The 57671-nt window shown below is 72.8% G+C and carries 53 protein-coding genes and 1 pseudogene (2 of these 54 cut by a window edge); 39 read left to right on the top strand and 15 right to left on the bottom strand.

The window, feature by feature from the left end; genetic code table 11:
* Both OG505_RS19645 and OG505_RS19640 read right to left on the bottom strand, forming a co-directional pair.
* On the bottom strand, positions 1-133 hold the 5' portion of the coding sequence (locus OG505_RS19645; RefSeq protein WP_405426380.1) for a DUF998 domain-containing protein. It extends 536 nt beyond the left edge of the window; only the first 133 of its 669 coding nucleotides appear in the window; its start codon is at positions 131-133; its stop codon lies beyond the left edge, outside the window.
* Positions 126-1091, bottom strand: a complete 966-nt coding sequence (locus OG505_RS19640; protein ID WP_405426378.1) for a glutathione S-transferase family protein — start codon at positions 1089-1091, stop codon at positions 126-128. The genes OG505_RS19645 and OG505_RS19640 overlap by 8 nt, the downstream gene beginning before the upstream one ends.
* Positions 1092-1198: 107 nt before the next feature.
* Between OG505_RS19640 and pcaF the strand changes: the two genes are divergently transcribed.
* The 12 genes from pcaF (at position 1199) to OG505_RS19580 (ending at position 18088) form a co-directional block, all read left to right on the top strand.
* Entirely contained in the window at positions 1199-2422 is a 1224-nt protein-coding gene (gene pcaF, locus OG505_RS19635; protein WP_405426376.1) for a 3-oxoadipyl-CoA thiolase, read from the top strand.
* A gap of 136 nt (positions 2423-2558) precedes the next feature.
* Positions 2559-3371, top strand: a complete 813-nt coding sequence (locus OG505_RS19630) for an SAM-dependent methyltransferase (RefSeq protein WP_405426374.1) — start codon at positions 2559-2561, stop codon at positions 3369-3371.
* Between the two features lie 6 nt (positions 3372-3377).
* Entirely contained in the window at positions 3378-5540 is a 2163-nt protein-coding gene (locus tag OG505_RS19625; protein ID WP_405426372.1) for a putative bifunctional diguanylate cyclase/phosphodiesterase, read from the top strand.
* Between the two features lie 144 nt (positions 5541-5684).
* Positions 5685-6185 carry a DUF456 domain-containing protein gene (locus OG505_RS19620; protein WP_405426370.1) on the top strand — a complete coding sequence of 167 codons (501 nt, stop codon included), beginning with the start codon at positions 5685-5687 and terminating at the stop codon, positions 6183-6185.
* Between the two features lie 359 nt (positions 6186-6544).
* The gene (locus OG505_RS19615; protein WP_405426368.1) at positions 6545-8122 is read left to right on the top strand and encodes an amino acid permease; all 1578 of its coding nucleotides are present in this window, start codon (positions 6545-6547) and stop codon (positions 8120-8122) included.
* A 412-nt stretch (positions 8123-8534) separates the two neighbouring features.
* The gene (locus OG505_RS19610) at positions 8535-9176 is read left to right on the top strand and encodes a GyrI-like domain-containing protein (RefSeq protein WP_405426366.1); all 642 of its coding nucleotides are present in this window, start codon (positions 8535-8537) and stop codon (positions 9174-9176) included.
* Positions 9177-9276: 100 nt separating this feature from the next.
* Complete coding sequence (locus OG505_RS19605) at positions 9277-10641, top strand: glutamine synthetase family protein (RefSeq protein WP_405426364.1); 1365 nt, start codon at positions 9277-9279, stop codon at positions 10639-10641.
* A gap of 116 nt (positions 10642-10757) precedes the next feature.
* The gene (locus tag OG505_RS19600; protein WP_405426362.1) at positions 10758-12113 is read left to right on the top strand and encodes an aldehyde dehydrogenase family protein; all 1356 of its coding nucleotides are present in this window, start codon (positions 10758-10760) and stop codon (positions 12111-12113) included.
* A gap of 5 nt (positions 12114-12118) precedes the next feature.
* Positions 12119-12886 carry a 3-oxoacyl-ACP reductase gene (locus OG505_RS19595; protein ID WP_405426360.1) on the top strand — a complete coding sequence of 256 codons (768 nt, stop codon included), beginning with the start codon at positions 12119-12121 and terminating at the stop codon, positions 12884-12886.
* Entirely contained in the window at positions 12883-13638 is a 756-nt protein-coding gene (locus OG505_RS19590) for a gamma-glutamyl-gamma-aminobutyrate hydrolase family protein (protein ID WP_405426358.1), read from the top strand. Before OG505_RS19595 ends, OG505_RS19590 begins: the two co-directional genes overlap by 4 nt.
* Positions 13639-13685: 47 nt before the next feature.
* Positions 13686-14237, top strand: a complete 552-nt coding sequence (locus tag OG505_RS19585; RefSeq protein WP_405426356.1) for a pyridoxamine 5'-phosphate oxidase family protein — start codon at positions 13686-13688, stop codon at positions 14235-14237.
* Between the two features lie 194 nt (positions 14238-14431).
* Positions 14432-18088 (top strand): SpoIIE family protein phosphatase, encoded by a 3657-nt coding sequence (locus OG505_RS19580; RefSeq protein ID WP_405426354.1) that lies wholly within the window; start codon positions 14432-14434, stop codon positions 18086-18088.
* A 32-nt stretch (positions 18089-18120) separates the two neighbouring features.
* Here the strand turns inward: OG505_RS19580 and OG505_RS19575 are convergent, their stop codons facing one another.
* Positions 18121-18435, bottom strand: a complete 315-nt coding sequence (locus OG505_RS19575) for an STAS domain-containing protein (RefSeq protein WP_405426352.1) — start codon at positions 18433-18435, stop codon at positions 18121-18123.
* A gap of 95 nt (positions 18436-18530) precedes the next feature.
* On the opposite strand from OG505_RS19575, the gene map reads away from it, so the two are divergent.
* The gene (gene map / locus OG505_RS19570; protein WP_355066861.1) at positions 18531-19388 is read left to right on the top strand and encodes a type I methionyl aminopeptidase; all 858 of its coding nucleotides are present in this window, start codon (positions 18531-18533) and stop codon (positions 19386-19388) included.
* Complete coding sequence (locus OG505_RS19565; RefSeq protein WP_405426349.1) at positions 19385-20098, top strand: VIT1/CCC1 transporter family protein; 714 nt, start codon at positions 19385-19387, stop codon at positions 20096-20098. The genes map and OG505_RS19565 overlap by 4 nt, the downstream gene beginning before the upstream one ends.
* Positions 20099-20104: 6 nt before the next feature.
* On the opposite strand, the gene OG505_RS19560 is transcribed toward OG505_RS19565, so the two are convergent.
* The 7 genes from OG505_RS19560 to OG505_RS19530 form a co-directional block, all read right to left on the bottom strand.
* Positions 20105-20842, bottom strand: coding sequence for a nucleotidyltransferase domain-containing protein (locus OG505_RS19560; protein WP_405426347.1), 738 nt, complete (start codon positions 20840-20842; stop codon positions 20105-20107).
* Positions 20843-20994: 152 nt separating this feature from the next.
* Entirely contained in the window at positions 20995-21495 is a 501-nt protein-coding gene (locus tag OG505_RS19555; RefSeq protein ID WP_405426345.1) for a nitroreductase/quinone reductase family protein, read from the bottom strand.
* Positions 21496-21586: 91 nt separating this feature from the next.
* Entirely contained in the window at positions 21587-24376 is a 2790-nt protein-coding gene (locus OG505_RS19550) for an FtsX-like permease family protein (RefSeq protein WP_405426343.1), read from the bottom strand.
* The gene (locus OG505_RS19545; protein WP_405434606.1) at positions 24373-25098 is read right to left on the bottom strand and encodes an ABC transporter ATP-binding protein; all 726 of its coding nucleotides are present in this window, start codon (positions 25096-25098) and stop codon (positions 24373-24375) included. Before OG505_RS19545 ends, OG505_RS19550 begins: the two co-directional genes overlap by 4 nt.
* Positions 25099-25103: 5 nt before the next feature.
* On the bottom strand, positions 25104-25706 hold the full coding sequence (locus tag OG505_RS19540) for a PadR family transcriptional regulator (RefSeq protein ID WP_405426341.1): 603 nt from the start codon (positions 25704-25706) through the stop codon (positions 25104-25106).
* 52 nt (positions 25707-25758) lie between these two features.
* Positions 25759-26196, bottom strand: a complete 438-nt coding sequence (locus OG505_RS19535) for a ferritin-like domain-containing protein (protein ID WP_405426339.1) — start codon at positions 26194-26196, stop codon at positions 25759-25761.
* The gene (locus OG505_RS19530) at positions 26193-26720 is read right to left on the bottom strand and encodes a hypothetical protein (RefSeq protein ID WP_405434604.1); all 528 of its coding nucleotides are present in this window, start codon (positions 26718-26720) and stop codon (positions 26193-26195) included. The genes OG505_RS19535 and OG505_RS19530 overlap by 4 nt, the downstream gene beginning before the upstream one ends.
* Before the next feature lie 154 nt (positions 26721-26874).
* Here OG505_RS19530 and rimP point away from each other — a divergent pair, with 154 nt between their 5' ends.
* From rimP to OG505_RS19480, 10 genes are all read left to right on the top strand, one after another.
* Complete coding sequence (gene rimP, locus OG505_RS19525) at positions 26875-27591, top strand: ribosome maturation factor RimP (RefSeq protein WP_405426337.1); 717 nt, start codon at positions 26875-26877, stop codon at positions 27589-27591.
* Positions 27588-28622, top strand: coding sequence for a transcription termination factor NusA (gene nusA, locus OG505_RS19520; RefSeq protein WP_405426335.1), 1035 nt, complete (start codon positions 27588-27590; stop codon positions 28620-28622). Before rimP ends, nusA begins: the two co-directional genes overlap by 4 nt.
* A gap of 25 nt (positions 28623-28647) precedes the next feature.
* Complete coding sequence (locus OG505_RS19515; protein WP_266251254.1) at positions 28648-28980, top strand: YlxR family protein; 333 nt, start codon at positions 28648-28650, stop codon at positions 28978-28980.
* Between the two features lie 93 nt (positions 28981-29073).
* Positions 29074-32088 carry a translation initiation factor IF-2 gene (infB, locus tag OG505_RS19510; RefSeq protein ID WP_405426332.1) on the top strand — a complete coding sequence of 1005 codons (3015 nt, stop codon included), beginning with the start codon at positions 29074-29076 and terminating at the stop codon, positions 32086-32088.
* A 90-nt stretch (positions 32089-32178) separates the two neighbouring features.
* The gene (locus OG505_RS19505; protein ID WP_234588255.1) at positions 32179-32475 is read left to right on the top strand and encodes a DUF503 domain-containing protein; all 297 of its coding nucleotides are present in this window, start codon (positions 32179-32181) and stop codon (positions 32473-32475) included.
* A 126-nt stretch (positions 32476-32601) separates the two neighbouring features.
* On the top strand, positions 32602-33099 hold the full coding sequence (gene rbfA, locus OG505_RS19500) for a 30S ribosome-binding factor RbfA (protein ID WP_405426331.1): 498 nt from the start codon (positions 32602-32604) through the stop codon (positions 33097-33099).
* On the top strand, positions 33096-34154 hold the full coding sequence (locus OG505_RS19495) for a bifunctional oligoribonuclease/PAP phosphatase NrnA (protein ID WP_405426329.1): 1059 nt from the start codon (positions 33096-33098) through the stop codon (positions 34152-34154). The genes rbfA and OG505_RS19495 overlap by 4 nt, the downstream gene beginning before the upstream one ends.
* 127 nt (positions 34155-34281) lie before the next feature.
* On the top strand, positions 34282-34689 hold the full coding sequence (locus OG505_RS19490) for a hypothetical protein (protein ID WP_405426327.1): 408 nt from the start codon (positions 34282-34284) through the stop codon (positions 34687-34689).
* Complete coding sequence (locus OG505_RS19485; protein WP_405434603.1) at positions 34689-34898, top strand: DUF6186 family protein; 210 nt, start codon at positions 34689-34691, stop codon at positions 34896-34898. Before OG505_RS19490 ends, OG505_RS19485 begins: the two co-directional genes overlap by 1 nt.
* A 450-nt stretch (positions 34899-35348) precedes the next feature.
* A complete protein-coding gene (locus tag OG505_RS19480; protein WP_405426325.1) occupies positions 35349-36671 on the top strand; it encodes an MATE family efflux transporter in 1323 nt (440 codons plus the stop codon).
* Between the two features lie 15 nt (positions 36672-36686).
* Here the strand turns inward: OG505_RS19480 and OG505_RS19475 are convergent, their stop codons facing one another.
* Positions 36687-37703: a hypothetical protein gene (locus OG505_RS19475; RefSeq protein ID WP_405426323.1), complete on the bottom strand. Its 1017-nt coding sequence runs from the start codon at positions 37701-37703 to the stop codon at positions 36687-36689.
* A 180-nt stretch (positions 37704-37883) separates the two neighbouring features.
* On the opposite strand from OG505_RS19475, the gene truB reads away from it, so the two are divergent.
* From truB to OG505_RS19440, 7 genes are all read left to right on the top strand, one after another.
* Entirely contained in the window at positions 37884-38768 is an 885-nt protein-coding gene (truB, locus tag OG505_RS19470) for a tRNA pseudouridine(55) synthase TruB (protein WP_405426321.1), read from the top strand.
* Between the two features lie 105 nt (positions 38769-38873).
* Complete coding sequence (locus OG505_RS19465; RefSeq protein WP_405426319.1) at positions 38874-39803, top strand: bifunctional riboflavin kinase/FAD synthetase; 930 nt, start codon at positions 38874-38876, stop codon at positions 39801-39803.
* Positions 39804-39993: 190 nt separating this feature from the next.
* Positions 39994-40263 (top strand): 30S ribosomal protein S15, encoded by a 270-nt coding sequence (rpsO, locus tag OG505_RS19460; protein WP_007456699.1) that lies wholly within the window; start codon positions 39994-39996, stop codon positions 40261-40263.
* Between the two features lie 225 nt (positions 40264-40488).
* Entirely contained in the window at positions 40489-42888 is a 2400-nt protein-coding gene (locus OG505_RS19455) for a polyribonucleotide nucleotidyltransferase (protein WP_405426317.1), read from the top strand.
* A 47-nt stretch (positions 42889-42935) separates the two neighbouring features.
* A complete protein-coding gene (locus tag OG505_RS19450; protein ID WP_405426315.1) occupies positions 42936-44333 on the top strand; it encodes a M16 family metallopeptidase in 1398 nt (465 codons plus the stop codon).
* 95 nt (positions 44334-44428) lie between these two features.
* Positions 44429-45181, top strand: a complete 753-nt coding sequence (gene dapB / locus OG505_RS19445; protein ID WP_405426313.1) for a 4-hydroxy-tetrahydrodipicolinate reductase — start codon at positions 44429-44431, stop codon at positions 45179-45181.
* A 24-nt stretch (positions 45182-45205) separates the two neighbouring features.
* Complete coding sequence (locus tag OG505_RS19440; protein ID WP_405426312.1) at positions 45206-45553, top strand: GNAT family N-acetyltransferase; 348 nt, start codon at positions 45206-45208, stop codon at positions 45551-45553.
* A 49-nt stretch (positions 45554-45602) separates the two neighbouring features.
* Here the strand turns inward: OG505_RS19440 and OG505_RS19435 are convergent, their stop codons facing one another.
* Positions 45603-46187, bottom strand: coding sequence for a GNAT family N-acetyltransferase (locus OG505_RS19435; RefSeq protein WP_405426310.1), 585 nt, complete (start codon positions 46185-46187; stop codon positions 45603-45605).
* Positions 46188-46223: 36 nt separating this feature from the next.
* Here OG505_RS19435 and OG505_RS19430 point away from each other — a divergent pair, with 36 nt between their 5' ends.
* Positions 46224-47498: a glycosyltransferase 87 family protein gene (locus tag OG505_RS19430; RefSeq protein ID WP_405426308.1), complete on the top strand. Its 1275-nt coding sequence runs from the start codon at positions 46224-46226 to the stop codon at positions 47496-47498.
* On the opposite strand, the gene OG505_RS19425 is transcribed toward OG505_RS19430, so the two are convergent.
* The gene (locus OG505_RS19425; protein WP_405426306.1) at positions 47397-47948 is read right to left on the bottom strand and encodes a GNAT family N-acetyltransferase; all 552 of its coding nucleotides are present in this window, start codon (positions 47946-47948) and stop codon (positions 47397-47399) included. The two genes, OG505_RS19430 and OG505_RS19425, sit on opposite strands and share 102 nt — an antisense overlap.
* Positions 47949-48028: 80 nt before the next feature.
* Between OG505_RS19425 and OG505_RS19420 the strand changes: the two genes are divergently transcribed.
* The 5 genes from OG505_RS19420 to OG505_RS19400 all read left to right on the top strand — a co-directional run bounded on the left by OG505_RS19420 (position 48029) and on the right by OG505_RS19400 (position 53726).
* Positions 48029-49258, top strand: coding sequence for a winged helix-turn-helix domain-containing protein (locus OG505_RS19420; protein WP_405426304.1), 1230 nt, complete (start codon positions 48029-48031; stop codon positions 49256-49258).
* 115 nt (positions 49259-49373) lie between these two features.
* Complete coding sequence (locus OG505_RS19415; protein WP_405434601.1) at positions 49374-49880, top strand: DUF2752 domain-containing protein; 507 nt, start codon at positions 49374-49376, stop codon at positions 49878-49880.
* Positions 49881-50270: 390 nt separating this feature from the next.
* Positions 50271-51011 carry an FAD-dependent thymidylate synthase gene (gene thyX / locus OG505_RS19410; RefSeq protein WP_234588306.1) on the top strand — a complete coding sequence of 247 codons (741 nt, stop codon included), beginning with the start codon at positions 50271-50273 and terminating at the stop codon, positions 51009-51011.
* 47 nt (positions 51012-51058) lie between these two features.
* Positions 51059-51985 (top strand): 4-hydroxy-tetrahydrodipicolinate synthase, encoded by a 927-nt coding sequence (gene dapA / locus OG505_RS19405; RefSeq protein ID WP_405426302.1) that lies wholly within the window; start codon positions 51059-51061, stop codon positions 51983-51985.
* Positions 51986-52037: 52 nt separating this feature from the next.
* Positions 52038-53726: a ribonuclease J gene (locus OG505_RS19400; protein ID WP_139584782.1), complete on the top strand. Its 1689-nt coding sequence runs from the start codon at positions 52038-52040 to the stop codon at positions 53724-53726.
* Positions 53727-53794: 68 nt separating this feature from the next.
* Here the strand turns inward: OG505_RS19400 and OG505_RS19395 are convergent, their stop codons facing one another.
* A complete protein-coding gene (locus OG505_RS19395) occupies positions 53795-55414 on the bottom strand; it encodes a YbjN domain-containing protein (protein WP_405434599.1) in 1620 nt (539 codons plus the stop codon).
* Between the two features lie 89 nt (positions 55415-55503).
* Entirely contained in the window at positions 55504-55974 is a 471-nt protein-coding gene (locus OG505_RS19390; protein ID WP_405426300.1) for a YbjN domain-containing protein, read from the bottom strand.
* Positions 55975-56087: 113 nt separating this feature from the next.
* On the opposite strand from OG505_RS19390, the pseudogene OG505_RS19385 reads away from it, so the two are divergent.
* Both OG505_RS19385 and OG505_RS19380 read left to right on the top strand, forming a co-directional pair.
* Positions 56088-57572 (top strand): annotated as a pseudogene (locus tag OG505_RS19385) (DNA translocase FtsK 4TM domain-containing protein); the annotation flags it as partial.
* A gap of 30 nt (positions 57573-57602) precedes the next feature.
* On the top strand, positions 57603-57671 hold the start of the coding sequence (locus OG505_RS19380; RefSeq protein WP_405434597.1) for an FtsK/SpoIIIE domain-containing protein. It continues 2364 nt past the right edge of the window; only the first 69 of its 2433 coding nucleotides appear in the window; its start codon is at positions 57603-57605; its stop codon lies off the right edge, out of view.

Here is a 57671-nt window from a genome sequence, read left to right as displayed (position 1 = left end):
CGACGACCGCGACCGTCACCGCGACCGCGCCGGCCACCGCGCAGCCGGCGGCGGCGGACCCGGCGACCCGGCGGGCGACGTCCCCGCGGGTGGCGGGTGCCGTCGCGGTGCCGGCCCGCCCCGGCTCAGCCACGCCCGTGCGGCGTCGTCCAACCGGACTCATCGGGCCCCAGCGGCACGATGCCGGTCGGGTTGATCTCGCGGTGGGTCCCGTAGTAGTGCCGCTTGATGTGGTCGAAGTCCACCGTCTCGCCGAAGCCCGGGGTCTGGAACAGGTCCCGGGCGTACGCCCAGAGCACCGGCATCTCGGTCAGCTTGCTGCGGTTGCACTTGAAGTGCCCGTGGTACGCGGCGTCGAAGCGCACCAGCGTGGTGAACAGCCGCACGTCGGCCTCGGTGATCGTGTCTCCCATCAGGTAGCGCTGCCCGGCCAGCCGTTCGGACAGCGCGTCCAGTCGGGCGAAGAGCGCCCGGAACGCCTCGTCGTACGCCTCCTGCGAGGTGGCGAACCCGCACCGGTAGACGCCGTTGTTGACGTCGGTGTGGATCTCGGCCATCAACGCGTCCAGCTCCGGGCGCAGCGCGACCGGGTACAGGTCGGGTGCACCGGGCGCGTGCAGCGACCGCCACTCGGTGGAGAAGTCGAGGGTGAGCTGCGGGTAGTCGTTGGTGACCACCCGGCCGGTCAGCGTGTCGACAAGCGCCGGCACGGTCACCCGGCCGGTGTAGTCCGCGTCGGTGGCCAGGTACGCCTCGGAGAGGAAGCTGACACCGAGGACGGGGTCGAAGCCGTCCGGGTCGAGGGCGAACGCCCAGCCGCGCTCGTCCCGGATCGGGTCGACGGTGCCCAGCGAGATCGCGTCGTCCAGCCCGAGCAGGCCGCGCACGATCCTCGCCCGGTGCGCCCACGGGCACGCGCGGCACCAGATCAGCCGGTACCGGCCGGCCTCCAGGGGCCAGCGATCCTGCTCGTCCGGGCCGCCACCCGGCGGGGAGGCCGAGTCGGCGGTGACCCGACCGGTGAAGCGGTTGGGCTGGCGGACGAAAACGCCACCACGGCTGGTCTCTGCGCTGAACTGGGCCCGGGCCATGCCGCCAACCTATCCGCTGGGAGCGTGGATATCCTGGCGGCTGGGGAGTCCCCTGCGACCCGGTGGACGCCCTCACCCCCGCCCTTCCCACCCCCGAAGGACTCGCGATGACCGTGGCATACCTGGTGGCCGGTGTCCGTACCCCCATCGGCCGGTACGCCGGCGCGCTGGCCGGCGTCCGCCCCGACGACCTGGCCGCGCACGTGATCCGCGAGTTGGTCGCCCGGCATCCGTCGGTGGACTGGGCCCGCGTCGACGACGTCGTGCTCGGCTGCGCCAACCAGGCCGGCGAGGACAACCGCAACGTGGCCAGGATGGCGGCGCTGCTCGCCGGCCTGCCCGAGGAGGTGCCGGGCAGCACGGTCAACCGGCTCTGCGGCTCCGGCCTGGACGCCCTCGCCATCGCCGCCCGGTCCATCGTGGCCGGCGAGGCGGACCTGGTGGTCGCCGGTGGGGTGGAGAGCATGAGCCGGGCGCCGTTCGTCGTGCCGAAGGCGACCTCGGCGTACTCCCGCTCGGCCGAGATGTACGACACGACCCTGGGCTGGCGGCTGGTCAACCCGCTGATGCGGGACGGCTGGGGGGTCGACTCGATGCCGGAGACGGCGGAGAACGTGGCCGCCGAGTACGGCGTCGACCGGGCCGAGCAGGACGCCTTCGCGTACCGGTCGCAGCAGCGCGCCGCCAAGGCGCAGGCCGACGGCCGGTTTGCCGAGGAGATCGTGCCGGTGTCCGTGCCCGCGGGTCGCCGGGAGACCCGACTGGTCGAGGTCGACGAGCACCCCCGGGAGACGTCGCTGGAGAAGCTGGCCGCGCTGCCCACCCCGTTCCGGGACGGCGGCACGGTGACCGCCGGCAACTCGTCGGGCGTCAACGACGGGGCGGTCGCGCTGCTGGTGGCCAGCGAAGCGGCGGTGCGGCGGTACGGCCTCACCCCGCTGGCCCGCATCGGCGGCGCGGCGACGGCCGGCGTACCGCCGCGGATCATGGGAATCGGCCCGGTGCCGGCCACCCGCAAGCTGCTCGACCGGGTCGGCGTGGAGCTGGGCGCGGTGGACGTCGTCGAGCTGAACGAGGCGTTCGCCGCGCAGTCCGTGGCGGTGCTGCGCGAGCTGGGGTTGCCCGTCGACGCCGAGCACGTCAACCCGAACGGCGGCGCGATCGCGCTCGGGCATCCGCTGGGCGCCAGCGGCGCGCGGCTGGCGCTGACCGCCGCTCTGGAGCTGCGCCGTCGCGGCGGCCGCCGGGCCCTCGCCACCATGTGCATCGGCGTCGGGCAGGGCATCTCGCTGCTGCTGGAGTCGGCCGCCAGAGCGCGGAAAGTCACGTGAAGGGATCTCCCGTCCGGGGGAGTCGGCGGCCTAGAGTGGTCCACACCACACGACCCGCGGGGTCGGCCGGCGGTCGCGCGCGCTCGTCGACGCCGGTGCCGCCTCGCGCCGCGGCGACGAACTGGGGAGCACACCGATGCCGGACGCACTGCCGACCGAGATTGACCTGACCAGGCCGAGCGCGGCCCGGGTGTACGACTACTTCCTGGGTGGGGCGCACAACTTCGAGGTCGACCGGCAGTTGGCCGAGCAGATCGCCAGCATGACCCCGAATCTCGCCGCCACCATGCGCTCCGGTCGGGAGTTCCTGCGCCGCGCCGTCCGGGCGCTGCTCGACGCCGGCATCGACCAGTTCCTCGACATCGGCTCCGGCATCCCGACCGTGGGCAACGTGCACGAGGTGGCCCAGGCGGCCAACCCGAAGGCCCGGGTGGTCTACGTCGACATCGACCCGGTGGCCGTCGCGCACAGCCGAGAACTGCTCGCCGGCAACGACCTGACCGGGGTGATCCACGCCGACCTGCGCGAGCCGGAGCGGATCCTTGCCGAGACCCGGCGGCTCGGGCTGATCGACTTCAGTCGACCGATGGGCATCCTGCTGGCCGGGGTGGTGCACTTCATCCCCGACGCCGACGGTCCCGAGGAGATCCTGTCCACCCTGCGGGCCGCCGCCGCGCCCGGCAGCTTCCTGGTCATCTCGCACTCGACCTTCGAGGACCAGCCACAGGAGATGCTGGACGCCCAGCGCCTCTCCGCCCGGACGGCCACCGAGATCACCCTGCGCTCCCGTGCGCAGGTCACCGGCTTCTTCGGCGACTGGACGGTGCTCGAACCGGGTGTGGTGCACATGCCACTGTGGCGTCCCGACTCGCCGGCCGACGTGGACGAGTACCCCGAGCGGTTCGGCGCCTTCGGGGGCGTGGCCCGGTACGACCAGCCCGCCGGCTGATCTCCAGTGGCCGCCGTCCCGGACCTCACCGGGGTCGACGTCGGTCGGGGCGGCGCCCAGGGCTACGCCGCCGACTGGGCCCGCGCCGTACGCCGCATCGGTTTCGTGCCGCTCAGCGCGGCCGAGACCGAGCGGCTGTTGCTGCTGCACACCGTCCGGCTGGCCCAGGTGGTGCGGGCCGAGCCGTTCAGCGCCCGTCCCGCCGAGGAGGTCGGGCGGGCGCTGGTGGAGGCGCACCTGACCGAGCCCCGGGCGTTGGAGTGGTCACTGCGCGCGCTCGGTGACGACTTCCCCGATCGGGTCCTGGCGTCCGGCGACCGGCCGGCCGACCTGGGCGAGCGGATCGCTGCGGTGCAGGGCGGGTTGGCCGCCGGGTTCGCCCGCGCGCTGCGCGACCGCACCTTCACCCAGCAGGAGCGCATCGCCCGCTCGGCCTGGCAGGCCCGCGACGAGGTCGAGCAGGCGCTGCGCGACAGTGAGGCGCGGTTCCGGGCGGTCTTCACCGGCGCGGCGATCGGAATCGGCATCGCCGGGGTGGACGGTCAGATCATCGACGTCAACACGGCGTTCGCCGACATGCTCGGCTACTCGATCGAAGAGCTGTGCGAGATGAACGTGGCGGAGCTGTTCCACGTCGACGACGCCGCCGGCATGTGGGAGCTGTACCAGGAGCTGATCGAGGGCAAGCAGGACTCGGTCCGGGTGGAGAAGCGCTACCACCGCAAGGACGGCAGTGTCGTCTGGACGGACCTGGCGGTGTCGTTGATCCGGTACGACGACGGACGGCCCCGGTTTACCGTCGCCATGATCGAGGACATCACCGAGCGGTACGAACTCCAGCAGCGGCTGCGTTTCCAGGCGCTGCACGACCCGCTGACCGGGCTGCCCAACCGGACCCTGTTCTTCGAGACGCTGGGCCGGGTCTTCGACACCGCCGGGCCCGCTCAACGGGTCGGGGTGTGCTTCCTCGACCTGGACGGCTTCAAGGCGATCAACGACAGCCTCGGCCATGACCTCGGCGACCGGCTGTTGGTGGCGATCGGCCGGCGGCTCGCCGAGTGCGTGGCCGACCACGGCCACCTGGTCGCCCGGATGGGCGGCGACGAGTTCGTCATCCTGGTCGATGGCGGCGACGACGTCGACGACGCGGTGGCCGTGGCGGAGGCCGCGCTGGCCGCCGTCGCCGCCCCGGTGTATCTCGGCGACCAGCAGTTGGCGGTCTCCGCCAGCGTGGGCATCGTGGACTGCCCGGCCGCGGAGACCACCGCCTCGGAGCTGATGAAGGCCGCCGACACGACGCTCTACTGGGCCAAGGCGGCCGGCCGCGGCCGGTGGGCGGTGTACGACCCGGAGCGCAGCGCCCGCGACCTGGCCCGGTCGGCGCTGGTCGCCGGGCTGCCGGCCGCCCTGGACCGGGGCGAGTTCGTGCTGCACTACCAGCCGATCGTCTCGCTGCTGGAGGGCACGATGCTCGCGGTGGAGGCGCTGGTCCGCTGGGAGCACCCGGAGCTGGGCCTGATCGGGCCGGACCGGTTCATCGGCCTGGCCGAGGAGACCGGCCTGATCGTCCGGCTCGGCGAGTGGGTGCTGCGGCGGGCCTGCCACGACGCCGAACGCTGGCGACGGGAGTTCCCCGAGGCCCGGCTGGTGGTCAGCGTCAACCTGGCCGCCCGGCAGGCCGACGACCCGGCGATCGTCGCGACGGTGGCGGACGTGCTGGCCAGCAGCGGCCTGCCGGCGGAGCTGTTGCAGCTGGAGTTGACCGAGAGCGCCGTGATGGGCAGCGCCGGCGAGCCGCTGCGCAGCCTGCACCGACTCGCGGCGCTGGGCGTCCGGCTGGCGGTCGACGACTTCGGCACCGGGTACTCCAACCTCGCGTACCTGCGGCGGCTGCCGATCCACTGCCTGAAGCTGGCCGGCCCGTTCGTCGAGGGCATCCGCGCCGACGGGACGGACGCGGTGGCGGACCACCGCGACGAGCGGATCGTCGACGCGTTGGTCCGGTTGGCGCACGCGCTGGAGCTGTGGGTCACCGCCGAGGCGGTGGAGACTCCGGTGCAGGCCGAGCGGCTGCGGGCGCTGCGCTGCGACACCGGGCAGGGGCGGTATTTCGGCGCACCGTCGCCGGCCGAGGAGATCACCGCCCGGCTGCGGCGGGCGACGGCGTGATGCGCACGGACGGGCGGGTCGCTGCCCGGCTGCCCGGCGGGGTGGCGGTGTAATGCGTGCGAGCGGGCGGGTCGTCGCCCGGCGGGGTGGCGGTGTGAGCGGTGGATCGGGCCGGTCCCGACGGTGGCGACGGAAGGCGACGGCGTGAGCCTGAACGACTCGCAGACGGTGGTGACCGTGGTGGCCGCGCTGGCCATCCTGGCCGGGCTGGCTGGCGTGGTGGTGCCGGGCCTGCCGGCGTTGCCGCTGTGCTGGGGTGGGGTGCTGGTCTGGGCGATCTTCGGCGGCGCCGGCCCGGGTGGCTGGGCGGTGTTCGCCGTCGCGACGCTGGTCGCGGTCGGCGGCATCGTCGTGAAGTACCTGTGGCCGGGGAGGAACCTCAAACGCACCGGCGTGCCGACGTCGTCCCTGCTGGCCGGGGGCGCGCTCGGCCTGGTGGGGTTCTTCGTGATCCCCGTGATCGGTCTGCTGCTGGGCTTCGTCGCGGGAGTGTGGGCAGCGGAGCGGCTGCGGCTGGGCAGCAACCGGCTCGCCTGGCCGTCCACCGTGCAGGCGCTCAAGGCGGCTGGCCTGTCCATGCTGGTGGAATTCCTGGCCGGCCTGACCATCGGCGCCCTCTGGGTAGCCGGCCTCCTCCTAACCTGACCCCCACCCCAGCCCGGTGATCAAGAGGTGTGGGTCAGAATCCGCCTTCCAACTGACGCAAAACTCTTGATCACGGGCAGCGGAGGGGCGGCGCGGGGCATTTGTGGGGTACGGCGGGTGCCGTACGGAGAGAGAGGCGTGCCCCGCGCCGCCGCGGTGCCGGGCGGTCCGAGCGCCCGGTGGTGGCCCGTCGCGATCGGGCCTGGTCACGAGGTCAAGCATGCGGGCGGGCTGAACGGGCGGCAACGCAATTAGCCGGGACGGCGGTGAGATCCCCACCGGCATCGTATTGACCTGTCTTGATCGGCGGGACGACACTTTGCGCACTCGCCAGCGGAACCACCTCAGGGAGGTGTGCAGTGGCCACGACGCCCGTGCCGACCGCAGAGCAACCGATCGACGACGACGCCCGACGACTCGCTGAACTCGGCTACAAGCAGGAGTTGCACCGCAAGTGGAGTGGCTTCTCCAACTTCGCCATCTCGTTCTCCATCATCTCGATCCTGGCCGGCTGCTTCACCACCTTCGGCCAGGCGTGGAACAACGGCGGGCCGGTCGCCATCTCCTGGGGCTGGCCGCTGATCTCACTGTTCATTCTGATCATCGGCTTCTGCATGGCCGAGCTGGTGTCGGCCTACCCGACCGCCGGCGGCATCTACTGGTGGGCCGCCACCATGGGGCGGCCGGTGCACGGCTGGTTCACCGGCTGGCTCAACCTGATCGGCCTGGTGGCGGTGACCGCGTCGGTCGACTACGGCTGCGCCACCTTCCTGAACCTGACCTTCTCGGCGCTCTTCGACGGCTGGGCCGGCACCGCGCACCAGACCTTCGGGCTGTTCGTGGTGATCCTCGCCCTGCACGGGCTGATCAACATCTACGGGCACCGCGTCATCGACGTACTCCAGAACGTCTCGGTCTGGTGGCACGTGGCCGGCGCGGCCGCGGTGGTGCTCATCCTGCTCCTGGTCCCGGACCACCACCAGAGCTTCGAGTTCGTCTTCACCGAGCGGTTCAACAACTCCGGCTTCGGCGACGGCGACACCGGGGGGCTCACGTTCTGGTTCTACGTGCTGCCGCTGGGCTTCCTGCTCACCCAGTACACGATCACCGGCTTCGACGCGTGCGCGCACGTCTCCGAGGAGACCCGCGGCGCCTCGAAGGCCGCCGCCCAGGGCCTCTGGCGGTCGATCTTCTACTCCGCGGTCGGCGGCTGGATCCTGCTGCTCGCCTTCCTCTTCGCCGCCACCGATGTGGACGCGATCAACTCCGCGGGCGGCTTCTCCGGGGCCATCTTCGAGTCCGCGCTGACCCCGTTCTTCTTCAAGGCCGTCATCATCATCTCCACCATCGGCCAGTTCTTCTGCGGGATGAGCTGTGTGACCTCGATGTCCCGGATGGCGTACGCGTTCAGCCGGGACCGCGCGGTGCCGGGCTGGCGGCTCTGGTCCCGGGTGAACCGCAACGGCACCCCGGTCAACGCGATCATCGCGGCCACCCTGGCCGGTCTGGTGCTCACTCTGCCCGCGCTCTACCAGAAGGCCGGCGTGCCGGTCGCGTTCTACGCGGTGGTCTCCGTCGCGGTGATCGGGCTGTACCTGTCCTTCCTCATCCCGATCTTCCTGCGGCTGCGGATGGGGGACCGGTTCGTCCCCGGCCCGTGGACGCTGGGCCGGAGGTACAAGCTGCTCGGCTGGATCGCGGTGATCGAGATCGCCGTCATCTCCGTCTACTTCGTGCTGCCGATCGTGCCGGCCGGCGTGCCCGGCAACGCGGAGTTCACCTGGTCGGCCGTGAACTACGCCCCGCTCGCCATCGGCGGGGTGCTGCTCGGCGTGGCGCTCTGGTGGTACGCCTCGGCCCGGAAGTGGTTCACCGGCCCCCGCCGTACCGTCGACGTGCCGGAGCAGCGCCCCGCGCCGGCCGACGAGCCGGCCTGATCCCTCCCCGCCAGCGCCGGATCACCCGGCGCCGGCGAGGAGCGCCGGGGGTCGGCGGCGAACCGCCGCGCCCCTGGCCCGGAACCGCATCGTGGCGCTCGATGTGCTTCGGGGCTTCGCCCTGAGCGGGATGGCGACCGGGTGCTGCTGGAGATTCCGGTCCGCCGGTGGCTGCTGACGGGCACGGCGCGGTGAGTGCACCCGGCCGGCTGGCGAGCAGCCGACGCCATGGCTTGAAGACCGCCTGATTCTCACCTGTTGCGCTATTGACGCGCGGCCAGGGACGCCCAGGGTGTCGTAGGGGTTGGGTACAACCAAACTCCCCTCCCGCGGACGGCGCGTGAGGTTCCCGTGCTCCCTCAGCCCTTCGGGCGGGAAGGCAGTGGCTCGCCACCCCGAGTCCAGGTGCCCAATGACGGACAAGATTGACTTCAAGAAGACCCTCGACGCCTACCAGGCACGACAGGGCCGGTTCCGGGTGGTGGACGTGCCCGACATGAGCTATCTCATGATCGACGGCCACGGCGACCCCAACACCTCGCCCGCCTTCGCCACGGCGGTCGAGGCGCTCTATCCCGTGGCGTACAAGCTGAAGTTCGCCAGCAAGCGGGATCTGGGGCGGGACTATGTCGTCCCGCCGCTGGAAGGTCTGTGGTGGGCCGAGGACATGGCCTCCTTCACCGCGGCCCGGGACAAGTCGCAGTGGGACTGGACGCTGATGCTCATGGTCCCGGACTGGCTCGAGCGGGCCATGGTCGGCGCCGCCGTCGAGCAGGCCGGGGCGAAGAACCGGCCGGCGCGGCTGGACGACGTCCGGCTGGCGACGCTGTCCGAGGGGCGGTGCGTGCAGACGCTGCACGTCGGTTCCTTCGACGACGAGGCGGACGTGCTCGCGGCGCTGCACGACAAGGTCATCCCCGAACAGGGGTTCCGGATGACCGGCAGGCACCACGAGATCTATCTCAGTGACTTCCGGCGGGTCGCACCGGAGAAGCAGCGCACGATTCTCCGGCAGCCGGTCACCACCGAGGCCGTGTCCGATGAGCGCGGGTGACCGGCTGCCGTGCCGGCCGATCGCGTTTGCGACGGTGACCGCAGGGGGCATTGACGGTGATCCGGTTCTGCCAGTAGACCTTGGTGATGGAGGCGCGCCAATGAGGAAAGCTCCGCTCACGCTGGAACAGCTGCGCGTCGCGGTCGCCGAGGGCGAGATCGACACGGTGGTGCTCGGGCTGACCGACATGCAGGGCCGCCTCCAGGGCAAGCGCTTCCACGCCCCCTACTTCCTGGACCAGGTGGTCGCGCACGGCAGCGAGGGCTGCAACTACCTGCTCGCCGTGGACGTCGACATGAACACCGTCGACGGGTACGCCATGTCGAGCTGGGAACGCGGCTACGGCGACTTCGCCATGCGACCCGACCTGGACACGCTGCGCCGAGTGCCCTGGCAGCCCGGGACCGTGATGCTGCTGGCCGACCTGGAGTGGCTGGACGGCTCGGGCCCGGTGGTCGCCTCACCCCGGCAGATCCTGCGCCGGCAGCTCGATCGGCTGGCCGAGCACGGGCTGACCGCGTACGCGGGCACCGAGCTGGAGTTCGTGCTGTTCCGCGACTCGTACGAGGACGCCTGGCGGCGCGGCTATCGCGATCTCACCCCGGCCAACCAGTACAACGTGGACTACTCGCTGCTCGGCACCGCCCGGGTGGAGCCGCTGCTGCGCCGGATCCGCACCGAGATGGCCGGCGCCGGGCTGACGCCGGAGAGCGCCAAGGGCGAGTGCAACCTCGGCCAGCACGAGATCGCCTTCCGCTACGACGAGGCGGTGGCCTGCGCCGACCACCACGTGATCTACAAGAACGGGGCCAAGGAGATCGCCGCGCAGGAGGGCATGGCGATCACCTTCATGGCCAAGCCGAACGAGCGGGAGGGCAACTCCTGCCACATCCACTTCTCGCTGCGCGACCGCACCGGCGCCTCGGCGATGCTCGGCGACGGGCCGGCGCACCTGTCGCAGACCGGGCAGCGGGTGCTCGCCGGGCTGCTCGCCACCATGCGGGAGTTCAGCCTGCTCTTCGCCCCGAACATCAACTCCTACAAGCGCTACCAGCCGGGCTCGTTCGCCCCAACGGCACTGCGCTGGGGGGTGGACAACCGCACCTGCGCCCTGCGGGTGGTCGGGCACGGGCAGGGGATGCGGGTGGAGAACCGGGTGCCCGGGGCCGACGTCAACCCGTATCTGGCGATCGCCGGGCTGGTCGCGGGCGCGCTGCACGGCATCGAGCGGGAGTTGGAGCTGGGCGACGAGTGCGCCGGCAACGCGTACGACGACCCGCAGGCCGAACGGGTCCCCGGCACCCTACGCGACGCACTGGCCCTCTGGGAGGCGTCGACGGTGGCCCGGGAGGCGTTCGGCGACGAGCTGGTCGCCCACTACGCCAACCAGGCGAGGGTGGAGCTGGCGGCCTTCGACGCCGCGGTGACGGACTGGGAGCTGACCCGTGGCTTCGAGCGCCTCTGACGGCCCGCGCCGGGTTGGCCGCGTCGATCATGGACCTGTGGTGGCCGAAGTGCGGTTGATTGTGGCTTTCACGAAGCACCACAACTCCACGATCGACGGCGAGGGGCGGTAGGGGCGTGGCTTTGGTTGTTGATCCGGCTTCCGGGGTTGGTTTTCAGGAGATCAGGGGGGCATCCCTTGACGAGGTTGACTCGGCGATCTCCCGGGCGGATCGGGCGTTCGAGACATGGCGGGCCGTGGGAGCGGGGGATCGGGGGCGGCTGCTGCGGCGCTTCGCCGCCGTCGTCGACGCGCACCTGGACGAGCTGGCCGCGCTGGAGGTCCGCAACTCCGGGCACACCGTCGGTAACGCCCGCTGGGAGGCCGGCAACGTCCGCGACGTGCTGGACTACTACGCCGGAGCGCCGGAGCGGCTGACCGGACGGCAGATCCCCGTACCCGGCGGCCTGGACGTCACCTTTCACGAACCGCTCGGCGTGGTCGGGGTGATCGTGCCGTGGAACTTCCCGATGCCGATCGCCGCCTGGGGGTTCGCCCCCGCCCTCGCCGCCGGCAACACCGTGGTGCTCAAACCCGCCGAGCTGACCCCGCTCACCGCGCTGCGCCTGGCCGAGCTGGCCCGCGAGGCCGGCCTGCCCGACGACGTGTTCACCGTCATCCCCGGTGCGGGCGCGGTGGTGGGGGAGCGGTTCGTCAGCCATCCGGCGGTCCGCAAGATCTGCTTCACCGGCTCCACCGAGGTCGGCACCCGGATCATGGCCGGCTGCGCCGCCCAGGTGAAGCGACTCACCCTGGAGTTGGGCGGCAAGAGCGCCAACATCGTGTTCGCCGACACCGACCTGGAACGCGCCGCCGCGACCGCGCCGGGCGCGGTCTTCGACAACGCCGGCCAGGACTGCTGCGCACGGTCGCGGATCCTGGTCCAACGCCCGGTGTACGACAGGTTCCTGGAACTGCTCGAACCGGCGGTACGCGCGGTACGCGTCGAGGATCCGTCCCGGGACACCGCCGAGATGGGTCCGCTGATCTCCGCGGCCCACCGGGACCGGGTCGCCGGCTACCTGACCGGGGCGACCGTCGCCTTCACCGGTTCCTGCCCGGATGGCCCCGGTTTCTGGCACGCGCCGACCGTGCTGCTGGCCGACTCGCCGGCCGACCGGCACTGGCGGGAGGAGATCTTCGGCCCGGTGGTGTCGGTGCTCCCGTTCGACGACGAGGCCGACGCGGTCCGGCTCGCCAACGACACCGAGTACGGCCTCTCCGGCTCGATCTGGACCCGGGACGTCGGTCGGGCACTGCGCATGGCCCGCGCCGTCGAGGCGGGCAACCTCAGCGTCAACTCGCACTCCTCGGTGCGCTACTGGACCCCGTTCGGTGGGATGAAGCGCTCCGGGCTTGGCCGTGAGCTGGGCCCGGACGCGCTGCACTCCTTCACCGACGTCAAGAACGTGTTCATCGCGACGAAGGAGTGACGCCAGTGCAGGGTCGATTGCAGGACCGGGTGGCCGTGGTCACCGGAGCGGGCAGCGGCATCGGTTTGGCCACCGTGCGGCGGTTCGCCGCCGAGGGGGCCCGGGTGGTCTGCGTGGACATCGACGAGGCGGCCGGCACGAGGGCCGCGCAGGAGTGCGGCGGCGAGTTCGTCCGCACCGACGTGGCCGACGAGTCGGCGGTCCGCGACCTGTTCGACGGGGTGGCCGACCGGCACGGCCGGGTGGACGTCGCGTTCAACAATGCCGGCATCTCCCCGCCGGACGACGACTCCATCCTGGACACCGGCCTGGACGCGTGGGAGCGGGTGCTCCGGGTCAACACCACGAGCGTCTACCTGTGCTGCAAGTACGCGATCGGGCACATGCGCCGGCAGGGCAAGGGCTCGATCATCAACACCGCCTCGTTCGTGGCGTTGATGGGCGCGGCGACGTCGCAGATCGCGTACACGGCGAGCAAGGGCGGGGTACTGGCGATGACCCGGGAGTTGGGTGTGCAGTTCGCCCGCGAGGGCATCCGGGTCAACGCGCTCTGTCCGGGCCCGGTGGCCACCCCGTTGCTGCTGGAGCTGTTCGCCGCCGACCCGGAGCGGGCCGCCCGCCGACTGGTGCACGTGCCGATGGGTCGCTTCGGGCAGCCGGAGGAGATCGCCGCCGCGGTGGCGTTCCTGGCCAGCGACGACGCCTCGTTCATGACCGCCGCGCAGTTCGTGGTCGACGGCGGGATCACCGGCGCGTACGTGACCCCTCTATGAGCCGGCCGCTGATCGGGATCAGCGCGTACGTCGAGCCCGCCGACTGGGCCGTGTGGAGCGGGGTGCGGGCGGTGCTGGTGCCCGAGGCGTACGTGCGGGCGGTGACCGCTGGCGGTGGCCGGGCGGTGGTGCTGCCACCGGACGACTCCGACGGCGACGTGCTGGCGGTCCTCGACGGGCTCCTGTTGGCCGGGGGCGCCGACGTCGGTCCGGGGCGGTACGGCCAGCAGCCGCACCCGCGGACCGAGGACCGGCCGGACCGGGACGCCGGTGAGCTGACCCTGCTGACGGCCGCGCTCGCCGCCGATTTGCCCGTGCTGGGTGTCTGTCGGGGAATGCAGCTGCTCGCCGTGGCGTACGGGGGAACTCTGCACCAGCACCTACCCGACGTCGTCGGTTCGGAGGCGCACCGTCCGGCCCCGGGGGTCTACGGCACCCATCCGGTGCGGTTCGCGCCGGGGAGCCTGGCGGCGAGGACGCTGGTCGGGGTGGACCGGGTCAACTCGTACCACCATCAGGCGGTCGCCACGGCGGGGCGGCTCGCGGTCAGCGGTTGGGCGGCGGACGGCGTGATCGAGGCGGTTGAGGATCCGGACCGTCCGTTCGTGCTCGGAGTGCAGTGGCATCCGGAGAACGAGCCGGACCCGCGCCCGATCACGGCGCTGGTCCGGGCCGCCGGCGAACGAGCGTCCGGCCCGCCGGTGCGGGGCCGCCACGAGGGCGCGGACGCGGCGGGGTCGCCGACGGTGTGACACAGGTCGCCCCCGTCGGGGTGTGGGCGCGATGGGAGGATCACCGCATGGGCAAGGTCTATCCGGGAATCGACGGTCGTCTGCGGGAGTTCATCGCGGCCCAGCCGGTCTTCTTCGTGGCCACCGCGCCGTCCGGGCCCGAGGGGCACGTCAACGTCTCGCCGAAGGGCATGACGGGCACCTTCGTGATCCTCGGCCCGCACCGGGTGGCCTACCTGGACTACCACGGCAGCGGCGCGGAGACCATCGCCCACCTGCGCGACAACGGCCGCATCACGCTGATGTTCTGCGCGTTCGACGGGCCGCCGAAGATCGTGCGCCTGCACGGCAGGGGCAGCAGCGTCGCGGTGACCGAGGCGGGCTACGCGGACCGGCTCGCCGAGTTTCCCGCGCCGCCGGACGTGCACGCCGTGCGGGCCGTGATCACTGTCGAGGTCGAGCGGGTCAGCGACTCCTGCGGTTATGCGGTGCCGCTGATGGACTACCGCGCGGAGCGTGACCTGTTGCTCACCTCACACTCCCGCCGTACGGCCGATGATCTGGTGACCTACCGCGCCACCAGGAACGCCGCGAGCATCGACGGACTACCGGTCTTCTGACAGCTCAGGGGCGCTCCCGGCGACCTCCCGGGCCCGCGTCCACTCCCGCGCTGTCGGGTCGGCGCCGGGTGCGGCACGGGTAACCAGCGTCCAAGGGTCGTCATGCGTTACGTTGCTGGTCCGCCGGGGTACAAGTCGGAGCACGGCGCGTGAAGATCAACGGCTGCGGGGTACGGCCGAAGCGGGGAGGCAGCATGAGCTCGGCCCAGGGGGGCGCGGATGCGGGGCGTTCCTTCGCGGACGTCCACCACATCCCCCCGCTGCTCGCCGCCGCGTATGCGGGCGGCGGTGAGCTGGGCGAGCGGCTCCGCGCCTTCGACTGGTCCACCCACCCCCTGGGCGGGCCGTCCGGGTGGCCGGCGGCGCTCTCCAACGCGATCGGCATGATGCTCTCCTCCAGCGCGCAGATCGTCATGTTCTGGGGCGACGAGCAGCTCGCCTTCTACAACGACGCCTACCGGCCGACCATCGGCAGCAAGCACCCGCACGTGCTCGGCAGACCGGCCCGACACCACTGGGCCGAGACGTGGGACGTCCTCGGTCCACTGCTCGACGGGGTCCGGCGCACCGGGCTCTCCTACCGCGGCGAGGACCACCCCTTCCTGCTGGACCGCTCCGGTTTCGTCGAGCAGACCTACTTCGACGTCTCGTACGACCCGATCCGGGGTGGCGACGGCTCGGTCAGCGGCGTCTACTGCATGGTCAACGAGACCACCGGGCGGGTGGTCGGCGAACGCCGGCTGCGGGCGTTGTCGGAGCTGGGCACCGAGCTGGCCGACGTGATCAGCGCGGGCGAGCTGGGCCGGACCGCCGCCGACGTGCTCGCCCGGCACTCCGCTGACGTGCCGTTCGCGCTGATCTACCTGGCCGATTCCACCGGCCAATTCACCCTGACCGCCGCCAGCTGCGTCGACTCGGCCGCGGTCAATGTCCCGCCCGACACGTTCGGCGAGCTGGTCGCCGAGGGCTCGTCCGCCACCGTCGAGGTGAGCCGTCTGCTCGCCCAGCCACCGGCCGACGCCGCCGACGTGGCGCTCGTGCTGCCCGTCAAGGCCGCCAACGAGACGGTCGGCGCGCTGGTCGCCGGCGTCGCCCGCCGGCTGCCGCTCGGCGACGAGTACCGCGACTTCCTCGACCTGGTGGCCGCGCAGATCTCCCGCGCGGTGGGCACCCAGCGGGCGTACGAGCATGAGCGCGCCCGGGCCGCCGAGCTGGCCGCGCTGGACCGGGCGAAGACCAACTTCTTCGCCAACGTCAGCCACGAGTTCCGCACGCCGTTGACCCTGGTGCTCGGCCCGCTGGAGGACATGCTGGCCGACCCGGAGCTGCCGGCCGCCTACACCGACCGGCTCGTCGTGATGCACCGCAACGCGTTGCGCCTGCTCAAGCTGGTCAACACCGTGCTCGACTTCTCCCGACTGGAATCCGGTCGGCTGGCCGCCCGCTACCAGCCCACCGACCTGGCCGGCTACACCGCCCGGTTGGCCAGCACCTTCCGCTCGGCCACCGAGCGCGCAGGGTTGCGACTGGTGGTGGACTGCCCGCCGCTGCCGGCGCCGGTCTTCATCGACCGGGACATGTGGGAGAAGATCGTCCTCAACCTGGTGTCGAACGCGGTGAAGTTCACCTTCGACGGCGAGATCCGGGCGCGGGTCCGCGCCGATGACGGCGTCGCCCGTCTGGAGGTCACCGACACCGGCGTGGGCATCGTGCCGACCGAGTTGCCGCACGTCTTCGAGCGTTTCCACCGGGTGCCGGGGGTGCGCGCCCGCACGCACGAGGGCACCGGGATCGGGCTCGCGCTGGTCCGGGAACTGGTCGAGATGCACGGTGGCGACGTCGGTGTGACCAGCCAGATCGACGAGGGCAGCACCTTCACGGTGACCGTCCCGTTCGGATCGGCGCACCTGCCCGCCGACCGGGTCGCCGCGTTCGCCCCCCTGCCCACGGGCGAGCCCGAGCAGGCCCGGCTGTACGTGGCGGAGACGGCCCTGTGGGCCGACGAGGACCAGCCCGGGCAGACCGACCGTCAGCCGACCGACGCGGCCCCGGCCGGCCGGATCCTGGTCGTCGACGACAACGTCGACCTGCGCGAGCATGTCACCCGGTTGCTCTCCCCGACGTGGGAGGTGGTCACCGCGAGCGACGGTCTCGCGGCGCTGACGCTGGCCCGGGAGGGCGGGTTCGACCTCGTGCTCACCGACGTGATGATGCCCCGGCTGGACGGGTTCGGCCTGGTCGGCGCGCTGCGCACGGACCCCCGCACCCGCGACGTGCCGATCGTGTTGCTCTCCGCCCGCGCCGGTTCCGCCGAGGCGGTCGCCGGCCTCTCCGTGGGCGCCGACGACTACCTGACCAAGCCGTTCTCCGGGCAGGAGCTGATCGCCCGGGTCCGGGCCAACGTCGAGCTGGGCCAGCTGCGCGGGCAGATCATCCGTCGGCTCCGGGCGCTGGCCGACGCGGCGGTGGCGGTCAACACCGCCCGTTCCACCACCGATGTGCTGCACGTCGCCGCCCGGCACGCGCTCAGCCTCGCCGAGGCCGCCCGGGTCGTGGTCACCGCGGCCGGCGCCCGCGCCGAGGCCGACGGCGGTGGCGTCACCGCCAACGACCCGTCCTTTGTGGCCGCGCTGACCGGCACCACCCGAGAGCAGCTCGGCGAGTTGCGGGTCTGGCGGGCCGCCGGCGACGACGGGCAGGCCGACGAGGCCGCGCTCACCCAGCTGGCCCGGCTGGTCGGGGTTCGGCTGGAGAACGCCCAGCTCTACGAGGCCGAACACCGCATCGCCGCCACGTTGCAGCACAGCCTGCTGCCGAGGTCGCTGCCCCAGCTGCCGGGCGCGGTCGTCGCGAGCCGGTACCTGCCGGGCAGCGCCGACGTCGAGGTCGGTGGGGACTGGTACGACGCGCTGAGGCTCGACGACGACCTGGCGCTGGTCATCGGTGACGTGGTCGGCAAGGGCGTCCAGGCCGCCGCGGCGATGGGGCAGCTGCGCAACGCGCTGCGGGCGTACCTGCTGGAGGGCTTCGGCCCGGGTGAGTCACTGACCCGGCTCAACCGGCTGGTCGGCTCCACCGAGGGGCGCTCGTTCGCGACTGTGGTCTGCCTGTTGTTCAGCCCTCGTACCGGCCGGCTCCGCTACGCCAGCGCCGGTCACCCGTCCCCCCTGCTGATCCGAGGAGACGACGTGGCGTTCCTGCACGACCGCGCGCTCGGCCCGCCGGTCGGCGTCATCCCCGATGCAACGTACCGGACGGTCGAGGGCGAGCTGCCCGCCGGCAGCCGGCTGCTGCTCTACACCGACGGGCTGATCGAGGACCGTCAGCTCGGCATCGACGCCGCGCTGGAGCAGCTGCGCGTCGACGCCGCCACCCCCGGCGAGCACGTGGCGGACCTGATCGACACGGTGGTCGAGCGGGTCACCGGACGGCCGCGCCGCGACGACGTGGCAGTGCTCGCCCTGGAGGCGGCGGAGCTGAACCGGTTCGCGGTGCGGCTGCCGGCGGACCCGACCCGGCTGAGCGTGCTGCGCAAGCGCCTGGAGGACTTCCTCGTCGCGCACAAGGTCGGCGAGACGGACCTGTTCGATCTGACCGTGGCGGTCTCGGAGGCCGCCGCGAACGCCATCGAGCACCCCGTCCAGCCGGCCGAGGCGGTGATCAGCGTCGAGGTGGCCATCGAGGACCGGACGGTGATCGCCACCGTGCGCGACACCGGGCAGTGGCGGGAGTCGACCGACTCCGGATTCCGGGGGCGCGGCCTGTCACTGATCAAGGCGCTGGGTGACCTGATGGTGCGGCGTACCGACGAGGGCACCGAGGTGACGCTGCGCCGGCAGTTACAGGGTTGACCGCGCACCCGGCGGCCGGGGCGTCGGCGGCCTCAGGCCGGGTCGAGCCAGCTCTGGTCGCCCAGGCCGGAGATCTCCAGCACCCGGCGGACCTGCCGGGACGGCAGCACGGTGAGCGTGCCGGTGAACTGCTGGGCGAGCCGGACCAGAGCGTGGATGGCCGCCGAGTCGAAGAAGGTCACGGCGCGCAGATCGAGGGTGATCCGGCGGGCGGGCTCGCGCAGGGCGGTCTGGAGCATCGTGTCGGCAGTCGCCATGTCGACCTCGCCGGTCACCACCACGCGGAGGTGCTCTCCGTCGACCTCCGCACTGGCGGAGAAGACGGGTGGTGCTCCCCCTTGATCCACGCAGACACCATGGCACAGCCGACCTGACAGGGCAACAACCGGGACCGGCCGGCCGTGGCACGGGTCACCGGCTCCTCCGGCGATAGGCTTACGGCATGACCGTCCGTCCGCCGCTGACCCCAGGCACGCTCTCCCCGATGCGACCGGTGCCCGCCCACATTCCCCGCCCGGAGTACGTGGGTAAGAAGAGCCCGCAGCAGTGGCGCGGCTCGCACGTGCAGACGCCGGAGACCATCGAGAAGATGCGGATCGCCAGCCGGCTCGCCGCCCAGGCGACCCAGCTCGCCGGTGAGCACTGCAAGCCCGGCGTGACCACCGACGAGATCGATCGTCTGGTGCACGAGTTCCTCTGCGACCACGACGCGTACCCGTCGACGCTCGGCTACCGGGGTTACCCCAAGTCCTGCTGCACCAGCGTCAACGAGGTCATCTGCCACGGCATCCCGGACTCGACCGTCCTGACCGATGGCGACATCATCAACGTCGACGTGACCGCGTACATCGGTGGAGTGCACGGTGACACCGATGCCACCTTCTGCGTCGGCGAGGTCAGCGAGGAGGCCCGGCTGCTCGTCGAACGCACCCACGAGGCCATGATGCGCGGCATCCGCGCGGTCGCACCGGGCCGCCAGATCAACGTGGTGGGCCGGGTCATCGAGTCGTACGCCAAGCGGTTCGGCTACGGCGTGGTCCGCGACTTCACCGGCCACGGGATCGGCGAGACCTTCCACAGCGGGCTCTACGTGCCGCACTACGACAGCCCCCGCCCCACGGACATCATGGAGCCGGGGATGACCTTCACCATCGAGCCGATGATCACCCTCGGCACCTACCAGTACGACATGTGGGACGACGGGTGGACGGTGGTCACCAAGGACCGCAGGTGGACCGCCCAGTTCGAGCACACCATCGTCGTCACCGACGACGGCCACGAGATCCTGACCCTGCCGTGACCGACACCCCCGCCGCCCTGCGCGAGGCACACCACGCGGACGTCTCCGGCGGCTGGCTGCGCCCGGCCGTCTTCGGCGCGATGGACGGGCTGGTCACCAACATCGCCCTCATCGCCGGCGTCGGCGGCGGTGGCGTGTCACCGCGCAGCATCGTGCTGACCGGGTCCGCCGGCCTGGTGGCCGGTGCGATCTCGATGGGGCTCGGCGAGTACACGAGCGTGCGTTCGGCCAACGAACAGGTCGCCGCCGAGGTGGCCAAGGAGCGGCGCGAGCTGGAGCGGCACCCCGAGGCGGAGGCCCGCGAGCTGGCCGACGCCTGGGTGGCCCGCGGCCTGCCCCGCGACCTCGCCACCCAGGTCGCCGAGGCGGTACGGCGTGACCCGGAGGAGGCGCTGCGGGTGCACGTCCGCGAGGAGTTGGGCGTCGACCCGGACGACCAGCCGAGCCCGTGGACGGCGGCGATCTCCTCGTTCTCGTTCTTCTCGGTGGGGGCGCTGATCCCGCTGCTGCCATACCTGCTGGGCGCCACCGATCTCTGGCTGGCGCTCGCCGTGGGTGGGATCGGCCTGTTCGCCGCCGGCGCCGTGGTGGCCCGGTTCACCAACCGACCCTGGTGGACGGGCGGCCTGCGCCAGCTCGTGCTGGGCGCCGCCGCGGCCGGCGCCACCTACCTGATCGGCGCACTGATCGGGGTGCAGGGCGGGCTGTGACGCCCGTCAACCGGTGAGCAGCTCGTCGATCGTGCCGTCGACCGGGCGGCCACGGGCCGTCAACTCCTCGGCCTGCCGCGCCAGCACCGCGCCGACCTCCGTCATGTCCGCGCCGGCCAGCCCGGTGCGCCGCACCGCGTCGCCCGGATCGCGGAAGTAGGTGCGGCCCAGCAGGCCGGTCACGGTCGCCGCGGCCAACCGCGCCTCACCGAGCATCAGCAACGCCTGGTCGGTCTCGTACCACTCGGCCAACCGGGCGGCCCGCGAGTGCGCCGCGCTGCCCCGGTACCAGGACTGCCGCGCCGCGGTGCTGAACTCCGCCGGCCGGGCCCGGGCGAGCCGGCCGAGATGCTCGTCCCGCAACGTCCGCAGCCAGCTCGTCGGGTCGTACAGCGACCGGGTGGTGACGTACCGGTCGGCCGTCAGCGGCCACAACGGGGACAGCACCCGGGCCTGCCCGAGATAGTCGTCGGCGGCGGCCACGGTCAGATCGACGAGCACCCCGTCCACCCGCCGGGTCGCCGGCGGCGGCCCGGTGCCCGGCCGGTAGGTGACCACCAGCATCCCCACCTCGCCGTCCCCGCCACCGTCGTCGTCGCCGTGCGCCAGGGGACCGTGGACCCCGATCGCGAGCACGTCGGCCGGAAACCGCCGCCGGACCACCTCGGCGACCCGTTCCGCCACCGTCCACCGTCGATCGTCGAGGCCCCGGTCGACACCCGACCGCCCACTGCTCGCGCTCACGGGTCGGCTTTTGTTCGCGGCTGCGGGGCTCGCAGGACCGGCTCACTCCTCGCGCTCACGGGTCAGCTTTTGTTCGCGGCTGCGGGGCTCGCAGGACCGGCTCACTCCTCGCGCTCACGGGTCAACCTCCGCCTCAGGCGACTGGCGTCAGCCTAGCCAGCAGACGGGGTGTCGGCCGGCACGCCGCGCCCGGCCGGCACCAGCCGGAAGATGCGGATCTCCCGGCCGCCGGCCCGCTCGACGTACGTGCGGTACGCCGGCCACTCGGTGACCAGCAGCTGCCACAGGCGGTCCCGTTCGGCCCCGGTGGCCGGCTCGGCCCGCACCGGGAACCGGCGACCCTGCACGTCCACCTCGGCGGTCGGGTCGGCGAGCAGGTTGATCGCCCAACCGGGCTGGTGGGGCTGCCCCCAGTTGGAGCCGATCACCACGTACGCGTCGCCGTCGGTCACGTAGAGCAGCGGATTGCTGCGCGGCTTGCCCGAGCGGCGACCGGTCGTGGTGATCACAAGGGACGGGAGCACGCCGAGCGCGACCACCCGGCCCCGGGTGAGCCGGCCGACGATCCGGTCGGCGGGGACCAGCAGACGGGCGGCCGCCCCGAACCAGCGGTGGTGGCCGAGTCGACGGGTGAGGGTTGCGAGCGCTGACACGCGGATCAGTCTGCCGGCTGCCCCGCCCCGACGGCACCCCCGGACGGCCTGGTTCCGGCCCCACGGCCCCGGGTGGCCCGGGTGGCCCGGTTCAGTCCAGGCGACGTTCGATCGGCAGCCCCGACCGGGTGAACAGGCCCGCGCCGAGCATCGCCACCACCGGCACCAGCACCAGCACGCCCAGCGCCGGCCACGGCACCAGGTACGGGTACGGCTCCCGGGCCGGCCAGGCCGTGGCGTACTCCCGGTTGGCCGAGAACAGCACGATCGCCGCGGTGCCGAGCCCGGCCACGATGCCGAGCACCGAGCCGAGACCGGCGATCACTCCGGCCTGACAGATCGCCAGCAGTCGGCGTACCGCAGGGGCAGCGCCGACCGCGGCGAGGGTGGACAGTTCGGCGCGGCTCTCCGCGGCGGCGAGCGCGGTGGCGATCCCGGCCGCGCCCACCGTGATCATTCCGGCCGCCGCGGCGAGCAGCAGCAGCAGCGGTGAGTCGTCGCGCGGGGCGGCGCCATGCTCCACCTGGAGGGAGAACCTCCCGAAGGCCCGCAGGTCGTTGGTGAATCGGTCCTGCCGGCGCTGGCTGGGCGGCGCCGGGGTGGCGACCACCCAGCCCGCCTCGACCGGGTTCAACCCGAGCTGTCGGGCGGCGGACGCGGAGAGCAGGAGGCGGGGCTGGCCGACCGTCGGCGGCAACGCGTACCCGGGCAGGTCGTGCCGGGTGGTGGTCGCCTCGTCCCGCCCGATCCGCACCTCCATCACCTGCACCGTCACCCGGCCGTCGTGCAGGTAGCGCGCGTTGGTCACCACCACGCCTCCGGCGCGCAGCACCGCGGTGGCGGCGGCGGTCGCCGCCGCGTCGGCGCCGGTGAGCAGCGGCAGCGCGCTGCCGTCGTCCACCAGTGTCTCGACGCCGTTGTCGAAGTAGTCGGCGGCACGGTCCCGGCAGCGCGGGTCGGCCCGTGCCTGGCGACGCTGCGCCGCCGACAGGTCGCCCCCCGGCGGAAAGGGGCAGACGCGCTCCGGCGGGATTTCCGGCCCGACGGAGCAGTAGTCCGCCGGGCCGTCGGTCGAGGAGCAGAGCGGCATGCGTACGGGTGCGACGGCGGTGGCGCCCAGCTGCGCCCGGGCGACTGCGTCGACCTGGGCCAACGTCGGCTCCGGCTGCCGGCCCGGCTCCTGGGGGTTGATGAGCACGTGACCGGTGGGCAGCATCGGCCGGTAGGCGCGGGCGTCGCGGACCCCGTCGCTGGTCAGGTATCCGCCGAGCGCGACGCTGCTGGCCACCGCCGCCATCACGGCGCAGATGGCCGGCGCCGCGGCGGCCCGGTTGCGGCTGGCGTCGCGCAGCGCGATGCGGGGCGCCAGCGGCAGCACCCGGCCGAGCCGGGCGAGCGCGCCGATCAACGTGGGTGTGCAACAGACCAGGCCCAGCTCGCCGAGGATCAGGCCGGTCAGGATCACCGCCGGCGACGTCCGGCTCGCCCCGAACGCCGCGAGCGCCGCCCCACCGACCACCAGCGTCAACCCGAGGGTCAGGGCGCGGGCCCGGGGCGGGGGAGGGGTACGTCGCCCGGCGAGCCCGGCGATGACGTCCTGCCGGGCCGCCGTCCAGGCCGGCGCGAGCGCGGCCAGCACCCCGGCCAGCACCGCGACCCCGCCGAGCACGACGAGGGCCGAGGGCCAGCAGCGGTACCCACCGAAGCGGGCGCCGAAGACGTACTGCTCCATGAGTGGACGACCGGCGAACGCCGCGCCGACACCGAGCAGCAACCCCGCCGCGGCGCCCAGCACGCCCAGCACCACCCCGTCGGCGAGCACGACCCGACGCAGTTGGGCCGCGTCCCCACCGGCCACCGCGACCAGCGCCAGGTCCCGGCGCCGACGGCGGACCCCCACGGCGAACGCCGGCCCGACCAGCAGTACGACCTCCAGCAGCCCCAGGCCGGCGATCAGCACGCCGGTGCTCAGGTCGGTGGTGTCGGCGTAGCCGATCCAGCTCCGGGGCCACGTCGCCGAGGCCGGCAGGTGGCGGGACGCGACCACCACCCCGTGGTCATTGAGCCGCGACACCATCGCCGCGTCGACGACGCCGGGCACGTCGACCAGCCAGCGGCTGTCCGTCTGCGGATCGGCCCGCCCGACGGCCGCCGGGTGCAGCGCCACCACCGGGCCGAGGTCGTCGGGAAACTCGACCACCCCGACCACCGTGTACGTCCTCGCCCGGTCGGCGGTGGCCACAGCGTCGCCCAGGCGTACATCCAGGCGGCGCAGCGCCGCCGGGCTCACCGCGACCTCGCCGGGCTGCTGCGGCGCCCGCCCCGACCGGAACCGCACCAGACTCCGGGCCAGCGGGTCGGTGAGGTCGAGAACCCGCCCCTGGAGGGTCTCGTCACCTCTCGGGCCCCGCACCGGCACCGGGCTTCCGGTGCGGACCTCGGTGACCCGGCTGCCCGGGCCGAGCAACGCGGTCACCTCGGCGGCGGTGGCCGGACGGCCGAACGCCGACTGGCTGCCGTCACGGGGATACCAGCTGTCGCCCCACCCGTCCTGGACGAGCGGCGTATCGGCGAACCATCGCAGCTCCGCGTCGGCGACGCCGAGGCGCCGGTCGACACGCTCCTGCGGGGTCAGGTCGGACATGTCGTAGCTCGTGGTGAGGAAGGCCAGCACCAGCACCGGCAGGGCGATCATCGCGAGCACCAGGGCGGTACGCCGACGCGCCCGGCGCGACTCCCGTCGGGCGATCCGCAGCGCCGCCCGCCACGAGCCGGTCAGTTCGGCGAACCTCCGCCGCCCGAGGGAGGTGGGCGGTGTCACCGGCCCGACCGCCGGGGGATCGACGCGGCGGCGTACCAGCGGCGTCCGGCGCAGGGTCAACAGTCGCTGCCGGACAGCAGTTGCTCGACGCTGCCCAGCGGGGCCGTCGTGTCGACCAGAACGCCGTCGCGCAGGAACACCACCCGGTCGGCCCAGCCGGCGTGGCGCGCTTCGTGGGTGACGAGGATGCCGGCGGCGCCCGCCTCGACCCGGCGACGCAGCAGGTGCAGCACCGCCTCGCCGGTCTGCGAGTCGAGCGCCCCGGTGGGTTCGTCGGCGAGCACCAGCCGCCGCTCGCCGACCAACGCGCGGGCGATCGCCACCCGCTGCTGCTGACCACCGGAGAGCTGGTCCGGGAAGCGGTCACCCAGCGCCGGCAGGCCCACCTCGGTCAGCGCGGCCAGGGCCGCCGCGCGGGCCCGCCGGCCGCCGACGCCGTCGAGCTCCAGCGGGAGCGCGACGTTCTCCAACGCGCTCAGGCTGCCCAGCAGGTTGAGCTGCTGGAAGATGTAACCGATGCGACGGCGGCGCAGTTGAGCCAGCCCGCGGCGATCCAACGCCCCGAGCGGCTGGCCCTCGACCCGGACGTCGCCGCGGGTCGGGCGGTCCAGCCCACCGGCGAGAGCCAGCAGCGTCGACTTGCCCGAACCGGACGGACCCATCACGGCGACCAGCTCGCCCGGCCGGACGACCAGGCTCACACCGCGCAGCGCGTGGACCGCAGCCGGGCCGGACCCATGGGTGCGGTGGACGGCGCGCAGCTCCAGCACCGCGTCGTCCATTCCGCTCACCGTCGCGCCTCCTCGTCGGCCCACCGAGCGCCGTCCGACGCCCCGCCGTCGGGGGGCCGCGGCGGGGACGGCGTCGGCCCGTTGGGCTGATGCCGGACCAGGCTGCTCTCGCAGTGGTCCAGCCACCGCACCTCAGCTTCGGCCTGAAACACCATCGAGTCCAGCACCAGCCGCCACGGCATGTCCTCCGGGCGGTCGCTGCCGTACTTCAACCGGGTCAACTCCTGCAACGTGCGCATCGTCGCGCTGCGCTGGGCCTGCACCACCGAGCGGACGTCCACTCCGGGGGTGGTGAGCGCCAGGGCCAGTTTGATCGCCAGCTCGTCGCGGGGGCGGTCGGTACGGCTGATCGGGGTGGCGAACCACAGCGCGAGGTCCGCCCGGCCGGCGTCGGTGATCTCGTACGGGCGCTGCCCGGCCTCGCTCTCCGGCAGCGGGCGCACCAGACCGTCCCGTTCCAGCCGGGACAGCGTGGTGTAGACCTGCCCGATGTTCAGCGGCCAGGTCGAGCCGGTCGACTCCTCGAACGCGGCGCGCAGCTGGTAGCCGTACATCTGGCCGCGTTCGAGAAGGGCGAGCAGCCCGTGACGGATGGACATGGCAACGGAGTATGCATACCTGGTATGCGCTCCGCAACCGGAGCGGACCAGTTCAGTTCGGGCGGCCGGGAAATGCGACAGTCAGCGGGGTCACCTTTGCGGTCTTTCGCCACCGCGTGGCCCGTACGGCGTACTCGACCAGGGCGGCCAGCGCCCGGTCGCGGTCCGGGCCGGTGGTGGACGCCAACGCGGCCCGCCAGTGCGCCGCGGTGCGCTCCTCCACCTCGACGGCCAGCCGCAACGCGCTCGCCCGGTCGGTGACGGGAAACGGCAGCGCGTACCCGGCCCGGCCCGGCGGAACGGTGCCGCCCGTGGTGCTGAGCTGCACCACCAGGGCGTCGCGCCGGCGTCGGTGTGCGGCCTCCGCCTGGTGTGCGAACTCGCGTGCCGCCCCGGTGAGCCGGACGCCGATCCGTCCGTAGGCGTAGATCGCCGCGTACTCGGCGGAGAGGGCGGCGGCGAGGGCCTCCGCGGCGGTGGGCTGCCTCACTTCAGTGCCTCCTGGTGGGTGGCCCGTGCGGCGGCGATCGACCCGAGCAGCGCCGCCCGCTCGGCGGGTGCCGCCGCGCAGGCCGCGGTGGCGGACTGCTGTGCGGTCTTCTCCCGCGCGCGCAGGGCGGCCAGCGCGCCGGCCGGCTCGGTCGCCGTGGTGGCGCTCGGGTCGGCGGCGGGTGTGGACGGGAGAGCGACGCCGATGACCCGGGCGAGCTCGGTGGCGTGCGCGGTGTGTGTCTCGGCGATGGGGCCGAGGCGGTCGGCCAGCTCCGGGTGGGCGGCGGCGCTCGCCCGGTACGCGGCGGCCAGGCCCAGGGACTCGTCGACCATCGGACGCAGCGGGTCCGGCGGCGGCGCCGGCTCGTCGTCGCGGTCGAAAAGATCACAGCCGGTCAGCGGCGCCGCTGCGCAGCCGAGCGCCAGCAGCGCCCCTGCACGCAGGAGCTTTCGCCGGTTATGTCCGGATACTTGGTCGCGCGAAGTCGTTCTGCCGATCCCCACCGGGCAAGTGAACACCATCGGCGCCGGTCCGGGGGCCATCGCCGTCGGTGCGCCGCCCGGTCTGTCGCCCGGCAGGCGCGTTACGCTCTGCGCAGCCACCGGCGCGTCCGCTCCGGTGGCGTGCCGGCATGGCGGGACGAGGGTCCTCATCGACCAGGGAAAGGGTGCGCAGATGACGCAGCGTGGCCGTGCCACCAGGTCGACGGGTCGACCCCGCGACGGCGCGGGCTCCCGCGGTCCGCGCGACGGCGCCGCCCCGCGCGGCGGCGGTGATCTCGCGGCACGGCGTACCCGGTTGCGGACCGTGATCGAGCCGGTGGTCAACGGCGTGGGCTACGACCTGGAGGACCTGTCGGTCTCCCGGGCCGGCCGCCGGCACGTGGTGCGGGTGATCGTGGACGCCGACGGCGGCATCGACCTGGACGCCGTCGCGGACGTCTCCCGCGCGGTCTCGGCCGCCCTGGACGCCGCCGAGGAGACCGGCGGCGACATTCTCGCCGGGGAATACCAGCTCGAGGTCAGCTCGCCGGGTGTGGACCGGCCGCTCACCCTGCCCCGGCACTGGCGGCGCAACGTGGGCCGGCTGGTCAAGGTCACCGTCCGGGGCGCGGTCGCGCTGCCCGGCCAGCGCGGCGAGCAGCCCTCCGGGGATCGCCAGCTGACCGGCCGGGTGGTCGGGGCCGACGACGAGGGCGTGCGGCTGGAGACCGACGACGGCCAGACCCGTTGGGCGTACGCCCAGCTGGGCCCGGGCCGGGTGCAGGTCGAGTTCACCCGCCTCGCCGAGCTGGGTGAGCCGGACGAGTTCGACGACGCGGACGAGAACGACGAGAACGACGATTCAGACGACATCGACGACGAAGATGATGTGGAGGACGAGGAGAGGTGAACATCGACCTCGCGGCGCTGCGCGCACTCGAGCGCGAGCGGGAGATCCCGTTCGACACGATTCTCGCGGCGATCGAGACCGCGTTGCTGACCGCCTACCGGCACACCGACGGCGCCGAGCCGCACGCCCGGGTGGAGATCGACCGCAAGTCCGGCGCCGCCCTGGTGTACGCGCAGGAGATGGACGCCGACGGTTCCCTGGTGCGCGAGTGGGACGACACGCCGCACGACTTCGGGCGGATCGCCGCGATGACCGCCAAGCAGGTGATCCTCCAGCGTCTGCGGGAGGCCACCGACGAGGTGCACTTCGGCGAGTACGTGGGCCGCGAGGGTGATCTGATCACCGGCGTGGTGCAGGCGCACGAGACCCGTACCGAGAAGGGCATCGTCAGCGTCGACCTGGGCAAGCTGGAGGGCGTGCTGCCGCAGTCCGAGCAGGTGCCCGGCGAGCGGTACGCCCACGGCGAGCGGGTCCGGTGCGTGGTGGTGCACGTGGCCAAGGGCATGCGTGGACCGCAGATCACCCTGTCCCGGTCGCACCCGGCCCTGGTCAAGAAGCTGTTCGCGCTGGAGGTCCCGGAGATCGCCGACGGCACGGTCGAGATCGGCGCGATCGCCCGTGAGGCAGGTCACCGTACGAAGATCGCCGTCCGCTCCACCACCCCCGGGGTGAACGCCAAGGGCGCCTGCATCGGTCCGATGGGCCAGCGGGTGCGCGCGGTGATGAGCGAGCTGCACGGTGAGAAGATCGACATCATCGACTGGTCGGACGACCCGGCCACCTTCGTCGGCAACGCGTTGTCGCCGGCCAAGGCGCTGCGCGTCGAGGTGGTGGATCTGGCCGGCCGGGCCGCCCGGGTGACCGTCCCGGATTTCCAGCTCTCGCTCGCCATCGGCCGCGAGGGGCAGAATGCCCGACTCGCTGCCCGGTTGACCGGTTGGCGGATCGACATCCGGTCCGACGCGGAGCAGACCGCGCCCGCCGCGCGCGGGGCGGCCGAGCACGTGCCGGAGCCGGGCGGCGCGATCTAGGGCAGCTAGGGGTAGACTTCCTCCAGTGGTACGACGCGCGCAGCCGGAGCGCACCTGTGTGGGTTGCCGGCAACGTGCGCCGGCCAGCGAATTGCTGCGGGTCGTCGCGATCGGGGACGAGGCTGGTCACAGCCTCCGGCCTGATCCGCGCCGCAGGCTGCCGGGTCGGGGAGCGAACATGCACCCGGATCCGGCCTGCTTCGCGCTGGCGGTGCGGCGCCGCGCCTTCGGGCGAGCGCTGCGCATCACCGAGGTCCTCGACCACGGTGTGCTGGCAGAGCACGTCGATGCGCCAACCACTACGTCCGGTCAGCCCGACCGGGCGAGGGTCGCTAGCAGGGTAGGACGACCGACATGAGCACACGATGAAGTCCCTGAAATGACCAGGCTTCAAGTGCACGAGTGAGGTCGCTGCGGGTGCTGCCCGCACGACCTCGGAGTGAGGAGTGCAGTGGCAGGCAAGGCCCGCGTACACGAGCTTGCAAAAGAGCTCGGGGTCGAGAGTAAGACCGTTCTCGCCAAGCTGAAGGAAATGGGCGAGTTCGTCAAGTCCGCGTCCAGCACTGTCGAGGCGCCCGTCGCCCGACGGCTGCGTAACGCATTCGTCGCGTCTTCCGGTGCTCCGGCGCCGGCCGCCCCGTCGGCGCCCGCGCCGACGCCGGCTTCGACGCCGACCCCGACGCCGTCTCCGACCCCGGGCGCCCCCCGGGTCTCGGCGAAGCCGATGCCGCCTCGGCGGCCGGCCGCGCCGGCACCCGGTCCGAAGCCCAAGGGCCCGGTGCCCGGTGCGCCGCAGTCGGCGGCCCCGGTCGCCAAGCCGGCGAGTGCCCACGACATCGAGGTGGCGGCCGCGGAGGCGCGTGCCGCCGCGCTGAAGGCTGAGCAGGAGGCCGCGGTCAAGGCCGCGCAGGCCGCCCGCCAGCAGCAGCGGGAGAACCCCGTTCGCCGCGAGCCTCCGGCAGAGGGCAACCGTCCCGGTCCGCGGCCGGGTCCGGCCGCGATGCCGCCCCGTCCCGGTTCGCCGGCCGCTCGGCCGAGCACGCCGGCGCCGGGTCCCGGTGCCCGACCGGGTGGTCGTCCGCCGGCGCGCGGCGCCGGTAACAACCCGTTCGGCATCCAGGGTGGCCAGCAGCAGCGGCCGCCGGCCGCGGGTGCGGGTGGCCCCCGGCCCAACAGCCCGGCGGGTATGCCGCCGCGGCCGAGCCCGAACTCCATGCCGCCGCGGCCCAGCCCGGCGTCCATGCCGAGTCAGCGTCCGGCCGCCGGTCGTCCCGGCCCGGGTGGCGCCGGTCGTCCCGGTGGCGGCGCGGGTCGTCCCGGTGGCGGTGGCGGCGGTTTCCGTGGTGGTCCCGGCGGCGGCGCCGGTGGTGGCGGCGGTTACCGCGGCGGCCCCGGTGGCGGCGCGGGTGCCGGCGGTGGCGGTGGCTACCGTGGCGGTCCCGGCGGCGGTGGCGGTGCTCCCGGTGGCGGTTTCCGTCCCGGTGGTCCGGCCGGTGGCGGCGGTCGTCCGGGTGCGGGCGGTCGTGGCCGTGGCGGCGGCGCCGCGGGTGCCTTCGGGCGTCCGGGTGGCCGGCCGACGCGTGGCCGCAAGTCCAAGAAGCAGCGCAGACAGGAGTTCGACAACCTGTCGGCTCCGACCATGAGCTCGGGTGCTCCCCGGGGTCAGGGTCAGGTCGTCCGGCTCTCCCGTGGCGCCTCGCTGTCGGACTTCGCCGACAAGATCAACGCCAACCCGGGTTCGCTGGTCCAGGAGATGTTCAACCTGGGCGAGATGGTCACCGCGACCCAGTCCTGCTCTGACGACACCCTGCAGCTGCTGGGTGAGCACCTCGGCTTCGAGGTGCAGATCGTCAGCCCGGAGGACGAGGACCGCGAGCTGCTCGCGCAGTTCAACATCGACCTCGACGCGGAGGTGGCCGAGGAGCGTCTGGTCAGTCGTGCGCCGGTCGTGACCGTCATGGGTCACGTCGACCACGGTAAGACCAAGCTGCTCGACGCGATCCGTAAGGCGAACGTCGTGGCCGGCGAGGCCGGTGGCATCACCCAGCACATCGGTGCCTACCAGGTCCACGTCCCGCACGAGGGCGAGGACCGCGCCGTGACCTTCATCGACACCCCGGGTCACGAGGCGTTCACCGCCATGCGTGCCCGTGGTGCCCAGGTGACGGACGTCGTGATCCTGGTGGTCGCGGCCGACGACGGCGTGATGCCGCAGACCATCGAGGCGTTGAACCACGCCAAGGCGGCCGACGTGCCGATCGTGGTCGCGGTCAACAAGGTCGACAAGCCGGAGGCCAACCCGGACAAGGTCCGCCAGCAGCTGACCGAGTACGGCCTGGTCGCCGAGGAGTACGGCGGCGACACCATGTTCGTCAACGTGGCCGCCAAGCCGGGCATCGGCATCGAGGAGCTGCTCGAGGCTGTCCTGCTGACCGCCGACGCGTCGCTGGAGCTGACCGCTCCGATCGACGGGCCGGCGCAGGGTGTGGCCATCGAGGCGCACCTGGACAAGGGTCGCGGTGCGGTGGCGACGGTGCTCGTGCAGAAGGGCACCCTGCGGGCGGGCGACTCGATCGTCGCCGGTGGGGCGCACGGCCGGGTCCGCGCCATGCTCGACGAGAACGGCAACCAGGTCACCGAGGCCGGTCCGGCGCGTCCGGTCATGGTGCTGGGTCTGACCGCGCCTCCCGGCGCGGGCGACACGTTCCTCGCCGCGGCGGACGACCGTACGGTGCGGCAGATCGCCGAGCAGCGGCAGGCACGGCGGCGGGCGGCGTCCTTCGCCAACTCCCGTGGTCGGGCCACTCTTGAGACGCTCATGGAGCAGCTCAAGGAGGGCGAGAAGACGTCGCTCAACCTCATCCTCAAGGGTGATGTCTCCGGTTCGGTGGAGGCTCTGGAGGATGCGCTGTTCAACCTCGACATTCCCGAGGAGGTCCAGCTCAAGGTCCTCGACCGGGGCGTCGGCGCGATCACCGAGAGCAACGTCATGCTCGCGAGTGCCTCGTCGGAGCCGGTCACGATCATCGGCTTCAACGTGCGGGCCTCGAACAAGGTCCGTGAGATGGCCGACCGCGAGGGCGTGGAGATCCGGTACTACACGATCATCTACCAGGCCATCGAGGAGATCGAGGCAGCGCTCAAGGGCCTGCTCAAGCCGGAGTACGAGGAGGTCGAGCTGGGCAGCGCGGAGATCCGCGACGTCTTCCGCTCGTCCAAGATCGGCAACATCTCCGGTTGTATCGTCCGGTCGGGCATCATCCGGCGCAACGCGAAGGCGCGCCTGCTGCGGGACGGGGCGGTCGTGGCGGACAACCTCACGATCACCTCGCTCAAGCGGTTCAAGGACGACGCCACGGAGGTCCGCGAGGGCTTCGAGTGTGGTCTGACCCTGGGTGGTTACAACAACGTCCAGGTCGGCGACGTCATCGAGACCTTCGAGATGCGGGAGAAGGCTCGCGCCTGATCCGGCAGTGACACGCTGATCAAGGGGTTTACGCCGACTGGCGTAAACCCCTTGATCATGCGGGGCGGGTTGCCGGTATCGTCCGGGGCGATGTTCACCGGAAACGCGGTCTTCGACCTGCTGCTGCCGGGCGACTCCCGGTCGCTCAAAGCCAAGAGATCATATGTCCGGCCGATCGTGGCGGCGCTGCGCCGCTTCGAGGTCTCGGCCGCCGAGGTGGGTGCGCTCGACCTGCACGGTCGAGCGGAGATAGCGGTGGCGGTGGTCGCCGCCGAAGCGGCGCACGTCCGCGAGGTGCTCGACTCCTGCGAGCGCCTGGTGGCCGCGCGCCCCGAGGTCGAGTTGTTGTCGGTCCGGCGTCGGCTGTACGGCGTGGACGACGACTGACTCGGGGTGCCGGCGGTGCCGGGCGACCGGCGCCGCCGCGAAGGTAGTGTTCGAGATGTTGGCCGGTCGGCCGGCGACCCCGGGTCGCCGGGTCGGCCGGGAGCAGGACGCCGTGGAGGTGGCGAGATGTCTGATCCGGCCAAGGTACGCCGGCACGCGGAACGGGTGCGTGAGCTGGTCGCGTCGGTGGTGCGGAGCCAGATCAAGGACCCGCGGCTCGGCATGATCACCATCACCGATGCCCGGATCACCGCTGATCTGCGCGAGGCGACGGTCTTCTACACGGTGCTCGGTGACGCGGTGGCCCAGGCGGACACCGCGGCGGCTCTGGAGAGCGCCAAGGGGCTGCTGCGCAGCACGGTCGGCAAGGCGCTCGGGCTGCGGCACTCGCCGACGCTCACCTTCGTCCTGGACGACGTGCAGGACCAGGTCAAGCACATCGACGATCTGCTCGCCGCCGCCCGCAACGCCGACGCGGAGGTGCAGCGGCTGGCCGCCCGGGCGGAGTACGCGGGCGAGGCGCAGCCCTATCGGGTCGACGACGACGAGACCGACGACGCGACCGACGAAGCTGACGTGGCCGCCGACGTCACGGAGAACCCCCGGGGTGGGGCAGCGCGGTGACGGCCGCCGCCGGTGCCCAACTCGTCGCACCGGTCGACACCGGCCCGGCCGATGCGGACTGGGCCGCGGCCGAGGCGCTGATCCGCGCCGTCGGGCCGACCAGCCGGGTGCTGTTGATCTGCCATGTCAACCCGGACGGGGACGCGCTGGGCAGCATGCTCGGCTTCGGTCTGGGCCTGCGCCAGTTCGGCGTACACCGGTTGCAGGCGACTTTTCCCGGGCCGCCGGAGGTGCCCGAGCCGTTCCGGGGGCTGCCCGGCTTGGAGCTGCTGGTCCCGGCCGACGTCGCGGACCCGGCTCCGGATTTGGTCATCTGCTTCGACGCGGCCAGCGAGTCGCGCCTCGGTGAGCTGGCCGGTCGGCTGTCGACGGCTCCTGCCGTCCTGGTGCTCGACCACCACGCCTCGAACCCGGGCTTCGGCACCGTCAACCTGGTCGACCCGCGGGCCGCCGCCACGTCGGTGGTGGCCGAGCAGCTGTTGGCGCGACTGGGCGTAGCGCTGGATCGGGCCATCGCCGAGTGCCTGTACGTGGCGCTGACCACGGACACCGGCTCGTTCCGGTTCGAGGCGACCACTCCGGCGGTGCACCAGCTTGCCGCCCGGCTGCTGTCCACCGGCATCTCGCCCGGGGACATCTCCCGGCGGGTGTTCGACACCCGACCTTTCGGTGCGGTCCGCCTCTTCGGGGAGGTGCTCGGCCGTGCTCGGCTGGAGCCGGCCGCCGCCGACGGCCGGGGGCTGGTGTGGACCTTCGCCACCCTCGACGACCTGGCCCGCCACGACCAGCGGCCGTACGTCCTGGAGGCGCTGATCGACTCGGTGCGCTGCACCGCCGAGGCGGACGTGAGCTGCGTGCTGAAGCAGACCGCCGCCGACGAGTGGGCCGTGTCGATGCGGAGCAAGGGCGCGGTGAACGTCAGTCGCGTGGCAGTGGCGCTGGGCGGGGGTGGCCACACGTTCGCGGCCGGGTTCACCGGCCGGGGGACCGCCGAGCACGTCATCGAGGCGATCCGCGGCGAGCTGACCGGGGCACTGATCACCGGCCACGCCTGACCGCTCCCGGGCCGTCCGGCGCAGCTGAGCGTGCCCGTCCACGGTCCCGCCCGGGGCGGGAAGTTCAGGGTCAGGTCCGGGGAGTGTTGGTCTTCCCGCGCTTGGTGAGAACGGGAAGAATTGCGGGATGGAGCAGCCGCACGACCTCACCGTGGAGGCCCCCCGAGCCTGGGACCGGCCCGCCGTCTCCGTTCCGGTTCTCCTCTGCCTGTCCCTCGTCGGTGGCCGATTCGCGTCGTTCTCCACCGAGGCGAATCTCTACACGCTCGGCACCGGCGGCGTGTTGATCTGGCTCGGTCTGAGCAACCGGGTGCCCCGACGGCCGGCGCCGCGTCGGCTGGGCCCGAAAGCGGCCTGGTGGGCACTGCCGGTGATGGTCTTCGGGGTCTTCGAGGGTGCGACCTTCGTGTTGGCCGTGGGCGACGACTTCCCCACCTTCTCCCGGTTGGCCGACCCCTTGCTGGAGGATCATCTGACCCGCTCGGCTGCCTGGTTCGCCTGGCTGGCCGCGTTCTGGGGGTTGGTGCGGCGATGATGCGGGCGCTCGCGATCGGCGGTTTCCTCACCGCGTTCGCCCTGTTCGTCGGGGTCGAGTGGCTGGCCCGGCGGGAGGGATCCCGCATACCGACCCTGGGCGAGGTCTGCGCGTACGTGATGCGCTACGAGGTCGGGTCGGTGCCGGTGGGCAGGATCGGTCTGTTCGGGTTCTGGTGGTGGCTGGGCTGGCACTTCCTGGCCCGCTGAACCGGGTGGCCGGCCGTCCAAATGGCGGGAACCGAGAGCAGCATGTGGACCTGAACGATAACTTGGGAGGCGGCCGGCATCACGTGGTGATGCAGGTCGTGGGCGGTGGTGCCACACCTCGCGCTGCCTCCCTCCAGGGTCGGACCGACCCGGGCTCACGCTGCCCAGTCGGCTGCTCCGGTAACCCCGGACCGCCGTGGGGCGCTCAGCACGACCGCCCGTGAGGGCTGCCGCGCGCCGGTGGCTCGCACCCTGGAAGGAGCGCCACCATGCCGAACAAGCCCAAGCCCGAGACCACCACCGACGACGCCCGCGAGCAGGCCCGCCGCGCGCTGCAGACGTCGATGGACACCCGCCAGTGAGCCAGTCCGCCGGGCGGTGACGCCTCCGATGGAGTAAGCCCTCGGCGGGATTGCGATCCTTACCGTCGTCGTGCCAGGATCGGCGGCGATGAGCCACCCTGCCACCACCGACCGATCCGCCTCGCCGCGCCGCATCGCCGGCCTCGCGTTGCCAGCCCTCGTCGTCCTCGCCGCCGAGCCGCTCTACGTGCTCGTCGACACGGCCGTCGTCGGTCACCTCGGTCGGGTGCCCCTCGCGGCGCTCGCCGTCGGCGGCACGGTGATGACGCTCACCGCCTGGCTCGGCACCGTCGTCGCGTACGGCACCACCGGGCGGTCGGCCCGCCGCTTCGGCGCCGGCGACCGGGCGGCGGCCGTGGCCGAGGGAGTCCAGTCGTCGTGGCTCGCGTTCGGCGTCGGGCTGCTGGTCGCGATCGGCATGCAGATCGGCGGGGGCGCGCTGGCGCGTACCCTCGCCGGAGGTGCCGGCGACGTCGCCGACGCCGCCGCTGGGTGGCTGCGGATCGCGGCGCTCGGCGCCCCCGGCCTGCTGCTCGCCGCCGCCGGCAACGGCTGGCTGCGCGGTGTGCAGGACACCCGGCGGCCGTTGTTCTTCGTGCTCGGCCCCAACCTGCTCTCCGCGCTGCTCTGCCCGCTGCTGGTCTACCCCGCCGGCCTGGGCCTGGCCGGTTCGGCGGTCGCCAACGTGGTCGCCCAGACGATCGCCGGTGGGCTCTTCGCCGCGGCGCTGGTCGCCGAACGGGTGTCGCTGCGGCCCCGACCCCGGGTGATCCGCCAGCAACTCGTGCTCAGCCGGGACCTGCTGATCCGGGGCGTGGCGTTCCAGGCCAGCTTCCTCTCCGCGACGGCCGTGGCGGCCCGCTTCGGCGCCGCCGCCGTCGGCGCGCACCAGATCGCCCTGCAACTCTGGTTCTTCACGGCGCTGGTGCTCGACGCCCTCGCCATCGCCGCGCAGTCCCTGGTCGGCGCCGCGCTCGGCGCCGGCGACGCGGCGGACGCCCGCGCGCTGGCCCGCCGGATCGGCCTGCTCGGCGGCGTCTGCGGCATCGCCTTCGCGCTGCTGATCGCCGCCGGCGCCGGCGTCGTGCCGTCCTGGTTCAGCTCCGACGAGCAGGTACGCGAGCAGGCCATGGTGGCCTGGCCGTGGTTCGTCGCCATGCAGCCCCTGGCCGGGGTGGTGTTCGCGCTCGACGGCGTGCTGATCGGCGCGGGCGACGTGCGCTACCTGCGCAACCTCACCATCGTGGCGGCGCTCGGCGGTTTCCTGCCGGCCATCTGGCTGGCGTACGGGCTCGACCTGGGGCTGGGCGGCATCTGGGCCGGGCTCACCCTCTTCGTGGCGATCCGGCTGGTCGCGCTGCTGCTGCGCCTGCGCAGCGGCGCCTGGGCCGTGGTCGGCGCGATCCGCTGACGGCCCGCCCCCGGCTCAGCAGTCCTCGCCGTCGCCGGGACGCCACCCCGGGTCGTAGACGTCTCCGGTCGGCGCGGTGTTCGGCAGGCCCACCTCGGGCGCGGTCTCCAGGTCGATCCGGCCCCTGCGGATCGCCGCGCAGGTCGCGTTGAGCACCGTCACGTCGGCGCTGTCCACCCAGAGCCCGGCCGAGCCCGCCCGCACGTCGTCGGGGTGTGGCAGGTGCCAGACGACCTGGTCCCGGAGGGTGACGAGTTCGGCACCCGGGGCGTACGCCTGGGGGCGGGGCAGGTCGAAGGAGTAGACCCAGATGAACCGGGTGGTGATCGCCAGCACCCGGATCCCGTCGCTGTCGGTCGTCGACCGGTACTCCACGGTGCCGCTGGCCCGGATGCCGTCGGCGACGTCGAGCATCGGGTTGGCGGCGCTGTCGACCCGGGTGGCGTAGTTCAGGCTCGTCCCCTGCGTGAAGTCCGTGCGCAGGTCGGCGCGGGCGTCCGGAGCCAGCAGGGCGAGGAACCCATCCGGATCGCCGAAGAGCATGGACGGGTCGAGCCGGCTCTGGATCAACGCCCCCTTGACCTTCGCCAACGCGTCACCGACCTGCTTGGCGGTGAACGGCGCGGCAGCCTTGGCCGTCGGGAGCGTGATGGCCGCCGCCCCCACGGCGAACGTCTCCGCCGGCGTGCCGACGTACGGGCCGAGGCTGTTGCCGTTCTCGTCCACCGGCCTTGGCGGCGCCGTCGAGAAGTCCCGACCCAGCAGCGGCTCCCCGTCGTGGATCCGCTGCACGGTGCTGTACCCGCTCCAGGCCAGCACGGCCAGCAGCGCCAGGGCGACCAGCCCACCGACGCCGCCGAGCAGCTTGCCTGCGTGCTGCTCCCAGCCCAGCCGCAGCCGATCCGCGCCGGTCACTGGGGTTTCGGTCGCCGGCCCCCGCATCCAGTCCGGCACCCGGATGTCGTCGGTCTCGCTGGCGACCGCGTACCGGTCGGTGGTGTTCGGCGCGCTGGCGGGGTCTTCGCTGGTCATCGTGTCGTCCTGGTTCGGCGGGAACGGGCGAGTGATCTTCGCATCCGGACGACGGCGGTGCTGCCCCGTTCGGCGCGCGCCCAGCATCAGCCGGCACCAGGGCGCCGCCGTGGCGGCGGCGGGCCGGAGGGCGCCGGGCGACTCCGGTCGTCGAGAGGCTGTCTGGCAGGCTTGGACGACGTGAGCACCGATGGTCTGATCGTGGTCGACAAGCCCGGCGGCATGACGTCGCACGACGTGGTGGCGCGGATCCGCCGGCTGGCGAAGACCCGCCGCGTCGGGCACGGCGGCACCCTCGACCCGATGGCCACCGGTGTCCTGGTGATCGGTGTGGGACGGGCCACCCGACTGCTGACCTACGTGATCGGCGCGGGCAAGAGCTACACCGGCACGATCCGGCTCGGCCAGGCCACCGTCACCGACGACGCCGAGGGTGACGTGATCGCCAGCACCCCGGCCGGTCACGTCACCGACGAGGCCATCCGCGCCGCGCTGACGGCCCTGACCGGCGAGGTCGACCAGGTGCCGAGCGCGGTCAGCGCCATCAAGATCGACGGCCAGCGGGCGTACAAGCGGGTGCGCGACGGCGAGAGCGTCGAGCTGCCGGCGCGGCGGGTCACCATCGCCCGGCTGGAGGTGCTGGCGATCCGCCGCACCGAGCCGGACGTGGTGGACGTGGACGTGGACGTCACCTGCTCCTCGGGGACGTACATCCGGGCCATCGCCCGGGACGCGGGCCTGGCGCTCGGCGTCGGTGGGCACCTGACCGCGTTGCGCCGGACCGCGGTGGGTGGCTTCACCCTCACCGAGGCGGCCACGCTCGACGAGCTGGAGCAGCGCGCCCCGGCCGTGGTCAACCTGCCGCTGGACGCGGCGGCAGACCGGTTCTTCCCCCGCCGGGAAGCGACACCCGACGAGGCGAAGGTGCTCGGCCACGGCGGTCCGCTGGACCCGGCCGGCATCGCCGGGCCGTACGCCGTGTTCGGACCGACCGGCGGGCTGATCGCTATCGTCAGCGAGCGGGACGGGCGGGCCCGCGCGGAGATCGTGCTCGCCCCGGCCTGACGGCGGGGAGCGGGCTGGCGCGGAGCCGCCTGGCCAGTGTTAACAAGGGACCCTTCCTATGTACGAGGCGTTAAGAAGGGGCCCTTCCTTGCAGGAAGGAACGGCATGCAGCGGTGGCGGGGGTACGACGCGGCGCCCGGCGGCTGGGGACGCTCGGTCGTCACCATCGGCGTCTTCGATGGCGTGCACAGGGGGCACCAGGCGACCATCGCGCACGCCGTGGCCCGGGCCCGGGAGTTGGGCGTGCAGTCGGTGGTGGTCACGTTCGATCCGCACCCGGCCGAGGTGGTCCGCCCCGGCTCGCACCCGGCCGTGCTCACCGAGCCGGCCCGCAAGGCGGAACTGATCGAGGCACTTGGCGTGGACGTGCTCTGCGTGGTGCCGTTCACCCCGGAGTTCTCCCGGCTGCCGCCCGAGCAGTTCGTGCACGACATCCTGGTCGAGCACCTGCACGCGGCGCTGGTGGTGGTCGGCGGCAACTTCCGCTTCGGGCACCGCGCCGCGGGCGACGTGGCGCTGCTGGAACGGTTGGGGAAGACCTTCGGCTTCGGCGTGGAGGGCGGCCCGCTGGTCGCCGAGGACGGCACGGTCTTCTCCTCCACGTACATCCGCTCCTGCGTCGACGCCGGCGACGTGGGCGCCGCGGCGGCCGCGCTGGGCCGCCCGCACCGGGTGGAGGGCGTGGTGGTCCGCGGCGACCAGCGCGGCCGGGTGCTGGGGTTCCCCACCGCGAACCTGCTCTGCCACCGGTACGCGGCGGTGCCCGCCGACGGGGTGTACGCCGCCCGCCTGATCCGTCGCGGTCAGTCCGAGCCGCTGATGTCCGCGGTGTCGGTCGGCACCAACCCGACCTTCTCCGGTCGGGAGCGGCGGGTGGAGGCGTACGCGCTGGACTTCGACGGTGACCTCTACGGCGAGCGGCTGGCCCTGGACTTCGTGGCGCACCTGCGCGGGCAGGTCCGGTACGACTCGATCGAGCCGTTGATCGCCCAGATCGAACAGGACGTCGTACGCACCCGGAGCGCTCTGAGCTGATCATCCACCGGGCCGCGCAGGCCCTTGGCCGGGTGTTACCCGTCGGTGCTGCTAGTCTTGCGGGGACGTCGGGTGGCCGGCGTGGGGCCTCGCGTGCCTGCTCGACGCCGCGGGTGCGAGGTACCGGTCCGTTCCCGGTCCACCGGGACGACGGACACCTACTTGATCAACCCATCGAAACAGGGAGAACATGGCGCTCGACCAGGAAGCCAAGGCCAGCATCCGCGCGGAGTACGCGACCGCCGAGGGCGACACCGGTTCGCCGGAGGTCCAGGTCGCGGTCCTCACCAAGCGGATCGCCGAGCTGACCGAGCACCTGAAGGTGCACAAGCACGACCACCACAGCCGCCGTGGGCTGCTGCTGCTGGTCGGCCGTCGCCGTCGGCTGCTCAACTACGTCCAGAAGAAGGACATTGCCCGCTACCGGACGCTCATCGAGCGGCTCGGCCTGCGCCGGTGACGTGACGGGGGAGTGGCCGACCGGCCGCTCCCCCGATCGGCGTCCCACCTGAAGAACACGGGTCGCGCGACCAACCCGAGAGGGAGCCGGTCAGCGTACCGGTCTCCGGTAGTGGCCCCCGGGAACCCGGCAGCACGCCGGCACCCGGGCGCTTCGATCGAAGACCGGCCGGCTGAGCAGCTCCCCGACGTCGCGGGCCCACGACGCGAAGGAGCACGACAGCACATGACCGAGACCAAACTCGGCACCGAATCCCGCACCGCCGTGATCGACAACGGGTCCTTCGGCACCCGCGAGATCACCTTCTCCACCGGTCGGCTGGCTCGCCAGGCCGCCGGTTCCGTCATCGCCCAGCTGGGCGAGACGGTGGTTCTCTCCGCCACCACCGCCGGTAAGCACCCGAAGGAGCAGTTCGACTTCTTCCCGCTGACCGTCGACGTCGAGGAGCGGATGTACGCCGCGGGCCGCATTCCCGGCTCGTTCTTCCGCCGTGAGGGCCGGCCCAGCGAGGACGCGATCCTCACCTGCCGGCTGATCGACCGGCCGCTGCGCCCGTCCTTCGTCAAGGGCCTGCGCAACGAGGTCCAGGTCGTCGAGACCATCCTCGCGCTCGACCCGCAGCACCCGTACGACGTGGTGGCCATCAACGCGGCCTCGATGTCGACCAAGCTCTCCGGCCTGCCGTTCTCCGGCCCGATCGGCGCGACCCGGGTCGCCCACATCGACGGCCAGTGGGTCGCCTTCCCGACCCTGGAGGAGCTGGCCCGCGCCACCTTCGACATGGTCGTGGCCGGCCGCACCCTCGACGACGGCGACGTCGCGATCATGATGGTGGAGGCCGAGGCCACCCCGAACGCCGTCGCCCTCATCTCGGCCGGCGCCACCGCCCCGACCGAGGAGATCGTCGCCAGCGGCTTGGAGGCCGCCAAGCCGGCGATCCGTGAGCTGTGCCGCGCGCAGAGCGAGCTGGCCGAGGTCGCCGCCAAGCCGGTCACCGAGTTCCCGGTCTTCCTGGACTACCAGGACGACGTGTACGACGCGGTGGCCGAGTTCGCCCGCGGCGAGGTGGCCGAGGCGATCACCATCGCCGGCAAGGCCGACCGTGAGGAGGCCCTGGACCGGGTCAAGGTCCGGGTCGCCGAGGAGTTGGGCGCTCGGTTCGAGGGTCGGGAGAAGGAGCTCAGCGCCGCCTTCCGCTCGCTGACCAAGTCCGAGGTGCGCAACCGCGTGCTGCGCGAGCAGGTCCGCATGGACGGCCGCGGCCCGCGCGACATCCGGCCGCTGACCGCCGAGGTCGGCGTGCTGCCCCGGGTGCACGGTTCGGCGCTGTTCGAGCGGGGCGAGACCCAGATCCTGGGTGTCACCACGCTGAACATGCTCCGCATGGAGCAGATGGTGGACACGCTGTCCCCGGAGAACCGCAAGCGCTACATGCACAACTACAACTTCCCGCCGTACTCGACCGGTGAGACCGGCCGGGTCGGCTCGCCGAAGCGTCGCGAGATCGGCCACGGCGCGCTCGCCGAGCGTGCGCTGATCCCGGTGCTGCCGTCGCGCGAAGAGTTCCCGTACGCCATCCGGCAGGTCTCCGAGGCGCTCGGCTCCAACGGCTCCACCTCGATGGGCTCGGTCTGCGCGTCGACGCTGGGCCTGCTCTCCGCGGGTGTGCCGCTGAAGGCGCCGGTCGCCGGCATCGCGATGGGTCTCATCTCGGACGAGGTGGACGGCAAGACCCAGTACGTGACGCTGACCGACATCCTCGGTGCCGAGGACGCGTTCGGTGACATGGACTTCAAGGTCGCCGGCACGCCGGAGTTCGTCACCGCGCTCCAGCTCGACACCAAGCTCAACGGCATCCCGTCGGACGTGCTGGCCGCCGCGTTGCAGCAGGCCAACGAGGCCCGGCAGGTCATCCTCGGTGTCATGAAGGCCGCGATCGAGGCTCCGGCCGAGATGTCGGACTACGCGCCGCGGGTCACCACCGTCAAGATCCCGGTGGACAAGATCGGCATGGTGATCGGCCCGAAGGGTCAGACCATCAACGCGATCCAGGACGAGACCGGCGCCGAGATCTCCATCGAGGACGACGGCACGATCTACGTCGGCGCCACCAACGGCCCGTCGGCCCAGGCGGCCGTCGACCGGATCAACGGGATCGCCAACCCGACGCTGCCCAAGCAGGGCGAGCGGTTCCTCGGCACGGTGGTCAAGACCGCCGCGTTCGGCGCGTTCATCTCGCTGCTGCCGGGCCGCGACGGCCTGCTGCACATCTCCAAGGTGGGCGACGGCAAGCGGGTCGAGCGCGTCGAGGACTTCCTCAACGTCGGTGACCGGGTCGAGGTCGAGATCGCTGACATCGACGCCCGCGGCAAGATCTACCTGGACAAGGTCCGCCCGGAGGGCGCCGAGGCGCCGGCCGCCGGCGAGGCCACCGGTGGCGACCGGCCGGCCAGCCGCGACCGGGGCGACCGTGGTCCACGTGACCGGGGCGACCGCGAGCGTGGCGGCGACCGGGGCGGGCGTGGCCCGGAGCGTGGCGACCGTGGCGAAGGCGGCGGCAACGGTGGCGGCGGCGAGGGTGGCGAGGGCGGCGAGCGTCCGCGCCGCCGGACCCGGCACAGCTGACCACCAGCACCTGCAACACCCACCCCTCGTCGAACCGGGAGCAACACGTGAGTCGGGCCTTCAGTGCGCCGTTTCCACCGGATCGACGGGGGGTGGCCCCGTCTCGGGACACCGGGGCGGGCCGCTCCGGCGGCGCCGCCCGCGCGGTGACCCGGACGCTCAGCGACGACCCGCTGGGCGGCACGGTACGACGTACCGTGCTGCCCAGCGGCCTGCGCGTGCTCACCGAGGCGATCCCGGCGATGCGCAGCGTGTCCTTCGGCATCTGGGTGGCGGTGGGTTCGCGGGACGAGACCCGTCCGCAGGCCGGCGCTGCGCACTTTTTGGAGCACCTGCTCTTCAAGGGCACCCACAAGCGCACCGCGCTGGAGATCTCGTCGCGGATCGAGGCGGTCGGTGGTGAGACGAACGCGTTCACCACGAAGGAATACACCTGCTACTACGCCCGCGTGCTGGACGAGGACCTGCCGCTGGCGATCGACGTGATGTGCGACCTGGTCGCCGACTCGCTGCTGGAGCCGGCCGACGTGGAGACCGAGCGTGGCGTGATCCTGGAGGAGATCGCCATGCACGACGACGAACCCGGTGACGAGGTGCACGACCTCTTCGCCCGGGCCGTCTACGGCGACCACCCGTTGGGCCGACTGATCTCCGGCACCGAGGAGACCGTCACGCCGATGACCCGCCGGCAGATCCAGAGCTTCTACCGGGGGCACTACACCGCGCCGCAGATCGTCATCGCCGCCGCCGGCAACCTCGACCACGCCACGGTGGTCAAGATGGTCCGCCAGGCCGTGCGGGGCACTCCACTGGACAGCGACCCGGCCTCCCCGGCACCGCACCGCGGGGCGACCCCGGCGGTACGGACCAAGCCGGCCACCACCCTGGTGGAGCCGAAGGAGACCGAGCAGGCGCACGTCATTCTCGGCTGCCCCGGCATCGATCGTCTCGACGAGCGGCGCTTCGCCCTCGGGGTGCTCAACAACGTGCTCGGTGGCGGCATGTCCAGCCGGTTGTTCCAGGAGATCCGCGAGCAGCGCGGCCTGGCGTACTCGGTCTACTCCTACGCCAGCCAGTACGCCGACAGCGGCCTGTTCGCCGTCTACGCCGGCTGCGCGCCGGGCAAGGTGGACGAGGTGCTGGCCCTGACCCGCGCCGAGCTGGCCCGGGTGGCCGCCGACGGGTTGACCGAGGCAGAGGTCGCGCGGGGCAAGGGGATGAGCAAGGGCGCGTTCGTGCTCGGTCTGGAGGACACCGGCTCCCGGATGAGCAGGCTGGCCAAGGGTGAGCTGCTCTACAGCGACCTGATGCCGGTGGACGAGCTGCTCCGGCGGGTCGACGAGGTCACCGTGGCGGACGTGAACACCCTCGCCGCCGAGCTGCTCAGCCGGCCGATGTCGCTGGCCGTCGTCGGCCCGTTCGGCGAGGGCGACTTCTCCTCCTGAGGGCCGTTGCCCGCAGGGCCGGGGCACGTCCCGGTCGGTGGAGCGGACCGGATCCGGCGGCGGTGGCACGTCCCGATTGGGATAGGTTGTGCCGCGTGACTGACGAGCAGGAGAAGACCCGGGTCGGTGTTTTTGGTGCCCGCGGCCGGATGGGCATCGAGGTCTGCAAGGCGGTCGCCGCCGCCGACGACCTCGAACTGGCGGCGTCGATCGACCAGGGCGACAGCCGTTCCGCCGTCTCCGGCGCCGACGTGGTCGTCGACTTCACCACACCGGACGTCGTCATGGACAACCTGCGTTGGTGCATCGACCAGGGCATCAGCGCGGTGGTCGGCACGACCGGCTTCACCGAGCAGCGGCTGGAGCAGGTGCGTGGCTGGCTGGCCGACAAGCCCGGGGTGGGCGTGGTCATCGCCCCGAACTTCGGTATCGGCGCGGTGCTGATGATGCAGTTCGCCGCGCGGGCCGCCCGGCACTTCGAGTCCGTCGAGATCATCGAGCAGCACCACCCGCGCAAGCTGGACGCCCCGAGCGGCACCGCCACCCACACCGCCCGGCAGATCGCCCGGGCCCGCGCCGAGGCCGGTCTCGGCCCGGCGCCGGACGCCACCAAGGACGAGGTGCCGGGCGCGCGCGGCGCCGACATCGACGGGGTACGCGTGCACGCCGTGCGCGCCACCGGGCTCGTCGCCCACCAGGAGGTGCTCTTCGGCACCACCGGCGAGACGCTGACCATCCGGCACGACTCGTACGACCGGGTGTCGTTCATGCCGGGCGTGCTGCTGGCCGTCCGCGCGGTGCGCAACCGCCCCGGCCTGACCGTCGGCCTGGACGCCCTGCTCGACTGACGGGGAGCGGGTAGCACCCGGCGGATGATCAATGAGGGTCACCTGGACCGGGCCGGGCGACGAGTAACGCTCCGGCCGGTCGACGACGACAACTGGCGGGCTGTGGCCGACGTCGCCCCGCGTGACGACCAGCGCCGGTTCGTGGCCGCGCTGGGCGCGCGTTACCTCTTGCTCAGCATGCGCTCGGAGGTGTGGACCTCGCTCGCCGTGTACGCCGACGAGACGGTCGTCGGCCACGTCATGTGGGGCGTGGACGACGACGGCTCGCACTGGATCGGCGGGATGCTGATCGACGCCGCCGAGCAGGGCCGGGGCGTCGGCAGGGCCACCGTGCAGACGCTGGCCCCCTGGCTGGCTGCCCGAGAGGGCTAAACCCCAACCCCGCCTCAGCCGACCCGGCGGGGCGGGGTGGGCGGTCAGGTCACTCTTCTGTGGGCACCTTTTCTGCCGGGACGCCTACGTGTAGGCGGACCTGGGGTACCAGCATGTCGTCGACGTCCAGCGCGCGGGCCGCGCCGTCGGGCTCCCAACCGGTGCTGGTGAGGAACTTGCGGGTCGCCTCGTCACCGTCGAACGCCCAGGCCACCGCCCGACTCAGCCCGTCCTCCCGCCACAGGTCGACGGTGGCGGCGAGCAGCCGACTGCCGTGCCCCCGCCGGCCCCAGCGCGGCTCGACCAGCAGGTCGGTCACCGCCGCCACGTCCGGGCCGAGCGCGTCGGCCGGCTCACCCGGGGCGAGCGCCTCGCCGTCGGCCGGACCGGAGGCGGCGAACCCCACCAGATACGATTGCTCGGCCTGTTCGACGGCGACCAGCACCCGGTGCGCGCCCGAGGGCGGCTCCAGCACCGCGGCGCTCCACCGCCGGGCGAGGAACGCCTCGTCCAGGTTGTCGAGCACATGCCGAGGCAGGATGCGGCGGTACGCGACCCGCCAGGTCGCGAGCTGGATGCGTGCGATTTCGCCGGCGTCCTCGGGACGCGCCGGGCGGACGTACCCGAGAGCCATGGGACGCAAGCCTACTCAAGGGCCAGGGAGGCGACGGTGGCGCAGGGTGCCAACAGGACGACCGTGCAGGTCGTGGGGGTGGTGGTGCTCGCCGCGGCGGTCACCGCGTTCCTCGCCGTCGCGGCCGTCCGGCACGGATTCTTCGACCTGAAGGTCTACTACGGCGCGTTGACGTGGTGGGTGCACGACGGCGGGGAGATCTACGACTACCTCAAACCGGGCACCCAGTACGGCTTCACCTATCCGCCGTTCGCGGCGCTGGTCATGCTGCCGATGGCGTACCTGCCGTGGTCGGCCGCGATCGTGGTGAGCGTGCTCGCCAGCGTGTTCACCACCACGCTTCTGATCTGGTGGCTGGTCGACCCGATCGCCCGCCGCGCGGGTTGGACCCGGTGGTTCGCGCTCGCCGTGGCGCTCTGCCTGGCCGCCGCGTTCGAGCCGATGCGCGAGACGGTGAACTTCGGCCAGGTCAACACGCTGCTGCTCTTCCTGGTGGCGGTGGACCTGCTGCGGCTGCTGCCGGCCGGCAACCGGTGGGCCGGTGTGGGCATCGGGCTCGCCACCGCGATCAAGTTGACCCCGGGCATCTTCATCGTCTATCTGCTGGTCACCGGGCGGTGGCGGGCGGCGCTCACCGCCAGCGGCGCGGCCGCCGGGGTGACGCTGCTGGCCGGCGCGCTCTTCCCGGACGCCTCCCGGGAGTTCTGGACCGAGGCCCTGTGGAACACCGGGCGGGTCGGCGAGCTGGCGTTCGTCTCCAACCAGTCGCTGCGCGGGGTGGTCGCCCGGCTCGACCCGCAGCACCCGAGCACGGTCCTCTGGCTGCTGCTGGTGCTCGGCACCCTGGCGCTCTGGGCCTGGCGGTCCCGCACGGCGGTCGCCGCCGGTGACGAGGCGACCGGCCTGGCCCTGACCGGCGCGGTGATGTGCCTGGTCAGCCCGGTCACCTGGGTGCACCACCTGGTCTGGCTGCTGCCCGGGCTGATCCTGCTCGTCGACAACGCGATGGCCGCGCCGTCCGGCCGCCGCCGGCGCGTCCTGCTGGCCGCCGCGACCATCGGGTACGTGCTGCTGATCAGCCGCACCGTCTGGTTCTGGGAGAAGGACTTCACCGGCGTCGACGGCTTCGTCGGCAGCAACGCGTACGTCTGGATCAGCCTGGCCCTGCTGGCCTTCCTGCCGGTCCGCCGGTGGTTGACACCGGGCAGGTCAGTCGTCGAGACGGCCGGCGTACCGCAGCTCGACCAGCCCGACCGGCCCGCGCCCGCCGGCGAGCGGGACCTGGTAGGTCGATCGCTCACCGTCCGGTGACAGCCCGGCCCGTTCGCAGAACCGGCGGGCCCGCCGGTTGTCCGCCAGCACCCACAGCCGGTAGCCGGTCCAGCCCCGCTCGCTGAGCCCGGCGCGGGCGGCGGCGAGCAGCGCGGTGGCCGTCCCGTCGCCCCAGAACGCCGGCTCGACGTAGAGCGCCAGCACCTCGCCGACCGTCGGGTCCAGATCGTCGCGGTCCTGGTTGCGGCGGTACGGCCCGAACGTGGTGAAGCCGACGACCAGCCCGTCCACCTCGCCGAGCAGGGTGCTGAACGGGTGCTCCGGGTCGGCGGTGCCCAGGTCACGACGGCGCTGCGCCCAGGCCACCACGTTGAGCCGTCCGAGCACCTCGTCCGGCATGAAGCCGGCGTAACCCGCCTGCCAGCCGTGCACGTGCACCCGGGCGACCGCCTCGGCGTCGTCGGGCTCCTCCCGGCGGATGGTCAGCATTGCACCGTTCTATGCCCCCGTGGCGGTCGGAGTCCAGCTTCCCGCACCGGCGTCGTACCGATGATTTATCGTCGCCGACGATGGCCGCACCGGAAGCACTCTCACTCGCCCAGGCCCGCCGGGTGGCACTCGCCGCTCAGGGCTTCGCCGACCCGCCGCCGGTCGGAGTGCCCACCCGTCGACATCTGCGCCGGGTCCTCGACCGGGTCGGGTTGATCCAGATGGACTCGGTCAACGTGCTGCAACGGGCGCACTACCTGCCGCTCTACAGCCGGCTCGGTCCGTACCCCACCACGCTGCTCGACCAGGCCGCCTACCGGCGCCCCCGCGAGCTGTTCGAGTACTGGGGCCACGAGGCGTCCCTGGTCCCGGTGGGGCTGCACCCGCTGCTGCGCTGGCGGATGGCCCGCGCGCACAGCGAATCCTGGGGTGGCATGCGACGCATCGCACAGGAGCAGCCGGAGTTGGTCGCGTGGGTCCGCGACGAGGTGGCCGTGCGGGGCCCGTTGACCGCCGCCGAGATCGAGCACGACGCCCCCCGGGAGACCGGCAACTGGGGGTGGAACTGGTCGGCGGTGAAGCGGGCCCTGGAGTTCCTGTTCTGGGCCGGCGAGGTGACCGCCGCCGAGCGCAGCACGTCCTTCGCCCGCCGCTACGACCTGCCCGAGCGGGTGCTTCCGCCGGCCGTGCTGGCCGCGCCCACCCCGACCGACGCCGAGGCGTACCGCGCTCTGGTGGCCCTGGCGGCGCGGTCGCTCGGGGTGGCTGCCGAGCCGGAGCTGCGCGACTACTTTCGGCTGCCACTGGCCGGCGCCCGGCAGGCAGTCGCCGAGCTGGCCGAGGCCGGTGAGCTGGTGCCGGTCACCGTGGCGGGCTGGCGACAGCCGGCCTGGCTGCACGCGTCCGCCCGGCTGCCCCGGTGGATCCGGGCCAACACGCTGGTCAGCCCGTTCGACCCGCTGGTCTGGGAACGTGCCCGCGCCGAGCGGCTGTTCGGCTTCAGCTACCGCATCGAGATCTACGTCCCCGCGCCGCAGCGGGTGTACGGCTACTACGTGCTGCCGTTCCTGCAGGGCGACCGGTTCACCGCCCGGGTCGACCTGAAGGCCGACCGCAAGGCCGGGGTGCTGCTCGTGCCGGCCGCCTGGGTCGAGCCCGGCGCCGACCCGGGGGAGACCGCCGTGGCGCTCGCCGTCGAGCTGTACCGGCTCGCCGGCTGGCTCGGGTTGGACGCGGTGGCGCCGCCCGCGGCCGGCGACCTGGCCGGTCCGCTCACCGCCGCGTTGACCGGCGTGTCCGGTGTAGCGTGAGCGTGTGACGAGCGTTCCCGGACCGGTCGACCAGCCGCAGCCCGCCCCCGGGCCGGTGCACACCGTGCCGGCCGACCCGACCGGCGTGGGCCCGACCGGCGTGGGCCCTGCCGGCATGGGTTCGCCGAACCCAGGTCCGGCCGCTTGGCCGATGGTTCCCAAGTTTGAGCACCCGGGGGACCGGCTCACCCGGTTCGTGCTGCGAGTCCACGCGCGTTCACCGCGCTGGGCGGGGCCGCTGGCAGCTGTCGGGTGCGTCGGCCTCGGCATGGGCTACGCGCTGCTGAGCAACCCGGCCCACGCCGACCCGGACGCCGCGCCTACCTGCCTGCTCAAGCTGACCACGGGGCTCGACTGCCCGGGCTGCGGCGGCACCCGCGCTCTCTGGTACGTGCTGCACGCCGACCTGCCGGCCGCCGCCCGACACCACTTCCTGTTCGTCTTCGCGCTGCCCTTCCTGGCGTACCTCTTCGTCGCCTGGGCCGGAAACCAGGCGTTCGGTTGGCGGCTGCCCGAGCTGCGGATCAGCTCGAAGGTGATCGTCGGTTTCCTTGGCGCGTGGCTGGCCTTCTCGGTGCTGCGCAACCTGCCCTGGGCGCCGTTCACCTCGCTCTACGTCTGAGGGCCCGCCAGCTCCGCCCTGCGTGATGTGGCGGGGCCTTGCTCGGTCGGGCTGCGCGGGGTCCTTCCTGCGCGTCCTGTCGAGCTGCCCCACATGTGGGGCATGGTGGTGGTGGGGCCCGGCGTGGTGCCGTCTGCCCCCGGGCGTGGGGCAAGGCGTGGTGGGCCCGGTGTCGTGCCCCGCCTGCCCCAGATATGGGGCAGCTCGACAGGGAACCGAGGACGTGGCAGGGACCCGGCGGGGCGTCGGCGTGCCGGTCGAGATCTTGGACACCTGCGACCCCGATGGTCCGCAGGGGCCGGTGATTTTGCGGTAGCTGGGCGCTTTCTGCACCGCGAGCCCGAGTTGGGCACGGGACCGCCGGCTACTACAGTCCCAGGAATGCCGGAGATGGTGCAGCCCCAGGTCAAGTTGATCGCGTGGACCCAGTTCGCGGCCCCGGACGACGTGCCGTGGTCGACCGACGCCGAGGGCGGCCAGGCGCTCGCCGAGTTCGCCGGGCGGGCCTGCTACCAGTCGTGGAAGAAGCCGAACCCGGCGACCGCCACCAACGCCGGCTACCTCGCGCACATCCTCGAGGTCGGCCACCTGAGCGTGCTGGAGCACGGGTCGGTCACCTTCTACTTCACCGGGGTGTCCCGCTCCTTCACCCACGAGTTGATCCGGCACCGGCACTTCTCGTACTCCCAGCTCTCCCAGCGCTACGTCCCCGAGCGGGACGCGGCCATGGTCGAACCGGCGGTGATCGCCGACGACCCGGAGCTGCACAAGAAGTTCACCGAGGCCGCCGAGGCGAGCGTGCGGGCGTACACCGAGCTGCTGGAGGGTCTTGAGCAGCGGTTCTCCGACGAGCCGAACCCGACGCTGCGCCGCAAGCAGGCCCGGCAGGCGGCCCGCGCGGTGCTGCCCAACGCCACCGAGACCCGGATCGTGGTCAGCGGCAACTACCGGGCGTGGCGGCACTTCGTCGCCATGCGAGCCACCGAGCACGCCGACGTGGAGATCCGTGAGCTGGCCGTGGAGTGCCTGCGTCAGCTCCAGGGCGTCGCACCGAACGTCTTCGCCGACTTCGTGATCTCCACGCTGCCGGACGGCACCGAGGTGGCGGCCAGCCCGCACGAGGCGTCCTGAGCCCTTCCCCGGCGGGCTCCGGCTGGTCGTCCGCTAGGTTGGAGGGTATGACGCACGACCACCCCGACGCCGCGACCCGACCGGCGTCCCGCCCCTTCGGCCGGGTGCTCACGGCCATGGTGAGCCCGTTCACCCCCGACGGCTCGCTCGACCTCGACGGCGCCGCCCGACTGGCGAGCCACCTGGTCGACGAGCAGGGCAACGACGCGCTGGTGGTCAACGGCACCACCGGTGAGTCGCCGACCACCACCGACGCGGAGAAGGAACGCCTGATCCGGGCCGTCGTGGAGGCCGTCGGTGACCGGGCCAGGGTCGTCGCCGGGGTGGGCACCAACGACACCCGGCACACCATCGAGCTGGCCGCCGCCGCCGAGAAGGCCGGCGCGCACGGCCTGCTCGTGGTCACCCCGTACTACAACAAGCCGCCGCAGAGCGGTCTGCTGCGGCACTTCACCGCCGTGGCCGACGCCAGCGGACTGCCGGTGATGCTGTACGACATCCCGCACCGCTCCGGCGTGCCGATCGACACCGAGACACTGGTCCGGCTCGCCGACCACGCGCGGATCGTCGCGGTCAAGGACGCCAAGGGCGACCTGACCGCCACCGGCTGGGTGACCAGCCGGACCGCCCTCGCCTTCTACTGCGGCGAGGACGCGCTCACCCTGCCGGCGCTGGCCGTCGGGTCCGTGGGCGTGGTCGGCACCTCGACGCACTTCACCGGGGTGCTGACCGCAAAGATGATCGAGGCGTACGACGCGGGGGACATGCCGGCCGCGCTTGCCCTGCACCGGCGGCTGCTGCCGCTGTTCACCGGCATCTTCCGCACGCAGGGCGCCATCCTGGTCAAGGCCGGCCTGGCGTCGCTGGGCCTGCCGGCCGGCCCGGTGCGACCCCCGCTCGTGGACGCCACCAACGACGAGATCGCCCAGCTGCGCGCGGACTTCGCGGCAGCGGGCCTGGAGCTGCCCGAATGATCGAACGACACGATGGGCGCCGAGTGACGGCGTCGCAGAATGAGGTGGACGAGTGACCGAGGCGCACATCGAGGCGGAACTACCCCCGCCGCTGCCGGAAGGTGGCCTGCGGATCATCCCGCTCGGCGGGCTCGGCGCCATCGGTCGGAACATGACCGTCTTCGAGTACGACGGCAAACTGCTGATCGTCGACTGCGGGGTGCTCTTCCCCGACGTCGAACAGCCGGGCGTGGACCTGATCCTGCCCGACTTCGGCCCGATCCTGGACCGGCTGGCCGACGTCCAGGCGATCGTGCTGACCCACGGCCACGAGGACCACATCGGCGCGGTGCCGTACCTGCTCGCCCACAAGCCCGACATTCCGCTGGTCGGCTCGCAGTTCACCCTCGCCCTGGTCGAGGCGAAGCTGGCCGAGCGGCGCATCCAGCCGTACACGCTGACCGTGCGGGAGGGCGGCCGGGAGCGGCTCGGCCCGTTCGAGTGCGAGTTCTTCGCGGTCAACCACTCGATCCCGGACGCGCTCGCCGTGGCCATCCGGACCCCGGCCGGTCTGGTGCTGCACACCGGCGACTTCAAGATGGACCAGCTCCCGCTGGACGGCCGGATCACCGACCTGGCCGGATTCGCGCGGCTCGGTGCCGAGGGCGTCGACCTGCTGCTGTCCGACTCCACCAACGCGGAGATCCCCGGCTTCGTCACCCCGGAGCGCGAGATCGGGCCGGTGCTCGACTCGATCTTCGCGAAGGCCAAGGGCCGGATCATCGTGGCCTCGTTCGCCTCGCACGTGCACCGGGTGCAGCAGGTGTTCGACTCCGCCGCCGAGCACGGCCGCAAGGTCGCGCTGATCGGCCGGTCCATGGTCCGCAACATGGGCATCGCCCGGGACCTCGGCCTGCTCAACATCCCGGCCGGCCTGGTCATCGGGATCGAGGAGGCGACCACGCTGCCGCCGGAGCAGATCGTGCTGATGTCCACCGGGTCGCAGGGTGAGCCGATGAGCGCGCTGGGCCGGATGGCCAGCGGCGACCACCGGCACATCACCATCGCCCCCGGCGACACCGTCGTGCTCGCGTCCTCGCTGGTGCCGGGCAACGAGACCTCGGTCTACCGGGTCATCAACCGGCTCGCCCGGGCCGGCGCGGTGGTCGTGCACAAGGACGTGGCGAAGGTGCACGTCTCCGGGCACGCCCCGGCCGGCGAACTGCTCTACCTGCTCAACGTGGTCCGGCCCAGCAACCTGATGCCGGTGCACGGGGAGTGGCGGCACCTGCGCGCGCACGCCCGGCTCGGCATCGAGTCCGGGGTGGCCGCCGACCGGGTGGTGATCTGCGAGGACGGCGACGTGGTCGACCTCGTCGAGGGCCGCGCCAGCCTCGTCGGGCACGTGAAGAGCCGGTACGTCTACGTCGACGGTCTCGCCGTCGGCGACGTCAGCGAGTCGCTGCTCACCGAACGGCGGATCCTCGGCGACGGCGGCTTCATCGCCACCACCGTGGTCGTCGACTCGGTCACCGGCAAGGTCGTCGCCGGCCCGACGCTGTCCGCGAAGGGCTTCTCCGAGGACCCGGAAGCGTTCAACCCGGTGATCCCCCTGGTCACCGAGGCGCTCAACCGGGCCGCCGCCGACGGCATCACCGACCCGCACCAGCTCCAGCAGATCGTCCGGCGGACGGTGGGGCGATGGGTCAACGACGCGTACCGACGGCGGCCCATGATCGTGCCCACCGTCGTCGAGGTCTGAACACGTCACGCTGACGCCGGCCCACCCGCTCGGGGTGGGCCGGCGTCGCCGTGTCGGCCGCCGGGCGGTCAGGGCAGGTCGGCCACCGCTTCGGCGTACGCGACGCCGGTGGCGATCGCGGCGTCCACCAGCACCAGCAGTTGCGCCGGCGCCACCCCGTGGGTCAGGTCGGTCGCCACGTCCCCGGCGAGCACGATCTCCGTGTCGAGGTCGTGCGCGTACGCCTTGGGCAGCAGCCGGTCGTGGTTCCAGGCGTTGCAGAAGGCGTACGCCTCGGCACGGCGCGCGGTCGGCAGCCGGCGGGCGGCCATCGCCCGGGTGTGCAACACCTCGCCGCGTTCGCCGGCCCGACGGAACTGGATCACTGCCGCACCCCAGCGGCCGACCACGGTGCCGCCGTCGTCGACCAGGTACCGGTCGCCGCGCCGGTCCAGCGTCGAGGTGATCATGTCGGTGGTGAGCGCCATCACCTCCCGCTCGGAGTCCGCCTCCGCGCCGGCCTCGTGCGTGCCGGGCTCGTGCGTGCCGGCCTCGTGCGTGCCGGCCTCGTCCGCGCCAGGCTCGTGCGTGCCGGCCTCGTCCGCGCTGGCCTCGTCGTCGGCGGGCAGCGGCGCCACCGTCGCGGATGGACGCTCGGCCAGCCAGGCCGCCATCCGACCGGACTGGTGACCGGTGCCGTTGCGGGCGTCGAAGCTGCCCGCCAGGTCGGTGGCGAGGCCGAGCAGCAGCGCGCCCAGGGTGGCCACCTCCAGCTCGGTGGCCGGGCGCTCGGCGTACGCCGGCCGGTGCACCGTCCGGTCCCCCAGCCCGGCCTCCTCGGCCAGCCCGCAGACCAGCGCCCCGGCGGCGGCGAACTCCATCGCGGCGAGGTCGTCGGTGGGTCGGTCCAGTCGGGGCAGCTGCTCGGCCAGGATGGCCAGCCCGCGTTCCAGGTGCCCGCCGAGCGCGCAGAACCGCAGGTGCGTGGCGAGGTAACCGAAGGCGGAACGCTCGCGCCGGTGTCGCCGGTACGCCCGCACGTGCGCCGCCGCGGCCTGCTCTGGCTCGCCGAGTCGCAACAGCGGCAGCAGATCGGCGACCAGCGCCCGTTCGGGCTGGTCGGTGCACTCCTGGGCGTCGGCCCCGTACGCCCGCAGCTCGCTGCGTGCGGCCTGCCACTCACCCCAGCCGGCGAGCAGTTCCGCGCGTCGGGCCGGGGCGCAGCCGGGGCATCCACCGGCCGGCCCGGGACGCGTGCCCGCCCATCCCGGGAAGACGTGGCGGGCGGCGGGTTCGTCGCCGAGGTGGTCGGCGATCCGGCAGCGGAGCTCGGCGACGGTCGGCGCGTCGAGCCCGTCGGCCCCGACGCGGTGCGCCAGGTCGTCCAGCAGGAGTCGGGTCTGGTCCAGCCCGACCCGAGGCGTGCCGAGCAGCGCCTCCACCGCGTAGCGCTGGTAGCGCGGCAGCAGCTCGGCCTCGGCGTCGGTGAGCAGCGTGGGCCACCGGTCGGCGGCGGCTGTGCAGCGTCGCAACGGCTCGATCAGCCGCCACCGCTCGCCGTGCAGCAGGTACGCCTCGATCAGGGCGAACCGGGCGTCCACGGCGGACCGGACGTCCCCGGCGGCGTCGGCCCGTTCGGCGACCCGTTCCAGGGCGACCAGCCGAGCGGGCCCGTCGGGCAGGTCCCGGGCGTCGGCGAGCGCGGCCACCAGCGCCGGGACGCGCTGACCTGCGACCCGAGGATCGGAGGGGCCGTCCGCCCGGTCGGTGCGGCTGCCCGCCGCCTCCTCCCACCCGGTCACGCCGACACCGCTGGGGGCAGCCGGCCGACGGCGACGGCGAGCTGGCAACCGGCCGTGATGCCACAGTCGAGCAGTTGGTCGAGCTGGTGCGGCGTGATCCCGCGCTCCAGGTCGGTGATCACCTCACCGTAGATCCGGGCCCGGCCGCCGTCGTCGACGTGTACGAACGCCTTCGGCCAGAGCCGGTCGTGGTTCCAGGCGTTGCAGAAGGCGTACAGGGCGGGCACCTGCTCGATCCCGAAGGCGGGCGCGACCATCGTGCGGACCTGGAGCAGCTCGCCGTCCACCCCGAGACGCAGGAACCAGATCAGGTTGTCGTCGAAGCGACCCACGAGGTCACCGTTCACGGCGCGGCCGACCGGCCGGCCACGCGCGGCGAGCACCGCGGCGACCAGCTCGTCGGTCAACGGGCGCAACCTACCGGGGTGCCCGGCCAGCGGATCGTCCTCGAGTCTCGGCGACGCCATCGGGCATCCCTTCTGAGGCGGATATCACGACCGGCGGCGGGGTCCGTGCTGCGACGCGCGGACACGACCCGGAAAAGCGGCGATCTGCCCGGCCCCACCGTTACCGTGACTCTATGGCGGGCCGTACCTCTCAGGCGAGCCGGCGACGCGGCGCGTCGCCGCGCGGTGGCACCAACAGCCGTGCCCGTCAACCGGCGAAGAAGACCCGGGCGCCGGTACGGCGACGCACCACACCCGCCCGTCCCGGCCCGGCGGTCTACGTTGGCCGCGCGATCGGTGCACTGTGGATGGGGCTGGCGCACGGAATGGGTTGGGCGGTGCGGGCCGCCGGCCGGCAGGCCGCCTCCGCCCGCGACCTCGACCCCGAGCACCGTCGCGACGGCGGCGGGCTGCTGCTGTTCGGGCTGGCCCTGCTCAGCGCCGTCGCGCTCTGGTTCTCCGGAGCGGGCCCGGTGGGCGCGCGGCTGGCCGACACGATCCGGCTGTTCCTGGGCGCGATCTCCGTGGTGGTGCCGGTGCTGCTGATGATCGGCGCGTGGCGGCTGATGCGTCAGCCCGCCGATCCGGAGCACCGGGGTCGCGGGCTGGTCGGGTGGGGCTCGCTGCTGGTGTCGACCGCCGCGCTGCTCCAGATCGGTCAGGACCCGACGGACACCGTGCAGCGTGACTACGCCGGTGGCCTGGTCGGCGCCGGCGTGGGCGGGTTGCTGGAGCGGGCGGTCACCGCGTGGGTGGCCGTACCGTTGCTGGTCCTGCTGTTGCTCTTCGGCCTGCTCGTGGTCACCGCGACGCCGATCAACAAGATTCCCGAGCGGCTGGGCCTGCTCGCCGGTGCTCTGGTCGCGACACCGGACCCCGGCGTCGCCGAGGAGGTCGACGAGACGGCCCTCCGCCCGGCGCGCAGGCGACCGGCGAAGCGGATGCCCCCACCAGTGGACCCGGACGACTTCGACGACCTGGAGGGCGCCGACCTCCAGGAGACCATGGTCCTGCCGCGCAAGGCCCCGGCGAAGGTGCCGGCCAGCCGCAAGCCGGCCGAGCCGCCGGAGCACTCGCCCGCGCCCACCCGCGCGGAGCAGCTCGCGTTGACCGGCCTGTCCGGCGACTACACCCTGCCCCCGGCGAACATGCTCAGCGCCGGCGCCGCCGCGAAGACCCGCAGCAAGGCCAACGACGAGGTGATTGCCGCGCTGACCGGCGTCTTCGACCAGTTCGACGTGGACGCCGCGGTCACCGGCTTCACCCGGGGCCCGACGGTCACCCGCTACGAGGTGGAGCTGGGGCACGGGGTCAAGGTCGAGCGGATCACCCAGCTCTCCCGCAACATCGCGTACGCGGTGAAGTCGCCGGACGTACGGATCCTCAGCCCGATCCCGGGCAAGAGCGCGGTCGGCGTGGAGATCCCGAACACCGACCCGGAGAACGTGGCGCTCGGTGACGTGCTGCGCTCGCGGGCGGCGACCAGCGACCACCATCCGATGGTGGTGGCGCTCGGCAAGGACATCGAGGGCGGCTACGTGGTGGCCAACCTCGCCAAGATGCCGCACATCCTCATCGCCGGGGCCACCGGCGCGGGCAAGGCGCTGGCCCTGGACACACCAATCCCGACGCCGGGCGGCTGGTCGACGATGGGTGACCTCCAGGTTGGCGGGGAAGTCTTCGACGAGCACGGCCGCAGGTGCACCATCGTCGCTGCG

The organism is Micromonospora sp. NBC_00617, from assembly GCF_045161355.1.
In the GTDB taxonomy this organism is placed as follows: Bacteria; Actinomycetota; Actinomycetes; order Mycobacteriales; family Micromonosporaceae; genus Micromonospora.
Note: the sequence above shows the minus strand (reverse complement) of the source record. Positions and strands in the feature narration are given on the sequence as shown.

What these genes read in the sequence shown, in the direction of transcription:
- OG505_RS19420 (WP_405426304.1), top strand. Translation starts at nt 48,029, where the DNA reads ATGGCCGCACCGGAAGCACTCTCACTCGCCCAGGCCCGCCGGGTGGCA.
- OG505_RS19590 (WP_405426358.1), top strand. Translation starts at nt 12,883, where the DNA reads ATGAGCCGGCCGCTGATCGGGATCAGCGCGTACGTCGAGCCCGCCGAC.
- OG505_RS19530 (WP_405434604.1), bottom strand. Translation starts at nt 26,720, where the DNA reads ATGGTGTTCACTTGCCCGGTGGGGATCGGCAGAACGACTTCGCGCGAC.
- OG505_RS19545 (WP_405434606.1), bottom strand. Translation starts at nt 25,098, where the DNA reads ATGGACGACGCGGTGCTGGAGCTGCGCGCCGTCCACCGCACCCATGGG.
- thyX (WP_234588306.1), top strand. Translation starts at nt 50,271, where the DNA reads ATGGTGCAGCCCCAGGTCAAGTTGATCGCGTGGACCCAGTTCGCGGCC.
- OG505_RS19480 (WP_405426325.1), top strand. Translation starts at nt 35,349, where the DNA reads ATGAGCCACCCTGCCACCACCGACCGATCCGCCTCGCCGCGCCGCATC.
- OG505_RS19610 (WP_405426366.1), top strand. Translation starts at nt 8,535, where the DNA reads ATGACGGACAAGATTGACTTCAAGAAGACCCTCGACGCCTACCAGGCA.
- OG505_RS19455 (WP_405426317.1), top strand. Translation starts at nt 40,489, where the DNA reads ATGACCGAGACCAAACTCGGCACCGAATCCCGCACCGCCGTGATCGAC.
- rpsO (WP_007456699.1), top strand. Translation starts at nt 39,994, where the DNA reads ATGGCGCTCGACCAGGAAGCCAAGGCCAGCATCCGCGCGGAGTACGCG.
- OG505_RS19585 (WP_405426356.1), top strand. Translation starts at nt 13,686, where the DNA reads ATGGGCAAGGTCTATCCGGGAATCGACGGTCGTCTGCGGGAGTTCATC.
- OG505_RS19630 (WP_405426374.1), top strand. Translation starts at nt 2,559, where the DNA reads ATGCCGGACGCACTGCCGACCGAGATTGACCTGACCAGGCCGAGCGCG.
- OG505_RS19490 (WP_405426327.1), top strand. Translation starts at nt 34,282, where the DNA reads ATGGAGCAGCCGCACGACCTCACCGTGGAGGCCCCCCGAGCCTGGGAC.
- OG505_RS19435 (WP_405426310.1), bottom strand. Translation starts at nt 46,187, where the DNA reads ATGGCTCTCGGGTACGTCCGCCCGGCGCGTCCCGAGGACGCCGGCGAA.
- pcaF (WP_405426376.1), top strand. Translation starts at nt 1,199, where the DNA reads ATGACCGTGGCATACCTGGTGGCCGGTGTCCGTACCCCCATCGGCCGG.
- OG505_RS19415 (WP_405434601.1), top strand. Translation starts at nt 49,374, where the DNA reads ATGGGTTCGCCGAACCCAGGTCCGGCCGCTTGGCCGATGGTTCCCAAG.
- OG505_RS19540 (WP_405426341.1), bottom strand. Translation starts at nt 25,706, where the DNA reads ATGTCCATCCGTCACGGGCTGCTCGCCCTTCTCGAACGCGGCCAGATG.
- OG505_RS19640 (WP_405426378.1), bottom strand. Translation starts at nt 1,091, where the DNA reads ATGGCCCGGGCCCAGTTCAGCGCAGAGACCAGCCGTGGTGGCGTTTTC.
- OG505_RS19485 (WP_405434603.1), top strand. Translation starts at nt 34,689, where the DNA reads ATGCGGGCGCTCGCGATCGGCGGTTTCCTCACCGCGTTCGCCCTGTTC.
- OG505_RS19505 (WP_234588255.1), top strand. Translation starts at nt 32,179, where the DNA reads ATGTTCACCGGAAACGCGGTCTTCGACCTGCTGCTGCCGGGCGACTCC.
- rbfA (WP_405426331.1), top strand. Translation starts at nt 32,602, where the DNA reads ATGTCTGATCCGGCCAAGGTACGCCGGCACGCGGAACGGGTGCGTGAG.
- dapA (WP_405426302.1), top strand. Translation starts at nt 51,059, where the DNA reads ATGACGCACGACCACCCCGACGCCGCGACCCGACCGGCGTCCCGCCCC.
- map (WP_355066861.1), top strand. Translation starts at nt 18,531, where the DNA reads ATGACCGTCCGTCCGCCGCTGACCCCAGGCACGCTCTCCCCGATGCGA.
- OG505_RS19465 (WP_405426319.1), top strand. Translation starts at nt 38,874, where the DNA reads ATGCAGCGGTGGCGGGGGTACGACGCGGCGCCCGGCGGCTGGGGACGC.
- OG505_RS19440 (WP_405426312.1), top strand. Translation starts at nt 45,206, where the DNA reads ATGATCAATGAGGGTCACCTGGACCGGGCCGGGCGACGAGTAACGCTC.
- rimP (WP_405426337.1), top strand. Translation starts at nt 26,875, where the DNA reads ATGACGCAGCGTGGCCGTGCCACCAGGTCGACGGGTCGACCCCGCGAC.
- OG505_RS19425 (WP_405426306.1), bottom strand. Translation starts at nt 47,948, where the DNA reads ATGCTGACCATCCGCCGGGAGGAGCCCGACGACGCCGAGGCGGTCGCC.
- OG505_RS19475 (WP_405426323.1), bottom strand. Translation starts at nt 37,703, where the DNA reads ATGACCAGCGAAGACCCCGCCAGCGCGCCGAACACCACCGACCGGTAC.
- OG505_RS19605 (WP_405426364.1), top strand. Translation starts at nt 9,277, where the DNA reads ATGAGGAAAGCTCCGCTCACGCTGGAACAGCTGCGCGTCGCGGTCGCC.
- OG505_RS19580 (WP_405426354.1), top strand. Translation starts at nt 14,432, where the DNA reads ATGAGCTCGGCCCAGGGGGGCGCGGATGCGGGGCGTTCCTTCGCGGAC.
- OG505_RS19390 (WP_405426300.1), bottom strand. Translation starts at nt 55,974, where the DNA reads ATGGCGTCGCCGAGACTCGAGGACGATCCGCTGGCCGGGCACCCCGGT.